This window comes from Sphingomonas sp. CFBP 8760 (genome assembly GCF_014841615.1).
In the GTDB taxonomy this organism is placed as follows: Bacteria; Pseudomonadota; Alphaproteobacteria; order Sphingomonadales; family Sphingomonadaceae; genus Sphingomonas.
The window spans coordinates 1-54,207 of sequence record NZ_JACYUG010000013.1 but is presented as its reverse complement, the minus strand read 5'-3'; the positions used below and the strand labels follow the sequence as shown (position 1 = coordinate 54,207).

The 54,207-nt window shown below is 66.3% G+C and carries 66 protein-coding genes, 1 tRNA gene and 1 pseudogene (1 of these 68 only partly in view); 42 read left to right on the top strand and 26 right to left on the bottom strand.

Going from position 1 to position 54,207, the window contains the following annotated elements; all coding sequences use genetic code 11:
* On the bottom strand, positions 1-311 hold the 5' portion of the coding sequence (locus tag IFT82_RS15130; protein ID WP_192128289.1) for a PRC-barrel domain-containing protein. It extends 61 nt beyond the left edge of the window; only the first 311 of its 372 coding nucleotides appear in the window; the start codon lies at positions 309-311; the stop codon falls past the left edge of the window.
* Between the two features lie 145 nt (positions 312-456).
* Between IFT82_RS15130 and IFT82_RS15125 the strand changes: the two genes are divergently transcribed.
* A complete protein-coding gene (locus tag IFT82_RS15125; RefSeq protein WP_192128287.1) occupies positions 457-1,011 on the top strand; it encodes a hypothetical protein in 555 nt (184 codons plus the stop codon).
* A 694-nt stretch (positions 1,012-1,705) separates the two neighbouring features.
* On the top strand, positions 1,706-2,953 hold the full coding sequence (locus tag IFT82_RS15120; RefSeq protein WP_192128286.1) for an ABC transporter permease: 1,248 nt from the start codon (positions 1,706-1,708) through the stop codon (positions 2,951-2,953).
* A 115-nt stretch (positions 2,954-3,068) separates the two neighbouring features.
* Here IFT82_RS15120 and IFT82_RS15115 read toward each other — a convergent pair whose 3' ends face one another.
* The gene (locus tag IFT82_RS15115) at positions 3,069-3,311 is read right to left on the bottom strand and encodes a hypothetical protein (protein WP_192128284.1); all 243 of its coding nucleotides are present in this window, start codon (positions 3,309-3,311) and stop codon (positions 3,069-3,071) included.
* A gap of 163 nt (positions 3,312-3,474) precedes the next feature.
* The gene (locus IFT82_RS21350) at positions 3,475-4,422 is read right to left on the bottom strand and encodes a CatB-related O-acetyltransferase (RefSeq protein ID WP_207105800.1); all 948 of its coding nucleotides are present in this window, start codon (positions 4,420-4,422) and stop codon (positions 3,475-3,477) included.
* A 107-nt stretch (positions 4,423-4,529) separates the two neighbouring features.
* Between IFT82_RS21350 and IFT82_RS15105 the strand changes: the two genes are divergently transcribed.
* On the top strand, positions 4,530-4,796 hold the full coding sequence (locus tag IFT82_RS15105; protein WP_192128280.1) for a hypothetical protein: 267 nt from the start codon (positions 4,530-4,532) through the stop codon (positions 4,794-4,796).
* A 67-nt stretch (positions 4,797-4,863) separates the two neighbouring features.
* Here IFT82_RS15105 and IFT82_RS15100 read toward each other — a convergent pair whose 3' ends face one another.
* Together IFT82_RS15100 and IFT82_RS15095 are read right to left on the bottom strand one after the other, a co-directional pair.
* Positions 4,864-5,286: a DUF2501 domain-containing protein gene (locus IFT82_RS15100; RefSeq protein ID WP_192128278.1), complete on the bottom strand. Its 423-nt coding sequence runs from the start codon at positions 5,284-5,286 to the stop codon at positions 4,864-4,866.
* A gap of 137 nt (positions 5,287-5,423) precedes the next feature.
* Complete coding sequence (locus IFT82_RS15095) at positions 5,424-6,944, bottom strand: fumarate hydratase (protein ID WP_192128276.1); 1,521 nt, start codon at positions 6,942-6,944, stop codon at positions 5,424-5,426.
* A gap of 140 nt (positions 6,945-7,084) precedes the next feature.
* On the opposite strand from IFT82_RS15095, the gene IFT82_RS15090 reads away from it, so the two are divergent.
* The 4 genes from IFT82_RS15090 to IFT82_RS15075 all read left to right on the top strand — a co-directional run bounded on the left by IFT82_RS15090 (position 7,085) and on the right by IFT82_RS15075 (position 13,644).
* Positions 7,085-9,700 (top strand): EAL domain-containing protein, encoded by a 2,616-nt coding sequence (locus IFT82_RS15090; protein WP_244646799.1) that lies wholly within the window; start codon positions 7,085-7,087, stop codon positions 9,698-9,700.
* A 499-nt stretch (positions 9,701-10,199) separates the two neighbouring features.
* Positions 10,200-10,787, top strand: coding sequence for an Npun_F0296 family exosortase-dependent surface protein (locus IFT82_RS15085; RefSeq protein ID WP_207105799.1), 588 nt, complete (start codon positions 10,200-10,202; stop codon positions 10,785-10,787).
* 471 nt (positions 10,788-11,258) lie between these two features.
* On the top strand, positions 11,259-13,169 hold the full coding sequence (locus IFT82_RS15080; RefSeq protein WP_192128397.1) for a ribonucleoside-diphosphate reductase subunit alpha: 1,911 nt from the start codon (positions 11,259-11,261) through the stop codon (positions 13,167-13,169).
* A gap of 19 nt (positions 13,170-13,188) precedes the next feature.
* Positions 13,189-13,644, top strand: coding sequence for an endonuclease domain-containing protein (locus IFT82_RS15075; RefSeq protein WP_244646798.1), 456 nt, complete (start codon positions 13,189-13,191; stop codon positions 13,642-13,644).
* A gap of 77 nt (positions 13,645-13,721) precedes the next feature.
* Here IFT82_RS15075 and IFT82_RS15070 read toward each other — a convergent pair whose 3' ends face one another.
* Positions 13,722-13,973: a DUF2171 domain-containing protein gene (locus IFT82_RS15070; RefSeq protein ID WP_192128272.1), complete on the bottom strand. Its 252-nt coding sequence runs from the start codon at positions 13,971-13,973 to the stop codon at positions 13,722-13,724.
* Positions 13,974-14,029: 56 nt separating this feature from the next.
* On the opposite strand from IFT82_RS15070, the gene IFT82_RS15065 reads away from it, so the two are divergent.
* Genes IFT82_RS15065 through IFT82_RS15055 form a run of 3 tightly spaced genes read left to right on the top strand, consistent with a single transcriptional unit; the run spans position 14,030 to position 16,491 of the window.
* A complete protein-coding gene (locus tag IFT82_RS15065; protein WP_192128270.1) occupies positions 14,030-14,230 on the top strand; it encodes a hypothetical protein in 201 nt (66 codons plus the stop codon).
* Entirely contained in the window at positions 14,227-15,387 is a 1,161-nt protein-coding gene (locus IFT82_RS15060) for an acyltransferase family protein (RefSeq protein ID WP_244646796.1), read from the top strand. Before IFT82_RS15065 ends, IFT82_RS15060 begins: the two co-directional genes overlap by 4 nt.
* Positions 15,388-15,432: 45 nt before the next feature.
* On the top strand, positions 15,433-16,491 hold the full coding sequence (locus tag IFT82_RS15055) for a ribonucleotide-diphosphate reductase subunit beta (protein WP_192128268.1): 1,059 nt from the start codon (positions 15,433-15,435) through the stop codon (positions 16,489-16,491).
* A gap of 880 nt (positions 16,492-17,371) precedes the next feature.
* Here the strand turns inward: IFT82_RS15055 and IFT82_RS15050 are convergent.
* The gene (locus tag IFT82_RS15050; protein ID WP_192128266.1) at positions 17,372-18,001 is read right to left on the bottom strand and encodes a hypothetical protein; all 630 of its coding nucleotides are present in this window, start codon (positions 17,999-18,001) and stop codon (positions 17,372-17,374) included.
* A 179-nt stretch (positions 18,002-18,180) separates the two neighbouring features.
* Between IFT82_RS15050 and IFT82_RS15045 the strand changes: the two genes are divergently transcribed.
* Positions 18,181-18,789, top strand: a complete 609-nt coding sequence (locus IFT82_RS15045) for a hypothetical protein (RefSeq protein WP_192128264.1) — start codon at positions 18,181-18,183, stop codon at positions 18,787-18,789.
* Positions 18,790-18,861: 72 nt separating this feature from the next.
* Here IFT82_RS15045 and IFT82_RS15040 read toward each other — a convergent pair whose 3' ends face one another.
* The 4 genes from IFT82_RS15040 to IFT82_RS15025 all read right to left on the bottom strand — a co-directional run bounded on the left by IFT82_RS15040 (position 18,862) and on the right by IFT82_RS15025 (position 21,961).
* A complete protein-coding gene (locus IFT82_RS15040) occupies positions 18,862-19,152 on the bottom strand; it encodes an HNH endonuclease (protein WP_192128390.1) in 291 nt (96 codons plus the stop codon).
* A gap of 153 nt (positions 19,153-19,305) precedes the next feature.
* Positions 19,306-19,956: an opacity protein gene (locus IFT82_RS15035; protein WP_192128262.1), complete on the bottom strand. Its 651-nt coding sequence runs from the start codon at positions 19,954-19,956 to the stop codon at positions 19,306-19,308.
* 376 nt (positions 19,957-20,332) lie between these two features.
* On the bottom strand, positions 20,333-20,674 hold the full coding sequence (locus IFT82_RS15030; protein ID WP_192128260.1) for a DNA primase: 342 nt from the start codon (positions 20,672-20,674) through the stop codon (positions 20,333-20,335).
* Positions 20,675-20,731: 57 nt separating this feature from the next.
* Entirely contained in the window at positions 20,732-21,961 is a 1,230-nt protein-coding gene (locus IFT82_RS15025) for a multidrug effflux MFS transporter (protein ID WP_192128258.1), read from the bottom strand.
* 94 nt (positions 21,962-22,055) lie between these two features.
* Between IFT82_RS15025 and IFT82_RS15020 the strand changes: the two genes are divergently transcribed.
* Entirely contained in the window at positions 22,056-23,012 is a 957-nt protein-coding gene (locus tag IFT82_RS15020; protein ID WP_192128256.1) for an isopenicillin N synthase family dioxygenase, read from the top strand.
* Between the two features lie 96 nt (positions 23,013-23,108).
* Positions 23,109-23,528, top strand: a complete 420-nt coding sequence (locus tag IFT82_RS15015; RefSeq protein ID WP_192128388.1) for an endonuclease domain-containing protein — start codon at positions 23,109-23,111, stop codon at positions 23,526-23,528.
* Here IFT82_RS15015 and IFT82_RS15010 read toward each other — a convergent pair.
* Both IFT82_RS15010 and IFT82_RS15005 read right to left on the bottom strand, forming a co-directional pair.
* Positions 23,429-24,673 (bottom strand): M20 metallopeptidase family protein, encoded by a 1,245-nt coding sequence (locus IFT82_RS15010; protein ID WP_446740977.1) that lies wholly within the window; start codon positions 24,671-24,673, stop codon positions 23,429-23,431. The two genes, IFT82_RS15015 and IFT82_RS15010, sit on opposite strands and share 100 nt — an antisense overlap.
* 13 nt (positions 24,674-24,686) lie before the next feature.
* On the bottom strand, positions 24,687-26,345 hold the full coding sequence (locus IFT82_RS15005; protein ID WP_192128254.1) for a helicase HerA-like domain-containing protein: 1,659 nt from the start codon (positions 26,343-26,345) through the stop codon (positions 24,687-24,689).
* A 104-nt stretch (positions 26,346-26,449) separates the two neighbouring features.
* Here IFT82_RS15005 and cpdR point away from each other — a divergent pair, with 104 nt between their 5' ends.
* Positions 26,450-26,827 (top strand): cell cycle two-component system response regulator CpdR, encoded by a 378-nt coding sequence (gene cpdR / locus IFT82_RS15000; protein WP_192128252.1) that lies wholly within the window; start codon positions 26,450-26,452, stop codon positions 26,825-26,827.
* A 61-nt stretch (positions 26,828-26,888) separates the two neighbouring features.
* Positions 26,889-26,963, top strand: a tRNA-Val gene (locus IFT82_RS14995).
* Between the two features lie 13 nt (positions 26,964-26,976).
* Here the strand turns inward: IFT82_RS14995 and IFT82_RS14990 are convergent.
* From IFT82_RS14990 to IFT82_RS21505, 13 genes and pseudogenes are all read right to left on the bottom strand, one after another.
* Positions 26,977-28,047 carry a site-specific integrase gene (locus tag IFT82_RS14990; protein ID WP_244646795.1) on the bottom strand — a complete coding sequence of 357 codons (1,071 nt, stop codon included), beginning with the start codon at positions 28,045-28,047 and terminating at the stop codon, positions 26,977-26,979.
* Positions 28,048-28,118: 71 nt separating this feature from the next.
* Positions 28,119-28,478, bottom strand: coding sequence for a hypothetical protein (locus IFT82_RS20990; RefSeq protein WP_244646793.1), 360 nt, complete (start codon positions 28,476-28,478; stop codon positions 28,119-28,121).
* Positions 28,475-28,783 (bottom strand): hypothetical protein, encoded by a 309-nt coding sequence (locus tag IFT82_RS14985; RefSeq protein ID WP_192128248.1) that lies wholly within the window; start codon positions 28,781-28,783, stop codon positions 28,475-28,477. Before IFT82_RS14985 ends, IFT82_RS20990 begins: the two co-directional genes overlap by 4 nt.
* The gene (locus tag IFT82_RS14980; protein ID WP_192128246.1) at positions 28,780-30,288 is read right to left on the bottom strand and encodes a ParB/RepB/Spo0J family partition protein; all 1,509 of its coding nucleotides are present in this window, start codon (positions 30,286-30,288) and stop codon (positions 28,780-28,782) included. The genes IFT82_RS14985 and IFT82_RS14980 overlap by 4 nt, the downstream gene beginning before the upstream one ends.
* Positions 30,285-30,740, bottom strand: coding sequence for a hypothetical protein (locus IFT82_RS14975; protein WP_192128244.1), 456 nt, complete (start codon positions 30,738-30,740; stop codon positions 30,285-30,287). The genes IFT82_RS14980 and IFT82_RS14975 overlap by 4 nt, the downstream gene beginning before the upstream one ends.
* Entirely contained in the window at positions 30,740-31,003 is a 264-nt protein-coding gene (locus IFT82_RS14970) for a hypothetical protein (protein ID WP_192128242.1), read from the bottom strand. Before IFT82_RS14970 ends, IFT82_RS14975 begins: the two co-directional genes overlap by 1 nt.
* Positions 31,000-31,290: a hypothetical protein gene (locus IFT82_RS14965; RefSeq protein WP_192128240.1), complete on the bottom strand. Its 291-nt coding sequence runs from the start codon at positions 31,288-31,290 to the stop codon at positions 31,000-31,002. Before IFT82_RS14965 ends, IFT82_RS14970 begins: the two co-directional genes overlap by 4 nt.
* Positions 31,287-31,502 (bottom strand): hypothetical protein, encoded by a 216-nt coding sequence (locus IFT82_RS14960; protein ID WP_192128238.1) that lies wholly within the window; start codon positions 31,500-31,502, stop codon positions 31,287-31,289. The genes IFT82_RS14965 and IFT82_RS14960 overlap by 4 nt, the downstream gene beginning before the upstream one ends.
* Positions 31,499-31,711 carry a hypothetical protein gene (locus IFT82_RS14955; protein WP_192128236.1) on the bottom strand — a complete coding sequence of 71 codons (213 nt, stop codon included), beginning with the start codon at positions 31,709-31,711 and terminating at the stop codon, positions 31,499-31,501. The genes IFT82_RS14960 and IFT82_RS14955 overlap by 4 nt, the downstream gene beginning before the upstream one ends.
* The gene (locus IFT82_RS14950) at positions 31,708-31,974 is read right to left on the bottom strand and encodes a hypothetical protein (RefSeq protein WP_192128234.1); all 267 of its coding nucleotides are present in this window, start codon (positions 31,972-31,974) and stop codon (positions 31,708-31,710) included. The genes IFT82_RS14955 and IFT82_RS14950 overlap by 4 nt, the downstream gene beginning before the upstream one ends.
* Before the next feature lie 111 nt (positions 31,975-32,085).
* Entirely contained in the window at positions 32,086-32,550 is a 465-nt protein-coding gene (locus IFT82_RS14945; protein ID WP_192128232.1) for a hypothetical protein, read from the bottom strand.
* A gap of 832 nt (positions 32,551-33,382) precedes the next feature.
* Positions 33,383-33,529: pseudogene (locus IFT82_RS20985) on the bottom strand (ClpX C4-type zinc finger protein); the annotation flags it as partial.
* A complete protein-coding gene (locus tag IFT82_RS21505; RefSeq protein WP_192128228.1) occupies positions 33,526-33,801 on the bottom strand; it encodes a YdaS family helix-turn-helix protein in 276 nt (91 codons plus the stop codon). The pseudogene IFT82_RS20985 and the gene IFT82_RS21505, both read right to left, overlap by 4 nt.
* An 86-nt stretch (positions 33,802-33,887) precedes the next feature.
* Between IFT82_RS21505 and IFT82_RS14930 the strand changes: the two genes are divergently transcribed.
* The 27 genes from IFT82_RS14930 to IFT82_RS14800 form a co-directional block, all read left to right on the top strand.
* A complete protein-coding gene (locus IFT82_RS14930; RefSeq protein ID WP_192128226.1) occupies positions 33,888-34,373 on the top strand; it encodes a helix-turn-helix domain-containing protein in 486 nt (161 codons plus the stop codon).
* Positions 34,374-34,392: 19 nt separating this feature from the next.
* Complete coding sequence (locus IFT82_RS14925; RefSeq protein WP_207105798.1) at positions 34,393-34,917, top strand: DUF6232 family protein; 525 nt, start codon at positions 34,393-34,395, stop codon at positions 34,915-34,917.
* A 37-nt stretch (positions 34,918-34,954) separates the two neighbouring features.
* Entirely contained in the window at positions 34,955-35,206 is a 252-nt protein-coding gene (locus tag IFT82_RS14920; RefSeq protein ID WP_192128222.1) for a hypothetical protein, read from the top strand.
* Positions 35,207-35,323: 117 nt separating this feature from the next.
* Positions 35,324-36,496, top strand: coding sequence for a hypothetical protein (locus IFT82_RS14915; protein WP_192128220.1), 1,173 nt, complete (start codon positions 35,324-35,326; stop codon positions 36,494-36,496).
* Between the two features lie 289 nt (positions 36,497-36,785).
* On the top strand, positions 36,786-37,172 hold the full coding sequence (locus tag IFT82_RS14910) for a LexA family protein (protein ID WP_192128218.1): 387 nt from the start codon (positions 36,786-36,788) through the stop codon (positions 37,170-37,172).
* 15 nt (positions 37,173-37,187) lie between these two features.
* Positions 37,188-37,898, top strand: coding sequence for a hypothetical protein (locus IFT82_RS14905; protein WP_207105797.1), 711 nt, complete (start codon positions 37,188-37,190; stop codon positions 37,896-37,898).
* A gap of 131 nt (positions 37,899-38,029) precedes the next feature.
* Positions 38,030-38,236, top strand: a complete 207-nt coding sequence (locus tag IFT82_RS14900; RefSeq protein WP_192128214.1) for a hypothetical protein — start codon at positions 38,030-38,032, stop codon at positions 38,234-38,236.
* 5 nt (positions 38,237-38,241) lie between these two features.
* On the top strand, positions 38,242-38,415 hold the full coding sequence (locus tag IFT82_RS14895) for a hypothetical protein (RefSeq protein WP_192128212.1): 174 nt from the start codon (positions 38,242-38,244) through the stop codon (positions 38,413-38,415).
* On the top strand, positions 38,412-39,092 hold the full coding sequence (locus tag IFT82_RS14890; protein ID WP_192128210.1) for a DUF3164 family protein: 681 nt from the start codon (positions 38,412-38,414) through the stop codon (positions 39,090-39,092). Before IFT82_RS14895 ends, IFT82_RS14890 begins: the two co-directional genes overlap by 4 nt.
* A gap of 221 nt (positions 39,093-39,313) precedes the next feature.
* Complete coding sequence (locus tag IFT82_RS14885) at positions 39,314-39,916, top strand: hypothetical protein (protein WP_192128208.1); 603 nt, start codon at positions 39,314-39,316, stop codon at positions 39,914-39,916.
* Positions 39,916-42,087, top strand: coding sequence for a terminase gpA endonuclease subunit (locus IFT82_RS14880; RefSeq protein WP_192128206.1), 2,172 nt, complete (start codon positions 39,916-39,918; stop codon positions 42,085-42,087). The genes IFT82_RS14885 and IFT82_RS14880 overlap by 1 nt, the downstream gene beginning before the upstream one ends.
* A gap of 10 nt (positions 42,088-42,097) precedes the next feature.
* Positions 42,098-42,328, top strand: coding sequence for an Acb2/Tad1 domain-containing protein (locus IFT82_RS14875; RefSeq protein WP_192128204.1), 231 nt, complete (start codon positions 42,098-42,100; stop codon positions 42,326-42,328).
* 2 nt (positions 42,329-42,330) lie between these two features.
* Complete coding sequence (locus tag IFT82_RS14870) at positions 42,331-42,573, top strand: hypothetical protein (protein WP_192128202.1); 243 nt, start codon at positions 42,331-42,333, stop codon at positions 42,571-42,573.
* A 1-nt stretch (position 42,574) separates the two neighbouring features.
* The gene (locus tag IFT82_RS14865; RefSeq protein ID WP_192128200.1) at positions 42,575-44,266 is read left to right on the top strand and encodes a phage portal protein; all 1,692 of its coding nucleotides are present in this window, start codon (positions 42,575-42,577) and stop codon (positions 44,264-44,266) included.
* Positions 44,267-44,294: 28 nt separating this feature from the next.
* Positions 44,295-45,128: a S49 family peptidase gene (locus tag IFT82_RS14860; RefSeq protein ID WP_244646791.1), complete on the top strand. Its 834-nt coding sequence runs from the start codon at positions 44,295-44,297 to the stop codon at positions 45,126-45,128.
* 63 nt (positions 45,129-45,191) lie between these two features.
* Complete coding sequence (locus tag IFT82_RS14855; protein ID WP_192128196.1) at positions 45,192-45,734, top strand: hypothetical protein; 543 nt, start codon at positions 45,192-45,194, stop codon at positions 45,732-45,734.
* 53 nt (positions 45,735-45,787) lie between these two features.
* Positions 45,788-46,150: a head decoration protein gene (locus IFT82_RS14850; RefSeq protein ID WP_192128194.1), complete on the top strand. Its 363-nt coding sequence runs from the start codon at positions 45,788-45,790 to the stop codon at positions 46,148-46,150.
* A gap of 78 nt (positions 46,151-46,228) precedes the next feature.
* Positions 46,229-47,260 carry a major capsid protein gene (locus tag IFT82_RS14845; protein ID WP_192128192.1) on the top strand — a complete coding sequence of 344 codons (1,032 nt, stop codon included), beginning with the start codon at positions 46,229-46,231 and terminating at the stop codon, positions 47,258-47,260.
* A 3-nt stretch (positions 47,261-47,263) separates the two neighbouring features.
* On the top strand, positions 47,264-47,590 hold the full coding sequence (locus IFT82_RS14840) for a hypothetical protein (RefSeq protein WP_207105796.1): 327 nt from the start codon (positions 47,264-47,266) through the stop codon (positions 47,588-47,590).
* Positions 47,591-47,645: 55 nt separating this feature from the next.
* Positions 47,646-48,092, top strand: a complete 447-nt coding sequence (locus tag IFT82_RS14835) for a head-tail joining protein (RefSeq protein ID WP_192128188.1) — start codon at positions 47,646-47,648, stop codon at positions 48,090-48,092.
* The gene (locus IFT82_RS14830; protein WP_192128186.1) at positions 48,089-48,790 is read left to right on the top strand and encodes a DUF6441 family protein; all 702 of its coding nucleotides are present in this window, start codon (positions 48,089-48,091) and stop codon (positions 48,788-48,790) included. The genes IFT82_RS14835 and IFT82_RS14830 overlap by 4 nt, the downstream gene beginning before the upstream one ends.
* A 3-nt stretch (positions 48,791-48,793) precedes the next feature.
* Positions 48,794-49,234 (top strand): hypothetical protein, encoded by a 441-nt coding sequence (locus IFT82_RS14825; RefSeq protein ID WP_192128184.1) that lies wholly within the window; start codon positions 48,794-48,796, stop codon positions 49,232-49,234.
* Positions 49,235-49,258: 24 nt separating this feature from the next.
* A complete protein-coding gene (locus IFT82_RS14820; RefSeq protein ID WP_244646790.1) occupies positions 49,259-50,206 on the top strand; it encodes a phage tail tube protein in 948 nt (315 codons plus the stop codon).
* Between the two features lie 15 nt (positions 50,207-50,221).
* Positions 50,222-50,497 (top strand): hypothetical protein, encoded by a 276-nt coding sequence (locus tag IFT82_RS14815; RefSeq protein ID WP_192128182.1) that lies wholly within the window; start codon positions 50,222-50,224, stop codon positions 50,495-50,497.
* Positions 50,497-51,087 carry a hypothetical protein gene (locus IFT82_RS14810; protein ID WP_192128180.1) on the top strand — a complete coding sequence of 197 codons (591 nt, stop codon included), beginning with the start codon at positions 50,497-50,499 and terminating at the stop codon, positions 51,085-51,087. The genes IFT82_RS14815 and IFT82_RS14810 overlap by 1 nt, the downstream gene beginning before the upstream one ends.
* 20 nt (positions 51,088-51,107) lie before the next feature.
* Positions 51,108-51,305: a DUF7697 family protein gene (locus tag IFT82_RS14805; protein WP_192128178.1), complete on the top strand. Its 198-nt coding sequence runs from the start codon at positions 51,108-51,110 to the stop codon at positions 51,303-51,305.
* The coding region (locus IFT82_RS14800; protein WP_192128176.1) for a phage tail length tape measure family protein at positions 51,292-54,207 on the top strand (2,916 nt) is incomplete at its 3' end. The genes IFT82_RS14805 and IFT82_RS14800, both read left to right, overlap by 14 nt.

Below are 54,207 nucleotides of genomic sequence, written 5' to 3'. Positions count from 1 at the left end.
GCCTGGTCGAATACGGGGGCGTTGTTCGCCCAGCTCGGCCCGCCTTCCAGCAGGCGGCGGTCGATCGTCACGACATACAGGTCGCGCACCGGATCGAAATCGAGCAGCGCGAACGGCAGCGGATAGAAGCTGCGCCCCATGCCCAGGAATCCGCCCAGGCTCAGCACCGCGTGCGTCACCTTGCCGGTGCCCTTGTGGACCATGAACGAATAGACCGAACCCACCGAATCGCCATCGCGGCTTTCGATCTTCAGGCTGTGCGCGACGTTGGACTGGATCAGGATCTGCGTCGGTATCGTGTCGGTGGACATCTTGGGTTCCTTATCGTTTCCGGCCGAACCGGTGGCATGGTGCGCCGGTTCCATGCCGCGCGCATCGCCCGCTTCCGGCCCCGGCCCGTCGAGCCGGCACGGCACGCGGGTTGAGCGCGCCGGCCCGACCGCCTAGGCGGGCCGGATGCGTTTCCGTGCCCTGTTCCCGCTCCTGTCCGTCACCGCCGTCGCGGCCTGCGTCGCGCCGCCCCGTCAGGCGCCCACCGCCCCCGTCCCCCCGCCCGTGACGATATCGCCACCGCCACCGCCCGCCCCGGCACCGGACTGGCGCGACCGGCCCTATGCCGCCGGCGACTGGCGGCATATCGTCGACGCGACCCGCCCGGCGGCGCGGTATCAGGGCGCCGACGGGACCGTGCTGTTCGCGCTGAACTGCGACCGGCCGACGCGCACGATCTCGGTCGCCGTGCCCGGCCCCGCCGCCATGCCATCCCCGCCCGCCGGCGTGCTGACGATCCGCACCACCAGCAGCACCCGTATCCTGCCGACCCGCCTGCTGCCCGCCCCCGCAGCGGCGACGCCGCCGATGATCGTCGCGACGTTGCCCGCCACCGATCCGCTGTTCGATGCGATGGCGTTCAGCCGCGGTCGCTTCGGCGTGGAACGATCCGGCCAGCCCCCCCTGACCCTTCCCGCCTGGGCGGAGATCGGACGGCTGATCGACGACTGTCGCGGTTGACCGCATCCGGTCGATTCCGGTCTTGCATGTCCTGCGCCCATCGCCCACATTCCGGGTGCGGCGAGTGATCGTCGCATTGGCTATACACAAGCGAAAGGAGGTGATCCGATGTCTCATGGTTCAGCAGTGAGTTCGGTTCGGTTCGTTCGGGGGACGCGCATCTGATCCGCCCGGCCCGTCGGGGAGTATCTTCTCCCAATCAACGACGTGGTCGACAAGGAATCGGATGATCGCATGGTTTCCCGGGCTGGAGCACTCCGGCCGCTGACCATGTTGGGGGGTTGTCGGTTCGTCGGGAGACGACCGGCAACCTCTTTTCATATCCGTCCCATTTGCAGGCGCCCGTCGTCGGCCCCGTCACGGTTCCACTCACGGGAAAACGCCGTCACCCTTCCGACACGGATGGCGCAGCGATAGAGCTCCCCGTGCTTCCCGGTCTTCGCCGGCATGGTCGAAATCTTCCCGAATCCGTTTCCCAGGCCACCGGGCCGCCCGTAACCCGGCGCGTCTGACGCTCACGGACGTCCCTCTTGCCGACATGCATCATGCGGCAGGTCCGTAAAACGGATCGCTTCCCCGACATGCCCCCTCCCGGAACAGGCCCGGCGTGCCGGCATTCCGGCCGATACCGGTGCCATGGCCATTCCGACGATCGGCTGGCCCGGCCGCATCGATCGTGCCACCATGCCGCGCCATGACCCTCCGCCCGATCCTGTCCGCGCATGAGCGGCTGCTCGTCCGCCGCTACCTGTTTCCCGGTGCGGGCGGGCGGCTGATGCTGCTCGTCGCCGCGATCGGGTGCGCGGGGGTCATGATCGGCGTCGCCTCGCTGATCCTCGTCGTCAGCGTGATGAACGGCGCGGAGGCGCGGCTGGCGGGGCAGATCGCCTCGGTCGACGGGCATCTGGCGGTCACGCGGGTCGGCCACGACCTGCCCGACTGGCGCCGGCTGACCCGGCAGGCGGCCGGCGTGCGCGGTGTCGCCCGCGCCGTCCCGACCCTGAAACAATCCGGCCTCGTCACCGCCGCCGGCCGTGTCGCCCCCGTCGAGTTCCAGGGGCTGCGGGTCGCCGACATGCGCCGCCTGCCCGCGTTCCGGGGCGGCGATGCCTTCGTCACCGGTGGCCTGCCGGCGCGGACGGGAGAGATCGCGGTCGGCCTCGGGATCGCCGACCGGCTCGGCATCGGCACGGGCGACCCCGTCGCCGTCACCACCGCCCGGATCGACCGGGCGGGTCGGCTGGCCGTCACCAGCACCCCCCTCACCATCGCCGGCATCTATCGCACCGGCGCCGCCACCTATGACGACCGCCGCGTCATCGCGCCGCTGGCGGATGTGCAGCGGCTGTTCGCGCGCGGCGACGTCGCGTCGGGGATCGACATCACCGCCGTCGACGACGCGACCTCCACCGCGATCGCCCCCGCCCTGCGCACGCACCTGACCGGACCGGTCGTCGTCCGGCACTGGCGCGACCTCAACGCCGCATTGGTCCAGACGATGGCGCAGGAACATGTCGCGATGGCGGCGATCATCGCGATGGTCACCGTCATCGCGCTGGCCAACATCCTGTCGACGATGGGGATGCTCGTCCGGTTCAAGGCGCGCGAGATCGCGATCCTGCGCACGATGGGCGCGTCGGCCGGCTCGGTCGCACGGGTGTTCGTCGCGGTCGGCGTCGCGATCGGGCTGACCGGCGAGGTGGCCGGCATCGCACTGGGGCTGGGGCTGAAGGCGGCGAAGGACCCGGTGGCGGACGCGATCGGCCGCTGGGCCGGCCCCTCGCCCGAACTCGCCATCTTCCGCGATCTGCCGCTGGTGCTGTCGCCCCCGGAACTCGCCGGGATCGCCGCCGCGGTCATGGCCGGCGTCGCCGCCGCCAGCCTGTTCCCCGCCCGCCACGCCGCCGCGCTCGATCCGGCACTGATATTACGCCATGGCTGACCGGGCGGAATGCGATGCCGACAGCCGGTTGATCGTTAAGAACCCCTGCCGGGTCATTCCCGCATGGCTGCCGATTGTCCGGCAACGCTCATTCGCAGACATTCGATCAGCGACCCTACTTCCTACTCCGACGCCAGAATGTTGCCCAAGTCATCAAAGCCCAGGCGCCACCGATGGGAAGAATGGCGCGCGTTGCGAAGAACCACGGCACCACTTGGGCACATGGCCTTGGGTCTTCAGGGCTGTCGCATGGAAAATTGAGCAGGTTGACCGATATCCAGAGAAGGCCGAGCAACATGACGCAGGCGGCAGTGAAGGCCACATAGGCAAAGATGGCGAGGATACGTTTGCCGGTCATGCTGATACCATGTCATCCGCCAAGGGCGAAGTCATGAGGGATCCTACACAATCAGTGAATGTCCGGTTCACACCACAACACGACATTCGCAACCGAAAAACAGTCCGGCAAAAAGCGCCCCTCAGAAGACGTCGGATTTTTCCAACGAAACTTTACAAAAAGCTCATCGATCACGCTTCACGAGTTCGTTCTTCTCGGGGTCGTACCGCCAGATCGTGGTTTCCCCATTCGCCTCCATGTTGACGAGCGTGCCCTCGTAAGGCTGCGCTATCCCTGCCGTGATGTTGTGCTCGATCATCGGCAGGGCCTCATGGATATCCGTGAAGTCGACGCCGTCCAGAGCCGTCAATCCGTAGTTCCACCATTGCAGTTCCAGAAGCTTTTCAACGATCGGCTCGTCGAATCGGTAACGCAATATCTTGCCGGGTATACCGCCCACGATGGCATAGGGGGGAGCGTCCTTCGTCACCACGGCCCTGGCGGCGACTATTGCGCCATCACCGATCGTCACGCCACGGCGGATGAAGGCGCCTTCGCCGATCCAGACATCGTTTCCGATCCTGATCTTCTCGGTCCGGTTGGCCATGGATGATCGGAGAGCATTTATCGCTTTACCTACCGCATCGCGGTTTTGGTCATAGAACCAACCGAGATCACCCATTTCATCGAAGCCGGTCAGGATCGGGGACGACGACAGGAAATCGGTTGGATGTTCGACCTGCCCCGCAATGACATTGCTGGCTATCGAGCAGAATCTGCCGATGGAGGAAACGTGGCGGATGAATGTCTCCCGCCCGCCCATATAACTATATGCCCCGATGAAATCGATGTCATAGACACCCCGGCGAATACTGACCGGCGCCTCCAGCAGCGTGTCCTTCGGCGCCGGAAAACCGAACAAGACTTCAGGGGCGATACGCACCCGATGCGTTTCAGCGACCTGACGCGCGGCGGCGGAGATATGAGTTTGCATGGCGCGAATATAACGCCCGTCCCGGCATGAGCGCCAGCATCCGTTCTCCGACGAACCTCGCCGTTCGTTACCTGACCGGAAGGGGAGCCGCGCCGGTACGCGGGAGAAGCCGGAGACCGGGTGAAGGGGACGCGTCACCAACACGGATGACCAAGGGCCGGCGCATCATCGGATCGATGACCGCTTTCGCCCGATTGTGTTGAAAAACTCCCGCGAGGCAGATTGCGAGCCTTCGCTGCGAAAGCATGGCGCGCATTGAAACAGGATTGCGCGGAATCCGCGAGGTTCAACCTCTGGCGGAGTTTTTCAACGCAATCGCCCGATTGCGGACGTCGGTTGAATCGGTCACCTTCGCGGCAGCATCAGCGGCGAGGCGATCAACCATGGGTTACCGGACGGACCGTCGAAGCCGGACGCGAGCCATCGCCGTGTACCTGACCCTGCTCCTCATCGGCGCGACGCTGGGCTTCCTCGTCAGGTTCGGGGTGATTACCGATCACATGCTCTGGTAGGAGCGGCCGACCGGCGCCTGAAGGTCCGGCCGTCCACCCCGACCCGACATCCGCCCGCCGGCAACGGCTACAGGAACGACCGCGCGCGCTTCAGTACCATGCCGCACAGCTGCGTCTTCACCCGGTCCTGCACCCCGGCCAGCGAGAAGGCGCTGTCGCCGGTCTGCACCTGTCCGCGCTGCCCTGCCTCGAAACCGGGTGACGCGGTCACGCCGCGCTTGCCGGTCAGCTGGCCGAGGATACCCGCCGCGCCGTTGCCGGCGACCAGATTGTTCTTGATGCAATAGCCCAGCAGCCCCGCCGCATTGCCCGCCCCCGCCGATGCGATGTTCGGCAGGCCGCCACCGCCCAGCAGGCCGCCCTCCCCCAGCAGGTCGGCAAGGCCGCCGCCCCGCGCCGGTGTCGCGGCCGGCGGGACGGTCGCCTGTTGCGCGGCTACCGGTGCCGCGACGAGGCCGCCAAGGGTCAGGGCGAGGAGGACATGCTTCATCGGACACTTCCTTCATGGGCGACGCCGGGCGCCGCGATCGAAGGAACAACGCACCGCGCGCCGGGACGGCCCCCGCCCGGCCCCGACGCCCCGGTTCATGCCCCCCAGTTCATGCGCCCCGGTTCATGCCCCCCGGTTCAAGCCGGCGTCAGCAACCCTTCCCGCGCGATCTTCTCGCGCCAGACCAGCGGCGCCAGCTGGTGGACGTTCTGCCCCTCGGCATCCACCGCCACCGTCACCGGGAAATCGGCGACCTCGAATTCGTAGATCGCCTCCATGCCCAGATCCTCGAACCCGACGACCTTCGATCCCTTGATCGCGCGCGCCACCAGATAGGCGGCACCGCCCACCGCCATCAGATAGGCGGACTTGCCCTCGGCGATCGCCTTGGTCGCGTCCGGCCCGCGCTCCGCCTTGCCGACCATCGCCAGCAGGCCCTGGTCCAGCATCATGCGGGTGAACTTGTCCATCCGCGTCGCCGTGGTCGGGCCGGCGGGGCCGACCACTTCCTCGCCCACCGGATCGACCGGGCCGACATAATAGATCACGCGACCCCTGAAATCGACCGGCAGTTCCTCACCCTTCGCCAGCATGTCGGCGATCCGCTTGTGCGCCGCGTCGCGCCCGGTCAGCATCTTGCCGTTCAGCAGCAGCCGGTCGCCATGCTTCCACGTCTGCACCACCTCGGGCGTCAACGTGTCGAGATCGACGCGGATCGCCGCCTTGTCGGGCGTCCAGTCCACCTGCGGCCATTCGTCGAGCTTCGGCGGCTCCAGATACACCGGCCCCGCGCCGGTCAGCGTGAAGTGCGCGTGGCGGGTCGCGGCGCAGTTCGGGATCATCGCGACCGGCTTGGACGCGGCATGCGTCGGCCAGTCGAGGATCTTCACGTCGAGCACGGTCGACAATCCGCCCAGGCCCTGCGCGCCGATCCCCAGCGCGTTCACCTTGTCCATCAGTTCGATGCGCAACGCCTCGATATCGTTCCGCGGGCCGCGCGCGCGCAACTGGCCCATGTCGATCGCGCCCATCAGCGATTCCTTGGCCAGCAGCATCGCCTTTTCGGCGGTGCCGCCGATGCCGATGCCCAGCATCCCCGGCGGGCACCAGCCCGCGCCCATCTGCGGGATCATCTCCAGCACCCAGTCGACGATCGAATCGCTGGGGTTCATCATCTTGAACTTCGACTTGTTCTCCGACCCGCCGCCCTTGGCCGCGACGTCGACCGATACCGTGCTGCCCGGCACCATCTCGACGTGCAGGACGCTGGGAGTATTGTCGCGGGTGTTGCGCCGGGTGAAGGCGGGGTCCGCCAGGATCGAGGCGCGCAGCTTGTTCTCGGGGTGCAGGTACGCGCGGCGTACCCCCTCGTCGATCACCTCCTGCAGGCTGCGGTCGCCCGACAGGCGGCAATCCTGCCCCCATTTGACGAAGACGGTGACGATGCCGGTATCCTGGCAGATCGGGCGATGCCCCTCCGCGCACATCCGGCTGTTGGTCAGGATCTGCGCGATCGCGTCCTTGGCCGCCGGGCTGCGCTCCGCCTCATACGCCTCGCCCAGTGCGCGGATATAATCCATCGGGTGGTAATAGCTGATGAACTGCAGCGCGTCGGCGACGCTTTCGATCAGGTCGGTATCGCGGATGGTCGTGGTCATGGCCCGGCTTCATGCGACAGGGCGCGGCGCGATGCAATCCGGTGCGATCGCCGGCCCCCATCCCGCCGGGGTTCGGCTAACGCCGCGTTCACCACGGTCCATGGCCGCTTTGGTAAGGGCCGCACCGGTACCACAGGACCATGCCGATCCGCCCCCCCACCATTGTTTACGGAGACAAGCCGCCGCTGCCCGTGCTGCTGGGCTTCGCGGGGGGGCCTGACGATCGCGAGCCGGCCGAACAGCGCCTGGCGCAGGTCGCCGCCGCCTGTCCGCTGGCCGGCGGGGTGCTGGCGCTGGCGATGGCGGCGGCGATGATGGCGTCGGGGTTCGCCACCGTCACGCTGGTCCTGTCGCTGGTCACGGTGCTGGCGTTCGCGGGGCTGACCTTGTGCGTGGGCACGCGACTCGGCTGGCCGCCCTATCGGCGCGCGCGCGGCGCCGCGCTGGCCGCCGGCCTGCTCGCGGTCGCGACGCTGTCGATGCTGGAGGCGGTCGGCATCGGACTGACGGGGATGATGCCGCTGGGCGCGGCGACGCTGCTGATCGGGGCGATCGGGCTGGTCGGGCTGGCGGTGCAGCCGGTGCGCGGCGTGGTGCTGGTGTTCGGCGCGGGGCTGGTGGTGGCGATGGCGGTGATGGTCGGCGCCGTGCTGGTCTGGTTCGAGGCGCTGGCGCTGCTCGGCGCGCTGGCGCTGACGATGCTGCGCCTGGGCCAGCTGGATCGTCGCGGCACCGCCGAACAGGTCAGGCAGACCGGCCGCGGCCGCCACGCCGAACGGATGGTCGCCGAGTTCGAGGAACAGGGCACCGGCTGGTTCTGGGAAACCGATCGTCATGGCCGCATCACCTATATCTCCGCCCGCGTCGCCGCCGAGATCGCGGAGCACGATCCGCCCCCGCTCGGCCGGTTGCTGACCGAGATATTCCGCATGGACGGCGCGGGGGCCGGCACCGGCACCGAACGCACGCTCGCGTTCCACCTGTCGTCGCGCACGTCGTTCTCCGACTATCCGGTCTGCGCGGCGGGCGATGCGGCGGGCGGGCGCTGGTGGTCGATGGGGGGCCGCCCGCTGGTCGACGAGCTGGACCGGTTCCAGGGCTTCATCGGCACCGGCGCCGACCTGACGGAACTGCGCCGGTCGGAGGCGGAGATCACCCGCCTCGCGCTGTTCGACTCGCTGACCGGCCTCGCCAACCGCCAGCGGATGCGCCAGTCGATCGACAAGACGCTGGCGCAGGTCGCGGAGGGGCACCGCCCCGCCGGGCTGTTCCTGATGGACCTCGACCGGTTCAAGGCGGTCAACGACACGCTCGGCCATCAGGCGGGCGACGCGCTGCTGAAACAGGTGGGCCAGCGGCTGCAGCGCGGCGTCGGCGATCGCGGGCTGGTCGGCCGGATGGGCGGCGACGAGTTCAAGGTGCTGCTGCCGGGCATCGCCGGGCGCCAGTCGCTGGCGACGCTGGCGGACGATCTGATCGCGGCGCTCTCGCAACCCTATGCGATCATGGGCACGTCGGTCACGATCGGCTGTTCGGTCGGCATCGCGATCGCGCCCGATGACGGCGACGACCGCGACACGCTGGTGCGCAACGCCGATCTGGCGCTCTATGCGGCCAAGGCGGCGGGGCGCGGGGTCCATCGCTTCTATTCGGCCGATATGCTGGCCGGCGCACGCGATCGCCAGCAGCTGGAAGGCGATCTGCGCGCCGCGCTGCCGGCGGGTGAATTCCACCTCTGCTACCAGCCGGTGGTCCGCACCGTCGATGCCGTGGTGATCGGGTACGAGGCGCTGATCCGCTGGCGGCATCCCGTGCGCGGCCTGGTGTCGCCCGCCGATTTCATCCCGGTGGCGGAGGAATGCGGGCTGATCGGCGCGATCGGCGAATGGGTGCTGCGCACCGCCTGCGACGAGGCGGCACGCTGGCCGCGCGACGTGCGCGTCGCGGTCAACGTGTCGCCGGTGCAGTTCGCCAACCCGCAATTGCCCGGCATCGTCGCCAGCGCGCTTGCCCGGTCCGGCCTCGCGCCCGACCGGCTGGAACTGGAGATCACCGAGGGGGTGTTCCTGAAAGGATCGGACAGTTCGGACCGGATGTTCGCGGCGCTGAAGGGGCTGGGCGTGCGCCTCGCGCTCGACGATTTCGGCACCGGCTATTCCTCGCTCGGCTATCTGCGCACCGCCCCGTTCGACAAGATCAAGATCGACCAGTCCTTCGTGCGCGGCGCGGCGCAGCCGGGCAACCGCAACGCCGCGATCATCCGGGCGATCGTGATGCTCGCCGACACGCTGGGCATGGAAACCACCGCGGAAGGGGTGGAGATCCAGGACGAGATCGAACTGGTCCGCTCGCTGGGATGCAGCCATATCCAGGGCTATGTCTATGGCCGGCCGGTACCCGCGGCGGAGGTCGCCACCGCGCTGGGGATCGATGGCCGGGCCGTGCCGTCGGGCTTCCGCGTCAGCCGCCCGTCGCGCACCCGTCTGCTGCGCTCGGCGCGGGTGACGATCGCGGGGCGGACGCATGACGTCCGCGTGCGCGACATCTCGATCACCGGCGCGATGATCGAGGGGTTGCCCGCGCACGGCACAGCGGTCGATGCGGAACTGCGGATCGAACTGGTCGAAGGCCGCTCGATCGCCGCCCGGATCAGCTGGACCGATCGCAAGCGCGCCGGCATCCACTTCGCCGCGCCGATCGACCTGTCGATCCTCAGCGAACCCGGCCCCGTCGCCGCGATTCGCCGCATCGCCTGATTCGCCCCCGGCGGAAGGATCGCGGCGCGCCAGGCCAACCGAAAGCAGCCGATTTTCTGCCCGGTTCCGCCCCGGCGGCGGCGACCGAAAAATAAATTTCGTCCGGATCGACGGCGGCTGGCGGACCGCCAGCCGTCGCCCGACAACCGCGCCCCCGCCACCCGGCACATCGCTCGACGGCGGCCGGAATCGGCGGAAATGCTGCGCTGCAACGAGGATAACGGTCGATCCGATCGGTCCGGGTCGCCGTCATCGGGCCGTTCACCGCCAAGATTTCACGTCCGTTCCGATGCTGCCGGCACCTTTCCGATCCGACATCGCGGGGTCTTGAAAGCTTTGCCGCTATTCCCTTTCGCAGCTTTTATAGTTAACGGCTTGATCTCACCAACGATCGAACGAGGTACGCCCGCATTGCCGGCGGACAGCGGATCGGAACATCGGGGAACACGAGATGCGCAATACCCTTATCACGGCCGCGGTTGCTGCAGCCGCTTTCGCCATGCCGGCCTCGGCCGCCACGATCGTGTCGACCGGCGGTGCCTTCGCCGCGCCCGCCAGCGACCTGACCATCGATTTCAACAACGCAATTGCAGCACCGTTCACGGCGTCGTTCACCAACGCCGATCTGGTTCAGGGCGATCTGGCCGGCTTCTACGCCCAGCCGGGTTTCAGCGACGGCAGCCGCTACGCCGCGGTGTTCGGCAACGGCAACCTGACGATCACGTCGGAACTGGCGTTCCGCACGGTCAGCTTCTTCGTCGGCTCGATCGACGCCGGCAACATCGTTGAACTGCTGGACGCCACCGGCTCGGTGCTGTCCAGCTTCAGCGGCACCGCTTTCTCGGCCGATGCCGATGGCGACCAGGACAGCATGCTGACCAACCGTCGCGTCACCATCTCGCTGACCGAGGGCGAGGCATCGTTCGCGGGCGTTCGCTTCATCAGCGCGCAGAACTCGTTCGAGCTCGACAACGTCGTGTTCGCGGTGCCCGAGGCTTCGACCTGGGCGCTGATGCTGGTCGGCTTCGGCATGGTCGGCGCGGCGACCCGCTATCGTCGTCGCAAGACCACCGTCGCCTTCTCGTAAGACGACGTCACCCGCGCGCCCCCGCCGGCGCCGGGTCGAAATCGGCCGCCGTTCCGAAAGGACCGGCGGCCTTTTTCATGCGTCGCGTCCGCGCGCCCGTACCGGATATCGGCGGCACCGAACGCCGGACCCGGCGGTTGGTGCCATGCCGAATTTTTTTATTGCGGCAATTCCATGCTTGCCATTCCTGAACCCCGCAGACTTCCACGCGTCGTCGCCCATTACCGTCTTTTCCGGCATCGAAGGCGGCCGGATCGGCTATTGATGGCCCTTGCCTGATCGGCCGATCTGCCACAATCAGTGGGGGTAAGGACCGGGAGCAGACCCAATATGGTGTGCCGGACGAAGACGGACTCATCCGTGCAGGGGCCAGCCCATGGCCCCGGCCGCGATGCCCAGCCCGACTTCTTCCCGACCGGTCGGACGCCCGACGATACGGGTGCGACACAGACGAGAAGGAATGGCGCGGTGATGGATTTCAACGACAGCGGACGCGAGACCGCAACGATCGACACGGCCGAAGCACCGGTCGCGGCCCCCACGGCGGCCCCCACGGTGGCCAAGCCGGCCGACAGCCGCTCGGTGAAGCCGCAACCCTATGCGCTCGACGTCGATCATTCGCGCGACGCGCTGCTGACCGATTTCGGCAAGGAGACGCTGAACGACCGCTACCTGCTGCCGGGCGAAAGCTATCAGGACCTCTTCGTCCGCGTCGCCTCCGCCTATGCCGACGATGCCGCCCATGCGCAGCGCATCTACGACTATATCAGCCGCCTGTGGTTCATGCCCGCCACGCCCGTGCTGTCGAACGGCGGCACCGGTCGCGGCCTGCCGATCTCGTGCTACCTCAATTCGGTGCCCGACAGCCTGAACGGCATCGTCGACACCTGGAACGAGAATGTCTGGCTCGCCTCGCGCGGCGGCGGCATCGGCACCTATTGGGGCAATGTCCGCGGCATCGGCGAGCCGGTCGGCCTGAACGGCAAGACCTCGGGCATCATCCCGTTCGTCCGCGTGATGGATTCGCTGACGCTGGCGATCTCGCAAGGCTCGCTGCGGCGCGGCTCGGCCGCCGTCTATCTCGACGTGTCGCACCCGGAGATCGAGGAGTTCCTCGAAATCCGCAAGCCGTCGGGCGACTTCAACCGCAAGGCGCTGAACCTCCACCACGGCGTGCTGATCCCCGACGCCTTCATGGAGGCCGTCCGCGACGGCGCCGAATGGATTCTCCGCAGCCCCAAGGACCAGACCGAGCGGGGCCGCGTCGATGCCCGCGCGCTGTTCCAGAAGCTGGTCGAAACCCGCCTCGCCACCGGTGAGCCGTACATCGTCTTCGCCGATCACGTGAACTCGACGATGCCCAAGCATCACCGCGATCTGGGCCTCAAGGTCTCGACCTCGAACCTGTGTTCGGAGATCACGCTGCCCACCGGCCGGGACCATCTCGGCAACGATCGCACCGCGGTCTGCTGCCTGTCCTCGCTCAACCTCGAAACGTGGGACCAGTGGAAGGACGACAAGCGCTTCGTGGAGGACGTGATGCGCTTCCTCGACAACGTGCTGCAGGATTATATCGACCGCCACGAACCCGGCATGGAGCGGGCCGCGTACAGCGCCGGTCGCGAACGCTCGGTCGGCCTCGGCGTCATGGGCTTCCACTCGTTCCTCCAGGCGCGCGGTCTGGCATTCGAGGGGGCGATGGCGAAGTCGTGGAACCTCAGGATCTTCAAGCAGATCAACGCGCAGGTGAACGAGGCGTCGATGCAGCTCGCGGTCGAGCGCGGCCCCTGCCCCGATGCCGCCGACATGGGCGTGATGGAGCGGTTCAGCTGCAAGATGGCGATCGCGCCCACCGCGTCGATCAGCATCATCTGCGGCGGCACCAGCGCGTGCATCGAGCCGATCCCGGCCAACATCTACACGCACAAGACGCTGTCGGGCAGCTTCTCGGTCAAGAACCCGTATCTCGAAAAGCTGCTCAACGCGAAGTCGAAGAACTCGGAAGCGGTGTGGAGTTCGATCCTGGAGAATGGCGGCTCGGTCCAGCACCTCGACTTCCTCTCGCAGGACGAGAAGGACTGCTACAAGACCAGCTTCGAGATCGACCAGCGCTGGCTGCTCGAACTTGCCGGCGACCGCACGCCCTATATCGATCAGGCGCAGTCGCTGAACCTGTTCATCCCGGCCGACGTGGAAAAGTGGGACCTGCTGATGCTCCACTTCCGCGCGTGGGAACTGGGCATCAAGTCGCTCTACTATCTCCGCTCGAAATCGGTGCAGCGCGCCGGCTTCGCGGGCGGCGTCGAGACGGACAACACGCTCGCCAAGCCGAAATACGAGCTGGAAAGCACCGATTACGACGAATGCCTGGCGTGCCAGTGAGATGGACAATGAGCGCCCGTTGACCCCCTCTCCCCTTGTGGGAGAGGGAGGGGCCCGCGTCGCACAGCGGCGTGGGAGGGTGAGGGGGAATGCGGATGGCCTGACGAAGCGCCAACTGCTGCCTGCCGACACCACCGCTCATGCCAGAAGCCTGCGCCACGCCGCAACCGAACCGGAAAAACGGATGTGGAATGCCCTCCGCGCGACGTTTCCGAACGGTAAATGGCGCCGACAGGTGCCGATCGGTCGCTACTTCGTCGATTTCTGTTCCCATCAGGCAAGGCTGGTGATCGAGATCGATGGCGACAGCCACGCCAGTATCGACGCTCGCGACGCGATGCGGTCGACTTTTATCGAACGTGAGGGATACCGGATCGTGCGCTTCGCCAATGCCGACGTCATGGCAAATATCGATGGTGTGATCTCGGTGGTTGCGGGCGATCTCGACGTCACCATGCAAAAGGGCCGCCCCTGATGGACGGCCCCCTCACCCTCCCACGACCTGCGGTCGCGGGCCCCTCCCTCTCCCACAAGGGGAGAGGGAGCGACGGATCACTCCGCCTCTTCGAACATGTCCACCGCGTTCTGCGCGGTCGCGGACAGGCGCAGCGTATCGCCCTCGATCTCGGCGACCAGGCCGAGCGGCAGGTAGTGATGCGTCCGGCCCTGCCCGTCCTCGGTGGAGGGCGAGTCGTTCTTGGTCAGCTTGATGCGGTCGCCATCGACATGGTCGACGGTGCCGATATGCACGCCGTCCGCGCCGATCACTTCGGCATGTTCCTTGATCTGGGTGGCATCGACCATCGTCATTCTCCTCTGAATGGTTCGGCAGCTCAACGCATTACGCGGGCGATGGTCGCATGACATACGGCGTCACGGTGATGTACGCGGTCGCCGCGATCCTGACGCTGACGGGCATCGTGCTGCTCGTCCGGTTGCGCGGGCCGTTGTCGGAACGGCAGGTCTATGCCTATCGCATGATCGGCATCATGGCCGCCGCCGCCGGCATCGTGCTGGCGCTGTCGGCCACCGCGATGTGGCAATGGAGCGTCGAGCCATGACCCTTTACCCTTCCGCGTCGTCTTCCCCCTCCACATCGTCGTCCGGGCGCGTCGCGACCGGCCCGGCGGATACCGCGCCGGCGGCGGTGGTCGATGCGATGGCGCGCGGCGACAATCCCGAAGCGCGCAAGATCGAGGCGTATCCCGCGCTCGACTGGCTCCGCTTCGTCCTCGCCTCGGTCGTGGTCCTGGGGCACGAGGGGATCGCGATGCCCGGCCCCGTCAATGGCGGGCTGGCGGTGGAGGTGTTCCTGGCGCTGTCGGGCTGGCTGATCGGCGGCATCCTGCTGCGCACCACCGCGGCGGAGCTGCCGCGCTTCTTCTACAACCGCTCCACCCGCATCTGGGCGCCCTATCTCGCCACCGCCACGCTGGTCTACGGGCTGGCGGCGGTGCGGCAGGGGATCGACGGGAACTGGTTCAAATACCTGTTCTACGACCTGACGTTCACCCACTACACCTTCACCACCTTCCCGCGGGCGCTGACCGAGATGCCGCTGGGCGGCACCGGCGCGCATTTCTGGAGCATCTCGGTCGAGGAGCAGTTCTACCTCGCCGCGCCGATCGTGATGCTGTTCCTGGGGCGTGGGCGCAGCCTGGTCACCTGGGTCCTGATCGCGGCGTTGCTGCTGGTCGCGCAGTCGCAGTTCGCGGCGATCGCGCTCGGCGTCGCTGCCGCGGTCGCGCATCGCCGCTACGGCTTCGCCACGGGGGAGCCGCTGCGCCACGCGCTGCTCGGGCTGCTCGCCGTCGCGCTGTTCGCGGTCGCCTGGCGGTGGAACGTCCCGCCCGCCCGCGCGCTGTTCGCCTGTGCCGCCGTCGTCGCGCTCACCATTCCGGGCGCACGCGGGCGGTGGGGCGTGCTGTTCGGCGCGCTCTCCTATCCGCTCTACCTCAACCACTGGCTGGGCGGCTTCGTGATGCAGGCGGTCGACAAGCTGGTCGTGCCGCTGCCCGATGCGGTGATGAAGGCGACCTCCTATCTGATGGCGGTGGTCGTCGCCTATGTCGCCTGGTTCGTGATCGACCGGCAGGTGATGGCGCGCCGTGGCGGGTGGTACACCCCCGCCCTCGGCCGCGCGTCGCAGGTCGCCGCCTATACCCTGTTCGCCATCGGCATCGCCGGCGGCACCATTCTCTGGGCGAACGGCCAATGATCCGCCGCCCGCATCCCTTTCCCGCTTTCGTACCGGAGTAATCCCATGTCCCTCCTTCACGCCTCCAAGCAGTACAAGCCCTTCGAATACCCCTGGGCGTTCGAATTCTGGAAGCGCCAGCAGCAGCTCCACTGGCTCCCCGAAGAGGTGCCGTTGGGCGAGGATTGCCGCGACTGGGCGCAGAAACTGTCCGATCACGAGCGCAACCTGCTCACCCAGATTTTCCGCTTCTTCACCCAGGCGGACGTCGAGGTGCAGGATTGCTACCACGAGAAATACGGCCGCGTGTTCAAGCCGACCGAGATCAAGATGATGCTGACCGCGTTCAGCAACATGGAGACGGTCCACATCGCCGCCTACAGCCACCTGCTCGACACGATCGGGATGCCCGAGAGCGAGTATGGCGCCTTCCTCGAATATGCCGAGATGAAGGAAAAGCATGATTACATGCAGAATTTCGGCGTCGACAACGATCAGGACATCGCCCGCACGCTCGCCATGTTCGGCGGCTTCACCGAGGGGGTGCAGCTGTTCGCCAGCTTCGCGATGCTGATGAACTTCCCGCGCTTCAACAAGATGAAGGGCATGGGCCAGATCGTCACCTGGTCGATCCGCGACGAGAGCCTGCATTGCGAGGGCATCATCAAGATGTTCCACACCTTCTGTCAGGAGCGCCAGTGCCTGACCAAGGCGGTGAAGGACGACATCGCCGATGTCTGCCAGACGACGATCCGGCTGGAGGACAATTTCATCGACCTCGCGTTCGAGATGGGTCCGGTCAACGGCATGACGCCGAAGGAGATCAAGAAGTACATCCGCTTCATCGCCGACTGGCGGATGGGCCAGCTGGGCCTGAAGCCGATCTACATGATCGACGAACACCCCCTGCCCTGGCTCGCCCCGATGCTGAACGGCGTCGAGCACGCCAACTTCTTCGAACAGCGCGCCACCGAATATTCGAAGGCCGCGACCAAGGGCCAGTGGAACGACGTGTGGGATTCGTTCGACAAGCGCCAGAAGGCGAAGATCATCATGCCCCCGGCAAACGAGGATCTGAGCGGGATGGGTGATATGTTCAGCCGCGCGGGTGTGGCGGCGGAGTGAGGTCGGATGCCGGGGTGGGAATGTTCCTTCCCCGGTACAACCAAGCCGCATGTAACGCAAAAATCGTTAACTCACAATACAATACGCCATATGCATCAGTCCCCTGCCACAGTGAGTGAAGCGCCACTGCGTCGGTTGAAAATGATTGCTGCTTTCGTAGCCGCCACCTTCCTGTGGAAATTGGCCTCTTTCGTTGCTTAGATTGGCAGGAAGCTGGGTCTTGGCGGTGAACGCCCGCCACTACCCTGATCGAGTAGCATCACCAAACTTCGGTTAGACAAGCGGATGATGCAACATCTTCTGTCGACACGGGTTGTCGGTTGGCGATGATTGATGATGGAGTAGTTGGTGACGAGCCATGTTCGATATCTCAAGGGTTCGCCCTATCGCCAGTTTTGCACCATCTTGCCGGGCGAGACAGTTTTTCTGCTGTTGGGTCGGGTAATTTTGGCGACGGGGACTTATGTCTGCCAGCGCAGTCGAACCAGATCGAGATGCCTTCCCCGGATTTTGTATTATATTTGGCCGCTATATACCTTACGAACTTACTTGCTTTGAATAGATTTCAGACGCAGCATCTGGGTGATTTTTTCATCGAGTCGGAGATAGTGAATGCCAAAAGATGCCGAGGAACGAATTGCAGCTGGTGTTCTTAAGATTGCAGCTACTCACCCGAAGGGTTTAGCAACATTCAACAGCTGTCGGACTCAAATCCCTAGCTTGGTTAAATTAACTACAGAAGATCTCGCACCATCGCCAACACGGCCAGGTGAGCCGATGTGGCATCAAATTGTCCGCAACATAAAGTCTCATTATATCGAAGATAGTAACTATATCGCCCGTGGGTACTTGGAACACGTACCACGTGTTGGATACAGAATTACTCTAGCAGGTCAAAACCGTTACAAGAAGAAGCCTTAGAAAATCGTGCTTTATATCCCGGCTTGAACCACTTTAATTCGGTCGATGTCGGATTTTGTAAATCCCAAACAAACCACGCGTAAGCTGTGGTGCCGGTGCCCTTCTGCACGGCTCCCGCAGGGTAAAAGGTAATTCGTTCGCTAAACACCCACACTCTCGATGGAGGCTTGTGGGTGAAGATTGTACGCTGCCGGTTAGCGCCTTCCAAGAAAGCTAAGCGAAGTAGGAGCGCAAACTTGCGGTCTGCCTTGCGCAGCCCGGCTTCAACAAACCCTTCGGCGGCATTGTAGGGTGGATTAGTTACAATGTTTGGTGCGCGCCGGTTGCTTTTTAAGAAATCGACGGCACCTTCGCCGTATCCTCTATCGTGCAAGTCGGTGCTAATGACGCTTTGGCCAGTTAGCGCCAGCACTTCTGACATTGCGCCGTTGCCACATGCACTCTCCCAGATATCACCCTCGAAATGCTCATTGTCGATGAGGGCATGGGTTGCCCATGCAGGGGTGGGGAAAAAATCCGGACCATCCAAGTCCGCAAAGCGCTTCATAGTTGGCTTAAAGCCACCATTGAGGTTGTATGTCGCATCCATTGCCAAAATATAACAGAATCAATATCTTATGCAACTTTTGCTAAGTGACTCAACTGACTCGAAATTTTGCAAATCGAAGCCTCATGACGAGGTAAATGTCCAGTTTGACGATAGCCTGTCCTACACGCCAAACCTCCTATAACTGGTCGCGCTCCTGACACCGAAGGGGAGCGACACCGATGAAACCGTCCCGCCACGTCACCGCCGACGACGATGCTGACAACGCCGCCGCGACCGGCCTGCCCGAACCTACCCTGCCCGCCACCACCGAACGCGGCCCCGCCACCGGCCTGCGCCATCGCCACGACGGCTGGACCGCGCAGCGGCAGCGGCTGTTCGTCGCCACGCTCGCCAATACCGGATCGGTGGCGGAGGCGGCGCGGACGGCGGGGATCACCACCCGCTCCGCCTATCGCCTGCGCAACGATCCGCGCGGCGCCGCCTTCGCGCGGGCGTGGGAGGCGGCGTTGCTCACCGCCGCCAGCCGCCTCACCGCCGTCGCGTTCGACCGGGCGATCACCGGCTCGCCCCGCCGGCTGTGGCGGGACGGCGAACTGGTCGCCACGCAGACCGTGCCGTCTGACCAGATGCTGATGTTCCTGCTCCGCCACCTCCAGCCCCGGCTGTTCGCGGCCGATGCCGATATTCGCGTCATGGAGCGGATGCAGGCCGGCTATGGCGACGCGGTCGCGGCGCTGGCGGATGCGCCGGTCGATTGCGACCTGCTCGACCCCGCCGATATCGTCCTCGATGCCTCCGGACCCGGCGGGTCGCCGCACCCCCTGTAGGATGCGACGTTCGTGACTTTCCGGTGTGACTTTCCGCCGCCGCTGCCGTCACCTCGCCCCTGCCGCGCGCGTCTATCGGCTCCTGCGCACCGGCGCATGGAAATCGGCGGGCTTGTCCGCGATCCAGCGCAGGAACCGGGCGATATCGGGATGCGCGCGCAGGGCGGCGGGGTCGGCATGGTCGCGCGCCAGTTCGGCGTTGGTCAGCGTCGCGTGGATCGTGCGGTGGCAGATCGGGTGGACGGGCGCGGTGATCCGGCCGCCCTCGCTCTTGGGCACCAGGTGATGCCATTCCACCTTCGCGCCCAGCGGCCGGCCGCACAGCACGCACGGGGGCGGGGCGGTGTGCCGCTCCGCCAGCATCGCGGCGGCGGCCAGCCCGGCCTTGCGCTTCACCCTGCCTGTCATGCCCCTGATATCGGGTGGGAAAGGCGCAACGAAAAGGGCGGGGGCGGCCCGTCGGCCACCCCCGCCCCATCGCGGTCCTGCTGGGGGCGTCACGCGCCCCCGGCGGGATCAGAAGTGTGCGACCACACCCGCCTGCGGGCGGAAGCTGTCGGCGTTGCCGAAGGTCGTCACTTCGAAGCGGAAGCGCAGGCCGGAATTGCCGGTCAGGCCGCCCAGACCGATGTCCTTCGGGCCGACTTCGGCGCCGACGCCATAGGTGATCGCGTCGAAATCGGGGCTGTCCTTGCCGAACCGGTCGAAGTTGACCCAGCGGTAACCGACCTTGCCGTAGAACAGGCCGCTCTCGCCCGCGCGGAAACCGAAGCGGCCGGCGGCGCCGTAGCCCCAGTCGATCGCGCCGTCGACGCCCTTGGTCACTTCACCCTCGGCACCGACGAACACCGGGCCCAGCGGCACGTTCACGCCGACGATGCCGGTCACGATCGCGCCGTCCAGCTTCTTGTTGCCCAGCGGGGTGTTGGGGATGCCGTGGCCGACGCGACGGTCGAAACCTTCCCAGCCGCCCATGACCGCGACGTAGGGCTCGATGCCGAACGCACGGGTGCCATCGGGCGCGCGGGCGGTGTCGGCCGACATGCCATCGGTGGTCGTGGTGGTGGTGGTGTCGGTGGTCGTCGTCGTCGTCGACATGTCCTGCGCGAAGGCGGGAACGGCGGCGGTCGAAACGGCCAGCGCGGCGATGAGGGACAGCGTACGCATATTTGGTGGACCTTGATCTGCTATAACAACCGGACCGCGATGGGCATCACGCCCGGTCCAGGACCGCTCAAATCGTGGGACGGCCGCTTGGTTGCAACGCAACAGTATCGATTGTTGAAGCTGTTTGCGGAGTGTGGCCGATTGGCCACGGTATCTGTCGGGCGGATGAACGAAGCGCGGCGACATTGAGGCAAAACCACGGTTTTCCCGAGACGAGGCCGCACTGCTGACCCATCTCGACGCCGAATCACCGCATGTTGCATCGCGGTCGCGGTCCCGCGCAACCCCGATGCGAAACGACCGCCGCGCCGGGGGCGCAGCGGTCGTGCGGGGCCGGTGATCGGCCAGTGATCGGCCGGTGGCCGATGCCGGGATGTTACGGCTTCAGCGCGACGTCGTCGGCGTCGTCCAGTTCCTCGTCGTCGGTGGTGCCGTCGTCGAAGTCCGCCTGCGCATCGTCCTCGTCGATGTCGTCCTCGTCCATCGTCACGGTGGCGTCGGTCTCGCCGACCTCCTCGGAATCCATGTCGAGATCGTCGATCGATTCGTCCGCGCCGTCGTCGTCGCCCAGATCGGGGTCGAGATCGGTCAGCACCAGCCCGTCGGTCGGGCCGTTGCGCGTCGCCTCCAGGATTTCGGCGCGCTGGCTCTCGTCATAGCCTTCCTCGTCATACCCGTCGTCGCCGGTGCCCATGCCCGGAATCTGATGACCGCCCATATCCGTTCTCCTTGGATCGATAGGGCGCGAACGGCGCGGACCGGCTGGCGGTTCCGTTCAGCTGCGGAACAGGCGTCCGCGCTCGGTCACGGCGATCGCGGCCAGCGCCAGGACGCCCGCCACCAGGAAGCCCGCGATCATCGGCACCGTCGTCCCGTCGAACGCCTGCCCGATCACCGCGCCGATCAGCACGCCCATCGTGATGCTCATGAAGCCCTGCACGCTGGAGGCGGTGCCCGCGATCGCGCCCATATTCTCCATCGCCATCGCCGAGAAATTGGAGGCGGCCAGCCCGAAACACGCCATCGTCAGCGCCTGCAGCACCGCGAACACCGCCAGCCTGTCCAGCCCCGCCTCCGCCAGCACCAGGTGCAGCGCCGCCAGCGCGATCAGCGCCACGACCGCGCCATGCGCGATCCGCCGCGTGCCCAGCCGCATCACGAACCGCGCGTTGAGCAGGTTCGCGCCCGCCATCGTCGCCGCCGTGCCCGCGAACACCGCCGCCAGCAGTTGCGGGTGGCGGTACACGTCGAACATGATCTGCTGGATCGAATTGAGGTAGCCGTACAGCGCGCCGGTCAGCAGCGTCGCCGCGGCGGTATAGCCCAGCGATGCCCGGTCGGTCACCGTCCGCCGCCAGCCCGCCACGATCCGCGCCGGCGCGATCGGCAGCGCCGCCTCCGGCCGCAGCGTCTCGGGCAGGCGCACCGCCACCCAGATCAGCAGCGCGCCCGCACTGCCCGCCATCACCCAAAAAATCGCGCGCCAGTCGCCGAACAGCAGCACCAGTTGCCCCACGCTCGGCGCCAGGATCGGCACGACCATGAACACCATGAACGCGATCGACATCACCCGCGCCATCGCCCGGCCCTGGTAACAGTCGCGCACCAGCGCGATCGTGCCGATCCGGGTCGCCGCCACGCTGGCCCCCGCCGCCAGCCGCGCCGCGATCAGCAGCGTGAAACTGCCCGCCACCGCCGCCGCCGCGCTGGCGACGACATAGCCGGCGATCGCCCACAACAGCACGCGCCGCCGCCCATACCGGTCGACCAGCGGCCCGTGGATCAGATGCGCCAGCCCGAACCCGCCCAGGAACGCGGAGACGACGAACTGCCGGCTGTTGGCATCCGCCACACCCAGTGCCTCGCCGATCGCGGGCAGCGCCGGCAGCATCGCATCGGTGCCCAGCGCGCCCAGCGCCATCAGCGACGCGACCAGCGCCACGAACTCGACGAAGCCGATCGGCGCGCCGGGCAGCGCGGGCGTGGGGGTATCCGGATCTTGCATGATCGATCGTCCATAGCTGCCGTCGCCACGCCGCGTAACCCTATCGCCGCGGCGCCGGGATGCTTATGTCGGTCGCTTCACCAAGGGATTCCATATGCTCGACACTCAATCCGCGCAGGTGCCCACGCTCAGCCTCGCCGATCAGGATCGCGATCCGGACGGTTTCGCCGCCGCGTTCGGCTCCTCGTTCGAACGCTTCGGGTTCGCGATCGTCGCCGATCACGGCGTGCCGCAGGACCTGATCGACCGCGCCTGGGCCGACACGCAGGCGCTGTTCGCGCTGCCCGAAGACGAGAAGCGCGGTTACCACGCCCCCGGCGGCGGCGGCGCGCGCGGCTACACCCCGTTCAAGACCGAGATCGCCAAGGGCGCCAGCGCGGTCGACCTCAAGGAATTCTGGCACGTCGGCCGCGAACTGGCCGCCGGCCACCGCTTCGCCGACGTGATGGCCCCCAATGTCTGGCCGCAGCGGCCGGTGGGATTCCGCGACACCTTCATCGAACTGTTCGCCGCGTTCGACCGGGCCGGCGACCGGCTGCTCTCGGCGATCGCCCGGCATCTGGGGCTGGCTCCCGACTGGTTCGATCCGGCGGTGAAGGACGGCAACAGCGTGCTGCGCCTGCTCCACTATCCGCCGATCCCGGTCGATGCGGAGGGGGTGCGTGCCGGCGCGCATGAGGACATCAACCTCATCACCCTGCTGCTGGGCGCGGAGGAAGCCGGCCTCGAACTGCTCGACCGCACCAACGACCGCTGGCTGGCGATCAAGCCGCCGGAGGGCGCGATGGTGGTGAACGTCGGCGACATGCTGCAACGCCTGACCAACCACGTCCTGCCGTCGACCACCCACCGCGTCGTCAACCCGCCACCCGAGCGTCGCGGCCATTCGCGCTATTCGATGCCCTTCTTCCTCCACCCTGCGCCCGATTTCCTGATCGAGACGCTGCCGCAGACGATCACCGCGGAAAACCCGAACCGCTACCCCACCCCGATCACCGCGCATGACTACCTGCACGAACGCCTGGTGGAGATCGGCCTCATCAAGGCGTAGCCGGAAAAAGCCCTCTCCCCTTCAGGGGAGAGGGTTGGGAGAGGGGGAGTGCGCAACCAAAGTTCTCTGGCAAACGCCAAACGCCTTCGAACGGAAATGACGGTGGCGGAAATACGGCTGTGGCATCACCTGAGGGCGGGCCGTTTCGATAACCGGAAATTCCGCCGCCAGACGGTGATCGGTCCCTACATCGCCGACTTCACTTGCCGAGCAGCGATGCTGGTGGTGGAAATCGATGGCGATTCCCACGCCATGCAAGTCCCTTACGATGCCCGCCGCACGGCATTCCTTGAGGAACAGGGGTGGCGCGTCATCCGCTTCACCAACGCCGGCGTAATGAGAAACCTCGAAGGCGTCCTGCAACAACTACAGTCATTGCTCTCCCCCTCTCCCCTAAAGAGGGAGAGGGCTTATTCTCAGTCGAACCCGCGCTCCAGAAACCGTGCCGCCACCGCGCAATGCATCGCCACGCCGCGCGCCATCACGCGTTCGTCGATCGTCATCCGGGTATTGTGAAGCGGCGGGTTGGTCGCGGGATCGCTGCCCTCGGGGGCGGCACCGATAAAGGCGAACGCGCCCGGCATCGTGCCCAGCACATAAGAGAAATCCTCCGCCCCCATCATCGGCTGCGGCATCGGGGCGAAGCCGGTCGGCCCGAACAGCCCGGTCGCCACGCCGCGCACCAGCGCCGCGCCGCGCGGGTCGTTGACGGTGACGGGATAGCCGGTGTCGATCCATGCCTCCGCGGTGGCGCCGTGCGCGGCGGCGATGTTCGTCGCGATCCGGGTCAGCGCGGCGTGCATCGTCGTGCGGGTCGCCTCCGACAGGGTGCGCAGCGTGCCGAGCATCGTCACCTCGTCCGGAATGATGTTGTGCGCGGACCCCGCCTCGATATTGGTGATCGACAGCACCGCCGGGTCGGTCACCGCGATGCCGCGCGCCACGAAGGTCTGGAGCGCGGTGACGATCGCGCACGCCACCGGGATCGGATCGATGCAGTCGTGCGGCATCGCCGCATGGCCGCCCGCGCCGCGCACCACGACATGCACCGTCTCGGCTGAGGCCATGATCGATCCGGGACGCGTCACCACCACGCCCGACGGCGCATTGGGGGTGATGTGCAGCGCGAAGGCGGCATCGGGCGCGGGATCGGCCAGCAGCCCGTCCTCGATCATGAAGCGGGCGCCGTGATGCCCCTCCTCACCCGGCTGGAACATGAAGACGACGGTCCCGGCCAGTTCGTCCCGCCGCGCCGCCAGCGCCTTGGCCGCGCCGACCAGCATCGCGGTATGCGAATCATGGCCGCAGGCATGCATCGCCCCGGTAACGGTGCTGGCGAAGGACAGCCCCGTCTCCTCCGTCAGGGGCAGCGCGTCCATGTCGCCGCGCAACAGCACGGTGCGGTGATTGTCGCCCTGCCGCCCCGCGCCGCCGCGCAGGATCGCGATCAGCCCGGTGGTCGACGGCCCCTCGCGGAATTCCAGCGGCAGACCGGCCAGCGCCGCCCTGATCTTGTCGGTGGTGCGCGGGCAGTGCAGCCCGATCTCCGGTTCGGCATGGATCGCGCGGCGCAGCGCCACGACCTCGTCGAACACGTCCTCGCCCGCCGCGCGCCAGCCGCCGCCCATCTCGTCGAGGCTCCCCATCTCTTCGAGGATCATCGCATCATCTCCCTCATCCCCGGAACAGGCCGCCCAGCACGCCGCGCGCGATCTGACCGATCAGGCCGCCGCCCGATGCCGACGAGCGCCGGCGCGATCCGCCGCCGAATATCTGCTTGCCGACCTCGTTGGCCACCTGCCGCCCGATCGAGGACGAGGCGGCGCGCGTCGCCGATGTCGCCATCTTCGCCCATGGGCTGTCCGCCGCCGCGCGGTCGGCCGCCTTCGCCTGCCGGTCCGCCTCGCGCTGCGCCGCGATGCGGGCGCGCTCGGCCTCCTTGGCCTGGCGGGCATCTTCCTTCGCCTGCACCGCGGCCGCCTTCTCCGCCTCGCCGGCGGCACGGGTGGCAGCCACGGCAGCGGCAGCCTCCTGCGTCTTGGCGGTGAGCAACTCCTCCGCCGATTCGCGGTCGATCACGGTGTCGTACTTGTCGCCGACCAGATCGGTATCGATCAGCACCCGCCGCTCCGCCGGGGTGACCGGGCCGACCCGGCTGGCGGGTGGCGCGATCAGCGTGCGCTCCACCGGCGAGGGCGAACCATCCGCCTGCAACAACGACACCAGCGCCTCGCCCACCTTCAGCTCGGTGATCGCGGTGGCGACATCGACGCCCGGATTGGCGCGGAACGTCTCCGCCGCCGCGCGCACCGCCGCCTGATCGCGCGGGGTGAAGGCGCGCAACGCGTGCTGCACCCGGTTGCCCAGCTGTCCCGCCACCTTGTCGGGGATATCCAGTGGGTTCTGCGTGATGAAATAGATGCCGACCCCCTTCGACCGGATCAGCCGCACGACCTGTTCGATCTTGTCGAGCAGCGCGTCGGGCGCCTCGTCGAACAGCAGGTGCGCCTCGTCGAAGAGGAACGCCATCACCGGTTTGTCGGGATCGCCCACCTCGGGCAACTGCTCGAACAACTCGCTCAGCATCCACAGCAGGAAGGTGGCGTAGAGCTTGGGGCTGGCCATCAGCTTGTCGGCGGCCAGGATGTTGACGATGCCGCGCCCGCCGTCGTCGGTGCGGATCATGTCGTCGAGGTCGAGCGCCGGCTCACCGAAGAAATGGTCGCCGCCCTGCGCCCGCAATTGCAGCAGCGACCGCTGGATCGCCCCGACCGACTGTTTGGATACGTTGCCGTAGGTCGTCGTCAGTTCCGCCGCGCGGCCCGCGACATGCGCCAGCAGCGCCTGCAGGTCGTCCAGGTCGAGCAGCAGCAGCCCCTCCTGATCGGCAAGGTGGAACGCGATCGCCAGCACCCCCTCCTGCACCGTGTTCAGGTCCATCAACCGTGCCAGCAGCAGCGGCCCCATCTCGCTGACGGTCGCGCGCACCGGGTGGCCCTGCTCGCCGAACAGGTCCCAGAACTGCACCGGGGTGTCGCGATAGGCCCAGCCGCTGTCCCCCACCTCGCCCGCGCGGGTGGCGAAGGCGGCGTGGTTCTTCGCGGTCGCCGATCCCGGCATCGCCAGCCCGGACAGGTCGCCCTTCACGTCCGACACGAAGCTGGGCACGCCCGCGGCGGAGAAGCCCTCGACGATCCGCTGCAACGTCACCGTCTTGCCGGTGCCCGTCGCCCCCGCGATCAGGCCGTGGCGATTGGCCCGCCGCAGGTCGATCGCCTGTCGCTTGCCGCCGTTGCCGGCATCGCCGGTGCCGATGAAGATCCCGTCCGTCATGGCACCGACCGTAGAACCGGCGGCGTTCGCCGACAACAGGCCCGTTTCGACTGGAAATATTAACCCCCTTGCTCCTAAGCCGCCGGGATGACGAGGCACGCCCGATGATCCGAATCCTGCTGGCCGAAGACGATCAGGTCATGCGCGAATACCTCACGCGCGCGCTGGAGCGGTCGGGCTACAGCGTCGCGGCGGTCGATCGCGGCACCGCGGCGATCCCGTTGCTGGAGTCGGCGACGTTCGACCTGCTGCTGACCGATATCGTGATGCCCGAGATGGACGGCATCGAACTGGCCCAGCGCGCGACCCAGATGGCGCCGGGGATGCGGGTGATGTTCATCACCGGCTTCGCCGCCGTCACCCTCAAGGCGGGGGAGGCGATGCCCAACGCCCGTATCCTGTCCAAGCCGTTCCACCTGCGCGAACTGGTGATGGAGGTCGACCGGATGTTCGAGGATATCCCGATCGACCGGCCGAATTGACCGCGACCCGCAAATATTCCTTGCCGCCCCGCACAACCCCGGCTAATGGCCCACCTCCGGCGGGCGTGTAGCTCAGTGGTAGAGCACTGTGTTGACATCGCAGGGGTCGCAAGTTCAATCCTTGCCACGCCCACCAGGACAGCTTGCTGTTATCCGGTCATTTTTTGGTCTCCCACAAAATGACCGGACACGGCGACTTCGGCGCAGTTTCGGCGCAATGCGCCTGGAGCGCGAAGCTCAACCTCCCCCAGAATGTCATTGAGCGCGGTCGCAACCGTGTCGAATTGACCGATCGCGTAAACCTCTGTCGTGCTGCCGACCTCGTGGCCCATGAAGCCCTGCAGGTCCCACTTAGCGACGCCGCGGTTCCGCAGGATCGTCGCGAGGCTATGGCGCAGCAGGTACGGTTTCCACTCGCGGCCGGTCGGTAGCTTCAGCCCCGCCAGCATCGTCGACCAGGCGCGGTCGACATCGAGGACGCCGCGGCCGTAGTAATTGACGAGGAAGCCAGCGCCTTTCCGAGCGCTTGGATCAAGTCGCTGATAGGCCGCATATTCGGCGGCCAGCCACTCCCCCAGCACCGGCACGACCGGGACGATCGGGCGGTGCTTGTTGGTCTGCGCGCGGCCGAAAGGATTGAGGTCGAGGCTGGTCGAGCCGGGATACCATTGCTCCCGTTCGGGGGCGACGCTGATATCGACCACGCTGTCAGGCCGGCCGATCGTGCAGAGCGATGCGACGATGAAGGCGTGCAGCGATGCGCGCTTCTTGTCGACCTCGGCCGCATAGGCGAGCATGTCCGCCAGCACCGGCACGTCAACGCGCACCTTGCGCGGCCGCGACACTTGCTTGCGGGGCAGCGGTTTGTAGATCGGCCGCTGTTCGGATCGCGGCGGGTTGGCGTCGGCCGCGTGGTTGAGCGCGGCCGCCACCTGCAGCACCGATTCCTCGGTCGTCGCCGCAGCGCGCGGGCGCGAGGCGGTGACCTCCCCCGCCTTGTTCTTCCACGTCACCGGCTCGGTCTTCGACCATGCACGAAACGCGGTGATGAACGGTGTGCCGCACGCGACGGCACAGCTCGTCTCGAAGCCGAACGCCCCGCCCCGCTCCTCCTGCGCTTCAATGAAGTCGAGGACGTGCTTCAGCCGCGCCTGGATGCTGACGGCCGAAGCCTTCAGGTCGCCATGCTCGATGCGATAATCGGCGATCGCGTCGGTCAAGAGATACGCCTGAGCCGAGGCGAGCGGCTGGCCGCACGCATAGCAATAGGCGGGTGCTTCGTCGGCATCGCTCAGGTACCGGCGGTCGAGGACGCGCTTGGCGTCGTCGACGTTCCCCGTGCCCGTTGAAACGCTTGCTTCGCGTCGCGAGGTGGGATCGTACCAGAAGACGTACCAACGAGGCGAACGGACGCTGCCGTCGGCCCGCCGGAGCTTATCGAGCCAGTATTTGCCCCGTCGATAGACTGGCGTCGCATCACTCTGCACGTGGTCTGTTCCCTCAAAAATTTGGCCTTGGCGTCGTGCAGCAAGTCGATCAGCCCAAGGCTGACAAGCAGATCGAGATCAGCGGCCGTCAGATCGACGCCGCGACCGACTTCGGCCGCACGGCTGACACGCTTGTCGAGGTGGACGATGGAGGGGGCGTTCATAGCTCGATCCACATGGCAAGATCGCCGAAGGCGCGTTGTCGGGCGCGGAGAAGGTCGACGACCTTGCCCTCCGCGGTGCTATGGAAGCGCATGTCACGGCTGATCGTGACCCGCTGGATCGGGCGGCCAAGGATGCCGGCTACGCCTGCGCCCGGCCACCATGCGCGAACATGGGGCAGACTGGGATGCCGGGCGCCACGGAAGCCTTGTTCCATGGCATGCTCGGCGCTCGGAAAGATGATGATCTCGGGCGGTGTCGCACGAGCGAACCCGAGCCGGTAGGCGATCCGTTCGATCACGGTCATGCGGTGGCTCCCTGAGCTGCCAGCGCCGCGAGACGCTGGTCGACGTGGCGAGCGGCTTCTTTGCGGTGAGCGAGGGCGTCCGCGAGCGGCACGAAGATCAGTGCCGGAATCTTGAAGCCCTCCACGCCGCCCTCGGTCGCGGCGACGTGGCGATCGGTCTCCTCTGCAGGCCAGAAGACGCGCCCTTCCAGCGGGGTCCCGGTGAAAGGCGGAACCGCCAGCCGACGCGACCAGCGCAAGATCGCGACCTCGCGCCGCGATGCCGCCTCGCGCTCGCGATCGGCGGCCTTCTCAACCAGCGCTGGTTTCTCCACGGCGGACTTCTGCGCGAGCGGCACGAAGGCGTAGCGCGGGTCCGCGATCAGCTGGCCGGTGACATCGAGCCCGACGACGACATGCGCCGGCAGGCCGTTGTTCCGGATGGTCGCCCACAGCTTCTGATGCTGCGCCCGCTCGATCAGGACGAAGCCGGCCGGCGGGCGCATCGCCTGCGACGTGCCCTCGGCATGGAGACGCAGGTCCGGCACCTTCACGAGACCGGCGATCGTCGGGGCCCATGCCGCGCTGGTCCGCAAAGTCTCGATCAGCCGGGCGGCTTGCAGGTCGACCATCCTGTTCGCGATCGTCTCAGCGATGAAGGGCTGCGCCAGCACGCGATCGCGCCCGGGTTCGTTGAAAAGGTCGTCGCTGTACCGGCCGCCCTCGGCCTCATAGGTCGTGGAGCCGACGAAGCGGAATATGCGGTCGGCGGTGTCCATGCCCTTCATCCGGAGGGACAGGCGGATCGCGGCCGGATCATGCGCCGTGCGCCCGCGCTTCGCCTGGTGCGCGAACACCTCGGCTTGCAGCGCCTGATCATCCGCGCTTGCGTACGCCATCGCCGAATCAAGCGTGATCTCGCGGTTAGCGAGTGCATCGAGGATGGGCTTCGCCAGCTCGGCCATCTTCAGCCGCTGTTTCACCACGCGCTCGGAAAAGCCGAAGCGCTTCGCCAGCTCGGCCGGCGACGTTGCGCCGCCCTCCATCAGCTTGGAGAACGCGAGGAATTCGTCGACGGGCGACATGCTGCGCTGCTGGAGATTCTCAGCCAGCGATAGCTCGACCGCCTCGGAAACGTCGCGGATCAGCACCGGTACCGGAAAGCTGTCATCGATGCGGCCGCGGTCGCGTACGATGCGAAGCGCCTTCAGCCGGCGACCGCCCCCGACGATCTCGACATGGTCGCCGTCCTCGTAGCCGATCAGCGACTGCAGGAGGCCGTGCGACATGATGTCGATCGCCAGCTCCTCGCAGCCTTCATCGATCCGCGTATGCCGGACGTTCTCGTCCGCGCGGCGCAGGCGGCCGAGCGGGAAAAGGCGTGGCGCTGATGGAACGACTGACATCGGCGCGGGCTCGGCGTCGTAGGACGCGGCGGGTGCGCCAGCAGCCTTGCGGCCGAGCTTGAGGCATTCGCGGCGGGGGCGCGGCGCGGGGGCTTGTGGTGCGACACGGGCTTGGGTCATGATGACAGCTGCTCCGGCTTTGCGGCCGCGAGCGCGGATGTCGATGAGCGGCCGACGGGTGCGCTCACACCGGTGGCGGTATCCGTCGGTGCGTCGAACACGGTGAGGGGGGTGCTATGGGCGGCGCCCCCCGAGCTGGCGGCGATCGCCGCCTCGATATCCATCTGGCGAGGGTCCGACAGCACGATCGAAGCCGGTGCGGGCTCGCTCTTCGTGCTATCGCGGATAATTGTTGGTGCTGCTGGTCGCAGCCAGGCGCGACCAGCTTCGGTGATCGAATAGACGAGATGTTGAGCGATCCGGATGCCTGCGTGATTCAGCAATGGCGTGCTGATGGCGTGGCTGCGCTCGACTAGCGCCTCCAGCCCCATGTTGCGCGATCGCGACAGGATATGACCGGTAGTCATGGCCGTCAGGAGGTGACGCGCGGTCTTGGGGCTGAGGTGGGTCATCAGACCGCACACCCGGACTTGCCCTGCCATGCGAACATGGCGAGGGCGACGTCGATCGCGTCGGCTGTCTGCTCATAGCTGGGTCCGGTCATCCCCGGCACGAAGCGATCGACCATCGCCTTGATCTTGGCCGCGACAGCCTCGCCATCACCCATGTGGGCAGACGCCCAGATCGAGACGAGGAAGCCCGCCAGCGGATCGCTGCCCCGCAGAGTGAAGGTTGGCTCGCCCGGCAGAATTGGATCCTCATCGCGCGGGCTCATGACCGGAGCATCCGAACGATATCAGCTGCCTCGGCGATCTTCTGCTGCGCGATCTCCATGAGATCGGCGCGGTCGGTAGGATCGCAGCCTGCAATGATCGCGCCCACGCGGACGCAATAGGAGTGGAGCATCGCGGCCCGGCTGGCGCGCACGTCCTCCGGAGCAAGCCCGGCGACCACGACCCCCTCGAACGCAACCAAGGCCACGTCGTACTGGTGAGCTTTCGCAAAATGCTGGTTGACGGTCAGGCCAGCGAACAGCGGGGTAGCCGGCAGCGCATCCGTCACAGCATCACCCCGAACGGGGCCGCCAGCGCCGCCAAGGCGGCATGGGGATCGATAATGAAAGCGACCGCATTGCCGACGACGATCCCTGCCCCGCACCACAGAGAAATGTGGGTGGCGGTCAGGCGATTGGAGGTGGCTGGTCGGATGGGCTCGCAGCGATCGCACTCGCACTCGAGCGGGTGAAGCCAGCTGCCGGGCTGTTCATGCTTCATCGACGATACTCCCGGAACAAGAGAATGATCACGCGCATCACATCGGACGCGAAAATCTGCGCGAGGGTGGCAAGGGATAGGGCGATGATCGCCACAGGCACGAAGCCGTAGAAGGTCGCGATCAGCGCGATGCCGGCGAGGATGGCCGCTGCGATGTGGCAGGTGCGGATCGCAGAGCGTGTGCGCTGGGAAACGGGATCGCCGCTCATATCGCGGTGCCCATGGTCGCGTTGCCGAGGTCCGTCGTCGCCACCCCAAGCGAGTTGGTGGCCCTGCTCAGGTGGAGCATGGCATGCAGCAAATGCTTGCGGCACTCACGATCGGCCTCTGGCCACCCCGCGATTGCTGCGAGCGATTCAGCGGTGATGGCCAACGGGAGCATCGCGTCCAGCTCGTCATGCAAAGCCGTGGTATCGGCCTGCACGGCTGCCGCGCGCTCGGCGAGGGCTCGTAATTTGACGGGATCGAACATCGGTCGCCTTCGGGCAGCAGGAAACCGTTCCCGGAAGCACGATACTTCCGGAACGGCGGTGATCAGGTCGATGGTTAGAGCGGTGGTGCCGCTATCCGGGTCGGGGCGGCGTCATGGGGGGTCGGGAGGCTTGGGTTGTTCGAGCAGGTGAACGACGCGGGTCAGCGCCGCGTTTGCCTGCTCGATTTCCCGCAGTGCGTTGCGGCGATCGGCGTCAGTCGCACCAGGGATCGAGAGGGCTACGAGCGCGGCATGCGCCTCGCCGCCTTCGCGGATGACCTCGACCGTATGCCGCGCGATTTCCGCCTCGCATGAGAAGCGCTTGGCGCGGGCCGCGCCGAGGAGGAGGCCATAGGTCTCGTAAAGGGGAGCGCCGTCGCCTCCGGCCGCGGCGTAGGCGAGATCGAGCTTCAACGCGTCCTCGATCGTCAGCCGGTATCGGCTGTCAGGATCGGAGAGGCTGCGCAGATAGCCGCGCTCGCGGCCAGTCACTTCAGCAGCGTGCTCGATCTTGAGCACGCCGATGACGAAGTCCAACGCGTTCTCGATCGTCATCGGATCTCGGAGCTTGGTCATGCCTGCCGTGCCAGAAAAATGGGTGCCGATCGTGGCATACGAACGGCACCCAGGCGTGACAGGGAGAACCGCAGACAGGTAGTGTAGAACCGCGCGACGCCCGGGCTTTGGAAAGCGGCGCACGACGTTCGACCGGCCTGCGAGCGGTCGAAAGGGGTGAAAATTGGTTCGAGGTGAAGTCCTTCAGGGGCCGGGCTGGACGCCCGACCCCGTCCGGCTATCGTGGCGCTTGCAACACCACCACGAAGGACGAAAATCATGGACGATTCCGCCGTCGACAAAGCTGAAGTCGCGTTCAACTTGGCGCTGGCCAGTGCCAAGGGGGTCTCAGCCCTTGCCATTGTCATGGAAAAGAACGTCGGCATCAGCGGCGCAGCAAGCCTCATACACCGCATCATGCTGGACGGCCTTCAGCAGGCAGCGGGGGAAGATCGCCCTTATGAGGCCGCGATCCTGGCAAAGGTGTTTGGGCCAAACTACCCTCCGAGTCGGTCAACCGATTGAGGATGGCCGACTGGGATTGCAGCGATGCAAGCCGCTCTTGCCATACTCGAATGGCTGCCTCGGCATACGCCCTCGCCATCCTGACATATCTCTCGTTTTCGACAGTTGGATCGGTCTCGGATGCACATTGAGCGTCGCCGTTCGGCAGCGGTTCGCATGCGATAAGCTCAGGCCCAGCAGCGCCAACAACGTAATTGTGCGTGTCGGCAATTGCCTTGCGGATGCGGCCGTCGGCTCCATCGAACATCGTGTCCAGCATTTCGGTCACGATCGAGCGAACGGCCGCGTCCTGCCCAGGCGACAATTGGTCGGCCGCGATCGGCGTGGCCTCCTCTGCAACGATTGCCTGGCACAGCGTCACGCATTCATCGCAGATGAACACCGTCGGGCCTGCGATCAGCTTGCAGACCTCACCGGCAGCCTTGCCGCAGAAGGAGCAGTAGAGCTTGCGATCGTAGGCGATCTCAGGCGTCATCGCGCAACCTCCTCGATCGTCGAGATAGAGGGCAGCGACGGTAGCGAAGACTTATCCCACGGAAGATCGGGCCGCAGCTTCTCTTTCGGTACCCGCGTTTCACGCTCACACGCTTCTACATGCTGAGCTGGAAGCGGCTTTCCCTCCGTAACCCAACGCCAGACCGCACGTTGGGTGACGCCCAGAAGCCGCGCAAGCGCGGATTGGGATCCGGCCTCCGTGACCGCGGCCTTCAAAGCCGCTTGCGCAATCAGGAGGTGATTCACGTCCATAGCCAGCAGCTAAACCAATGGGTTTAGGTTGGTCAAGTCCCAATGCCCTATCGCGCACTAAACCTAGTGGTTTAAGTTCTCCACCGATGTTCAACGGTGATCGCCTACGCAATCTGATGGCGACACGCGGCCTGTCGCAATCCGAACTGGCGCGCCGCGTCGGCGTATCTCAGACCACAATCGCCAAGCTAGTGGCAGGCCGGGGCTATGGCTCTAAACACCTCCATCGAATCGCGCGGGAGTTGCGGACGACACCTGCCTACCTGACCGGTGAAATAGACGATCCCGAAGAAGATGCCCCACCGCCTCCGCCGGCCCCGACAGTCCAAATGGTTATGATGCCCGTCGCTCTCCCGAGCGAAGAGGCATTGGCCCGAATGTTTGAGGGGCTGTTGGAGGCATTGCCGGGGCTCGAAGGGCCCGAGCTCGCTCGTGAGCTTGCCACGCTGCTGCCCACAGCGCTCGGCAGCGTCCGAGGTCCGCTGATCGAGGTTCGGTCGGAGACCGACGATGCGCAGCCAGTGCTGCCTGATACCGCCGATGCTGCGCTGCCGTTACGTCGGCGAGCGTAGCGCATTTCGCGCCGCACGGATGACAACCCTGCTCGCAATTAGGTGTCTGCCGAAAGACCGTCTCGTTCACGCATTCTCCCGATTCGCGTTCTGGCTTCGTTCTTTAGCAGGCAAACCGGCCTGGGAGATAGATATGACATATGTTAACAGCGGAGTTCCGATCGCGGGCGTTAACGTTGATAACGATTTTGCGCGGTTCGGTGGCAAAAGCTACGCCATTAACAAGATCAACAGCATTGAGGTGCGTGAAACCGCTGCTTCAGGAAGAGCAGTTGCGATCATCTCTGGGATTGTCAGCGGCATATTTTTGATAGTCCTTTTGGCATCCGGTCTCACGCTGGGGCCACTGATCGCCGCTATCATTTACGGTACGTTTTCATGGTTGTATTGGAATAAGTCCGAAAAACGAGAGTATCGCCTGTACTTGATGACTTCTTCCGCCGAGACGCAGGCATTTATCACTCGCGATTACCACGAGGTGCATGCCCTACGTCAGCGTATTGAGACGGCGATGCTTTATCATTCACGGCTCGGCATGCAGTAATGAGAGGCGACAACTTACAACAGCACGGGAGCAGCACGTGACCAACACCCGAGATCGCCTTAGCGACGCTGACCAAGCCGTTACGGCGGTTGCCAACTGCATCGCCTCAGTCGCCTTGGGTTTCGCTGAGGCCGGTCAGATCGAGGCGGCCAACAAGATGATGAATCTGTTCGAGCAGTTGAATAACCAGCTCCTGCCGCCCGGCCACTACCGCAACTGGTTGCAGTCCGCAGTGGACGCACACCGCATCGGGCTGAAGACATCGGGACTAGACGATAGACAATCCTGATCGAGGATCAGCACCGCAGCATTCCGCGATGCGGCGGAAGCCATGGCGGATGCACTGGTCGCGAGAATCAAGCGACGGGAGCTCGATATTTAAAGGGCTTAATTGGGAGGGTACGCTATGAGCGATCTACAGGACTATATCGATAACAACGGTGGCCTACACTCGCCAGACGATAGCGTAATCCCGATCATTGAGTTATTGAAGCGCTCGGTGGCGTCGCGCGTCGCTCAAGGTCAGCGTAACGGCGGTCCGATGAAACTGACCGTACTCGTCGTCAATTCAATGACTGCGAACGCAGCGGCGGGTTCAGATGAGGAAAGCGACTATATTTTCTTGAGCAACGGCGTCCTGACGCTGCTGCCTAATCTATTCCGTGCGTTACTGTCGCATCCTGACATATTGCCACATATCGGCGATCCAACGCGGTGTACGCCGTTTGTCTCATCAAGGTCCGCTTCCGATCTTGGCGATGATGCGACGGGATGGACCGTACCATTTCCTGAAGACCCGCCACGTCAAAGACTTCATGCGAAGCTTAGCTTTTTAGCACTCCAATATGTTTTCTTACACGAGTTCGCGCACATATATAACGGACACACGGACTGGCTGCGGGATCATGGCAAGTTATCGCTTATAAGCGAGGTCGCCGTACCTTCTATCGAGAAATTCTCCGGAATTGATCGTCAAACGATTGAGTGGGACGCGGATAGCTCTGCTATTCAGATGCTGCTGGAACATGTGCTCCAGCCAAAAGTGGATCATGTTGACGGCATATCACGCTGGGATATTCCCGACGGCAATGGCTTTGGCACCATGCGTGAAGGCATTTATGCGTGTATCCTCGCCTGTCAGGTCATCCACATGCTTTATGAGACGTTCGAGGCGATACCTCTCGATGACATAACCGACGCCGAGCATCCGCATCCGGCCGCGCGCCAGCATGAAGTCTTCGCCACGATCGCCAATGTCCTATCTTACCGAACGGGTTGGGATTTTGAGGAGGTGGCGGACCTGTCCGGCGACGCAATAACTGGTCTGTACGGAGCTTGGACCAAAGTCTTCAATGATGATTTTGCTTGGCCGCGCATGCTCGCCGACCCTGACGTGATCGACCTTAACGTAACTCTGATCGAACGATATACCGAGCAGTGGGCCCTGATACGGGACGAGTTGGATAAGCTGAAGCGAGGGGGTCAATTGGCACCTGCCTACCCCAAGCCAAATCCGGCGTTTCCTGATAACAGCCCCTATCTATATTCGAAGCGACAGAAACCTGATGAAGCCGAATGAACTTCAAATTGGGGTGACCTATGGTCGGAAAGGCGCTCGATCGCGTAAACTGTTGCGCGTCAATGATTCACGGGCCTCTTTCACAATAGCTGGCATGACCTCGATCAGACCGATGACCGCTACAATCGACGAGTTCGCCTCGTGGGCGGAGTTCATCGAAAATCGCTCCAGTAATTGAGTAGGAGCACCCCTAATTGTGAACAGCACGGCTACATGGCGACATAACGTGCAACGCTAGCGATGAACCTCGATTCACTCTATGTTCCCACTTGGGGGTGTAGCAGTGCGCATGGATCGAATTTTCTCGGCTACAGGTGACGAAACGCAGGCGGGATTGCCGCGCCGTTACGAGGCGCTGGCCTTCATCATCGAGCAGATAGTTCGGTGGCAGACGAGCCCGACCTACCGCGAGATCGCCGATCGGCTCGACGTTAGCCGAGGCCGCGCCGAGCAGCTCGTTACCCAGCTGATCGCCGAGGGCCGCATTGAGCGAGTGCCCGGCTCGGGACGACGGTTGCGCGTGATCGATATCGACGGATCACGGGTAGTGCTCGATGACGTGTTGCGCCGGCTGCAGTGGACAGTCGCGCCGGCGATGGGTGAAATGCTGGCCCCCTTGGCACAAGTCCAGCTGCCCATGATGCCGGAAATAGAGCAGCTGTATGGGATCGAATAATCCCCGGGGGCTGACGTGCGATTCAACAACGACCAGCGTGACTTGCTGATCTACCTGTCACCAGAAGACGTCGCGCACTTTGCGGAACGGGAACGCCAGCGCTTCGATCACCTGGTGATCGGCCGCCCCCGTCCGGCCCCGGACCTCCCGAAGCGGCCCGAGGGCCTCAGCAAGATGGAATGGAAGGTCGAGAAGCAGCGCCTGCGCGAGCAGGGGCGCGAGCTGCTGCCCGGCATTGAGGAATGGGTGCAGCTGCGCGAGGATTGGTCGCACAAGCAGGGCACGCCGGAAACCCATGCCCACGCTGCCCGCCCCGGCCGGCCGGGCGCGATGGCGCGGCTGCTGGCGTCGGGCACGATCGACGGTGACCAGTCGGACGCCGCCGAGGAGATCGCCGCCTGTTTCTGGCTGATTGCGGCTGACGTGACTGTTCGCACCGCCAATCTGGAACCGCAGATCAGGGCCGACGCCCATGGGCAGGTCGAGCGCGAGAAGCTCGGGCGCATCATGATCGAGCTGGCCTATACCGCCTGGCGTGCGTCGCTGAGGGGCTATGGCGACGCGCTCCTGGCCGTGATCGTCCATGACGAACCGCTGACGGTGGTAGCGCGTCGGCACGGCCTGGGCATGATCAAGGCCCGTCGACTGCTGTGCCAGGCGCTCGACCTATGGTGGGTGGCGCGGGCGTCAATACGGCGCGAGGTGCGCGAGCGCGCCGCTGCCTGACCCCTAGACTTTTGCCCAGTAGGCAAAGGTCCAGCACGAAAAACGAACACGCAGAGGGCATTTCCGACCCCGCGACACCTACGCCTTCAGCCCGTGCCCCCTCGGTGCTGACCGTCGCTAGGAGGCATCGCATGGCCCAGCCGCCCCGTTCATTTACCGATGACCTACGGGTCCACATCGAAGCGCTGAACGCGCTCGAACGACGCACGCGGCTGGGCCTATCAACTTCCGACGACGTGGCCCGCATCCGGGCCGGCCACGCTGCCCTGTTCCCGCCGCCCGCCCCGCGGCCGGTCAATCCGCCGCTGGCCATGACACGCCACGGCGCAGTGTGGTGATGCCGATGCAGCTCAACCTCGCCAAGCTCCGCAAGGACCTTGCAGCCCTCCCCGGTGATGCGGTGACCGCAGCCAAGGCGCAGCTCACCATGCTGATCGATGCGGCCGAGCGCGGCCAGGCGGCCGAGGTAAAGCTGGCCGAGCTGCAGAAGGCCGGCATCGTGCTGGTGACTGCGTGACCGACACGCCCGCCCCGGTGTCCCACCCCGCCGCCATAGATGTCGGCGGCCTGCCCTACCTGCGCGATGCCAAGGGCAACCTGGTCCCGCTTGCAGCGATCAAGGCGCAGGACCTGCTGATGGACGAGACCGTCCGTCGCCTCCTCGATCGGGCTCAGGCGTTGTCGAACCTGATCGCCGCCTTCAAGCTCGAAGCGTTCGAGAACGTGGCGGAACTGCAGGCGCTGATGGCGCAGCACTATGGTGCCAAGCTGGGCGGCGGGAAGGGCAACATCACCCTGCTCAGTTTCGACGGCTGCCAGAAGGCGCAGGTACAGGTTAGTGACCTGATCGAGTTCGGCCCTGAGCTTCAGGCTGCCAAGACGATCATCGACGAATGCCTGACCGAGTGGGCGGTAGGTGGTGCGGTTGAGTTGCGGACGCTTGTGACCCGCGTGTTCCAGGTCGGCAAGGACGGCCAGATCAACCGGGCCGAGCTGCTGATGCTCCTCCGCTATGACATCGACGATCCCCGCTGGAAGCGGGCGATGGAGGCCATCAAGGACTCCATCCGGATCATCGGGTCGCGCGAGTACATCCGGTTCTATCAACGCCCCACCGCCGATGGCCAGTGGCGCGGCGTCACGATCGACATCGCCTCGGCACCGATGGTTCGGCCGGCCGCCGACCGAGGATAGGCCGCGAGGGAGGCGGCAGCGTCCCGGATCGTGGGACGACCGCACCACATCCCACATCATGGGACGCCACCCCACCCCCTTTGGGTCCTCCCCGCGAATCTGCCCCGATACGGGGGGCGAAGGCGCGACCCGCGTGCGTTTCCCGTGTTCGGAAATCGTTACGCCTTATTGTTACGCCTTTGGGTCTGCCGGCCGGGCGCTGATCGGTCGGTGGAGGGGGCATGGCGAGAGAACCTGCATCCCGGTCGCCGGCGCGGAAGCGCAAGCCGTCCGAACTGATCGTTACCCTCGACGAATTCGCATCGATCTGCGGCGTCACGCCGGAGACGATGCGCAACCATTTGAAGCAGGCGCCGGCCGAGGCGGAATGGCTGCACGAACGCGGGCGGCGCGGCGTCGGCTACAAGATCGCGGCAGCTGGCGCGGTCGCATGGTACCAATCGCGTTCCGCTGGCGGCGGTGAAGCCGACGCCCGCAGCGCGGCGATGGCCGAGCTGCGCATGCAGATGCTCGGCGACACCGGTGACGACGAGGGGCTCGGCCTCACCGGCAAACAGCGGTACGAGGAGTACAAAGCCGGCGAGGCCGAGCTGGCATATCGCCAGTCCATCGGCGAGCTATGCCGGATCGCGGAGATCGAGGCCGAGACGGTCAACGCCATCATCGAGCTGCGTCGTGCCTTGCTGGCCGTCGGCCCCACCATCCGGCGGAAGTTCAACCTCGATCGCGAGATCGAGATCGCGATCGAGGAGACGATCGCTCAGGCGCTGGCGGCGCTGGTCGAGAAGCTGGACGCCGATGTCGATCTGACTGGCGACGAGTGATGGCATCGCACCCGCGCCTGGGCGCGCTCGCGCTGCTGAAGCAACAGACGCGCGAGCCGCCCCGTTTCGGCAATGCGCGTCTCGCGATCCGACGGGCCGTCGCAGAGGTCCGGTTCCCGGAGAAGATCACGCCGATCGAGGCGGCGAACCGGCACCGGCACCTGCGCAACCCGGGCGCATACAGCGGCCCGTGGCGGGACAGTCCGGAGCCGATGCAGCATCTGGTCGAGCCGACCAACAATCTGGCGATGACCAGCACCTACGCGATCATCGCGGTGATCGGGCCCAGCCAGATGGGCAAGTCGGAGGTGGGCAACAACTGGCAGGTCCACTCGGTCATATATGACCCGGCGGACATGGCGTTCTATGCGCCGACGAAGGAGCTGACCGCCTCCTACGTCACGACGCAGATCAACAAGCTGCTGGAAGAATGCGAGGACGTGTCGGCCCGCCAGCTGGGCACGGCCAGCGCGGACAACATCTACCTGAAGCAGTTTCGCGGCTGTGACTGGCACTTCCTGTGGCCGACCGGCCCGAACTTCCGCGCCCGGCCGTTCTCGCGTGGCCGGCTCGACGATTACGACGACTTCGACGATGACATCGGCGACCAGGGCGATGCCGTCTCGCTGTTCGAAGGGCGCACCACCAGCTTCCAGGGCTATGGCTGGAAGCTATACGTCAACAGCTCACCGAAGAAGGGGCCCAAGCGCGGCATCGAGCCGCTGGTCGTGTCCGGCACCAGCAAGCGCTGGTGGGTAGATTGCCAGAAGTGCAGCGAACCGTTCGAGATGGCCTGGGAGCGGCTGTCATTCGAGCGCGGCGGCACGGCCCTGCAGGCGGCCGAGACGGCCGAGCTATGCTGCCCGACCTGCGGTGGCGCTCATAAGCAGGCCGACAAGCCGGCGCTGATGGCCACCGGCCGGTGGGTCGGCAAAGGCGAGGACGCCGTATCGTGGTCGACCGGCAGCAATTCCGGCAAGATCGGCGACCTCGAACCGAATTCGATCGACAGCTACTGGTGGGACGGCACCTTCGGCCTCGCACCCTGGTCGTCGTTGGCCCGCCAGTATCGCACCGCCGAGTTGCGGTTCGAGGATCATCAGGACGAGGGGCCGCTCAAGTCTTTCTTCCAGACGAAGGTCGGTCGGAACTACGTCGCGCGATCCACGGGTGACGCACCGGTGACCGAGGACATGCTCGTCGCTCGGGCAAAGCAGTCCACCTACAGCATCAGGCAGGTGCCGGACGGCGTCGTCGCCCTGACAGCCACCGTCGACCTGGGCGTCGATCGGTTCTCAGTGATGATCGTCGGCCACGGGGTCGGCAATCGCGCCTGGATCATCGATCGATTCGATATCCTGACGCTCGGCGACGGCATTACCAAGGTCGAGCCCTTCGCCCGGCGCGAGCATTGGTCGGTGCTGTACGACAAAGTCCTGCGACGGAAATATCCGCTGCAGCGCGATTCGTCGCTGCTGGTGCCGATCTTCTGCACCGGCGTTGATACCGGTGGTTCGGACGATGCCACCGACAACGCCTATGCCTGGTGGCACGACATGGTCACCGGCAGCGTGAAACAGGCACGCAAGCCGGTGCCGGCGACAGCGATCACGCTGCTGAAGGGCGGCAATCGGCCCAACGGACGCCTGCTGCCGGCACCGACCGTGGATGCGAAGCGGCAGGTAAAGGGTGCGCCGGAGTGCGAACTGTTCGTGCCGAACGTCAACCGCGTGAAGATCATGGCGGATCACCGGATGCGCCGGCCGCTGAAGGGGCCGGGCTTCATCGACCTGCCGCGCGAGTTCGCCGAGCCGGCGCACTCCAAGCACGTCGCCGAGCTGCGCGCCGAGGAACAGGTCGAGGGCATCTTCGTGAAGCCCGAGGGCGTCCGCAACGAGTCCTGGGATTTGCTGGTCTACTCGATCGTCGTGATGCTGCGTCTGGTCGGCCTCGATCAGAACCTCGGGCGGGTACCAGCATGGGCGCGGCCGCCGCGGCCGGCGGCCCCGGCGATCGCCGAGCCGCCCACGGCAGAGAATGACGACGGTAGCGACCCGTCACCGCCGACGCCGGCGTCGAGCGGGCCCCGGGTCGTGCAGGCCAGCCGGCCGGCACAGCGGGGCGGCCGATCGGGCGCTCGTCGCGGTGTCCGGGTCGTCCGATCAACTTGAGGAGGTCCGCATGGACAACCAGCATAAGCGCATCGCCGGGTACCGCGATCTCACGCAGGCCGAGATCGACCTGATGAACGAGGCCAAGGCGCTCGAGGCGAAGGTGAACGGCCTGATCGATCGGATGCGGGAGATGCCCGACCTCGATGTAGGCAACATCGCGCTGGGTCAGACCTATGCCGAGGAGACGTTCTCCCGGCTTGTGCGCGCCGTGGCACGGCCAGACCGGCAGGTCGCCTGATCATGGCGGACCTCGGCATCACGCTCGAGATCGCGTCGGCGCGCGTCGCCGAGTACCTGAAGGCGGAGCTGGGCGTCCTGAACGGCCAGGCCGTCAAGTTTGCCGATGGTCGCGAGCTGACCCGGGCCGACCTGAAGGAGATCCGAGAGGGCCTCGTCTTTTGGCAGGCGCAGGTTGCATCCCTTGGCGGCGTGAAGCCGCGCGCCGTCGGCCGGGTGCGCCGCGGCACGTATCGGATGCGCTGACGTGAAGATCGAGGTCCGCGCCAACCTGCTCGATCGTGCGATCGGCATCGTGAACCCGCAGGCCGCCCGCGATCGGCTGGCCGCCCGTGCCCAGATAGCCGCGACCACCGCGATGTTTGGCGGCGGGGGCGGCGGGTACCGCGGCGGCCAGGGCGACCGGGGCAAGCGGCGGGGCTTCGGTGCCCGCGCCCGGTCTGCGAACGCCGATATCCTGCCCGGCTCGGAGCGGCTGCGCGCCGAGCAGCGCGATGCGGTGATGAACCAGCCGATCGCGACGGCCGCGATCAACCGCATGGTCACCTTCGTGGTCGGCACCGGCCTGATGGGTATCCCCGCGATCGACGGCGAGTATCTCGGCCTGACGGCCGAGGAGGTCGACGTCTGGCAGCGCACGCTGGCGCGCGATTTCGACGCCTACATGATGTCGAAAGACGTCGACGCGGAGCGGAAGTCGACCGGCTACGGGCAGCAGTCGGTCGCGTATCGCGGTACCGCCACGTCGGGCGACATCCTCGCCCTGCGGGTGATGCCCGAGGACCAGCCCGGTCGGGTGATCGAGACGGCGTGGAAGCTGATCGAGGCCGACCGCCTGAAGACCCCGCCCACCGTGATGGAAGGTGGCCGCTACCCGTTGACGGGCAACCGCATCTTCGGCGGGGTCGAGGTCGACGCCTGCGACGCGCCGGTCGCCTATCACATCCTGAAGCAGCATCCGGGCGACATGCTGCTGCGGGCGCGTGATAGCATGATCCCGGAGCGTATCGAGGCATGGGACCGCGATCTCGCGCTTCCGCGCGTGCTTCACGTTTTCAAGGCCGAGCGTCCCGAGCAGGCTCGCGGTGTCGGCATGCTGGCGACGATCATCGAGCCGCTGAAGATGGTGTCGGATGCATCCGACGCCGAACTGTACGCCACGGTGATGTCGGCGATGATCGCCGTCGTCTACAAGTCGCCCGGCGCGCAGCCGATGCCCGAGCCGGACTATGGCGAGGACGGTGAAGCCGCGGGCGGTGCCGGCGTCGACGCCTCGCCGCCCCAGCCGAACCAGTACAAGTTCGAAGCCGGGTCGGTCATGGAGATCGACAGCGACGCCGAGGTCGAGATCAAAAGCCCCGGTCGCCCGAACAGCGCGTTCGACCCGTTCTTCCAGGCGATCGTCCGCCAGATCGGCGCGGCGATCGGCGTGCCAGCCGGCGTGCTGATGCTGATGTTCAATTCGAGCTACACCGCCAGCAAGGCCGAACTGGAGGTCCTGTACCTGCTCGTCCGGAGCGAGCGCGCCTGGTTCACCGGCGACCTGTCGGTGTTCACCTATATCTGTTTCGTCGCAGAGAAGGTCGCCCGCGGCGATTACGCCATGCCCGGCTTCTTCCGCGACCTGCGCGTCCGCGCCGCGTGGACAGGCGTCGATTGGCGTGGCGACGGCAAGATTTCGCTCAATCCCTTGCAGGAAGCCAAGGGGTTCGAGGTCCAGCAGGCCAATTGCTGGCGCACCGGCGAGGATATCACCGCCGAACTGACGGGTGGCAACTACCGCGAGAATATCCGGCGGCGCGGCGGCGAGCATCGCGCCATCCTCGACGAGGGCCTGCCGGTACCGAGCCCCGCCGGTGCGGCGAAGGCCGCCCCTGCCAACAATGCCAAGCCCGAAAAGGGCAATGGCGACGACAATGAGGACGACGAAGATGCTTGAGACCTTCGGCGCCCGAACCCTATGGGCCATGCACCCTGACGCGCTCGGCGACCTGCTGAAGCGCGGCTCGATTGAGGCGATGCTGCCGGATGCGCTGAAGCTGCTGGCATCGATGGGCGGTGGCGCGGCGACCGCGGCGAAGTCGCAGGACCCGATCCGCGACGGTGCCACCTACATCCTGCCGCTGTTCGGGCCACTGTCGCCCAAGGGCAGCTATGGCGGCACCTCCACCGAGCGGTTCGCCAACCAGGTGCGCGAGGCCGGCAGCGATCCGACGATCGGCGCGATCGTCGTCCCGATCATGAGCCCTGGCGGCCTGGTCTACGGCACGGCCGAGGCCGGCGATGCCGTCTATGAGACCCGCCAGCTCAAGCCGGTGATCTGCGTCGCCAGTCCCTATTCCTATTCGGCTGCCCATTGGATCGGCACGCAAGGGTCCGCCTATTACGCGTCGACCAGTGGCGGTGTCGGTTCGGTCGGCGTCCGTGGCGGGCACATCGATATGTCCGGTTTCGAGGACAAGATCGGCATGAAGACGACGCTGATCGCATCCGATCCGGAGAAGATCGCCGGCCACCCCTATGGCCCGCTGTCCGATGATGATCGCGCCGACATGCAGGCCGAGATCGACGAGATGAATCAGTCGTTCATTGCCGCGATCGCGCGCGGTCGCGGTATCGATGCGTCGGCTGTGCCGGGCATCCACGGCGCCGGCCGCACCTTCCCCGCCGCGCGCGCCGCGACGCTGGGCGTCACCGACGGCGTGATGACGCTGCGTGAGGTCGTCGCGAAATTCAGTTCGAGCCGCACGCGCCTGGCGCTGATGCGCCGGCGTGCTGCGGCGATGGCCTCAGCTTTCTAATTTGCGCCCCACGGGGCGCGAACACCCGGGGCCGATGCGCCCGCACAATGATGGAGTAGAACGATGGACCTGGAAGCACTCCGGGCTCAGGCGCGTGCGGTCGCAACGCGCATGGAGACCCGCATCAATACGGCACTCGGTGGAAACCGGGACCTCACCGCCGAAGAGGAAGCCGCCAACACCGCCGATGAGGCGGAACTGGCTGACCTGAAGGGCAAGATCGCCACGGCCGAAAAGGGCGGCGCCAGCGCCGACGACAGCACCGACCCGGTCGCAACCGCCGTCACCGCCGAGCGCACCCGCATTCTCGCCCTCGCGGACCTGTGCCCGTCGAGCGTGCTGGCGACGCCGCTGCGCACCGCCATCGAGGGCGGGCAGGATGCCGGTGCCTTCGCGATCGGGATCGCCAAGGCCAGCAAGGCGCGCGGCGCGAGCCTGCAGGACCTGCGCGACGGTGCCGTCCAGGCGGAGCAGCTGCCGGCCGGCAAGACCGCAGACGGCACCAAGGGCAAGCCGAAGACCGGCGCCGAGCAGGCCGTCGGCATCCTCGCCCTCGCAAAGGCGGCCGGGCACCGCGCACTCTCCGGCGTATCGTCGGCGAGCTGATCCACCACCACCCCGGACGGCGCTGCCGTCCCTGACGAAAGGACATCGCCCTCATGTACGAGCGCGCTTTGTTTTCGACGCAGACGCACACCGCGGCTGTGAACCTGATCCGCGCCGGCGCGCCGCTCACCCGCAAGGTGGTGCTGCTCGGTGGCGCGGCATACGCCGTCGGCAGCGTGCTTGGCACGATCACCGCCAACAAGAAGGCGACCCTCTCCGTGGCGGCCGCCACCGATGGCAGCCAGGCACCGGACCTCGTCCTGGCCTATGACGTCGACGCCACCGGCGGTGATGTCGAGGCGATGGCCTACGAGAAGGGCGATCTGGTCGGTGAGGCCCTCGTCCTCGGCGCCGGCCACACCCTGGCCAGCATCCGCGAGCCCCTGCGCGACAAGGGCATCACGATCTCGGCCTGATCGCCGCGATCATCACCCGTACCCCGGGCGGTCTGACGCAGGTCCGGCCGCCCTTTCTTTTTGTGAAAGGGCTCCATTATGGACCTCATGTCGACCACGGCGCTGATCGGGATCATCACGCCGCTGCATATCCCCGGCAACTTCCTGCGCCGCCTGTTCTTCGGCGGCCCGGTAATCGAATTCGACGACGAGACCGTCAAGTTCGACCGGGTGTTCGACGATCTGCGCGTCGCGCCCTGGGTCAGCCCCTATGCGCCCGGTACGCCGATGCAGGACCGTACCTTCCAGACCGACACGTTCGCCCCCGGCTATGTGAAGCCGATCAACCACATCACGGCGAAGAATTTCAGCAAGCGCCGCCCAGGGGAGGCGATCGGCGGGGAATTCACGCTCGCGCAGCGTCGTGAACTGTACTTCGTGGACGTCCTCGAAGGTCACAAGAAGAAGATCGAGCGCCGCGAGGAGATCATGGCCGCCGATATCCTGCGCACCGGTGGCGTGGTGATCGAGGGCCTCGAATATCCGCGCGCCGTGGTCAATTACGGCCGCAAGGCGTCGCTGACCAAGACGCTACTGGGCGACGCACGGTGGACCCAGCCGGGGGTTTCGCCTGTCGATAGCCTGGAGGCTTTCCTTCAGGAGGTGGCGGACGCCGGCAACGCGGCTCCCAGCCATGTCGTCATGGATTCGCTGGCCGGTCAGCTGCTGAAGGCCGACCCGAAGCTGGAGAAGAAGCTCGACACCACGTTCCAGGGCAACACCAGCGCCGTGGACCTCGGCTTCAAGCCCGGTGTGCCGGGCGCGCCGACCTATCTGGGCCGCATCGGCAACGTCGAGCTGTATATCTACAACGACCTCTACGAGGACGAGAACAAGGTCATGCGGCGCCTGCTGCCCGACTATACCGTCATCGTCGGCGCCCCGGGCGCGTTCGAGGGCACGCCTTGCTACGGCGCAATCCTCGACCCGATGAACGACTATGGTGCGGCTCGCATGTTCTCCAAGAACTGGATCGAGCAGAACCCCGGTGCCGAATACTGCATGACGCAGTCGGCGCCGATCTTCGTGCCGAAGCGCCCGAACACCAGCGGCTGCATGACGGTCGGCTGATCCATGGCCCGCGCACCCCGCGCGGGCCACCCCGCCGCCCGTGCAGCGGCAACGGCTCGCACACCCAGCACCGACCAACCCACGGCCGCCCAGGCCGCAAATTCCATGGAGGGCCAGATGGCCGACGAAACCGAAACCTCGCCGCAAAAGATGGTCGAGATGCCTCGCGCCGTGCACGAGCTGCGCACCGGTAAGGGACCGGGCAACGTCATCGTGCCCGGCACGATCATCACCGACGCGATCGCGAAGAAGCACAAGCTCGACGACGAGACGATGCTGGCACTGATCGCGACCGGCGCGGTCAACGTCGCCGAAGTCCTGACGGTCTGATCGCGACCGCCGCCGGCCTCGCGCCGGCGGCGACCTTCCACGAGCGAGGTGGCCTATGAACATCGCCGATATGCGCGCGCTGCTCGGGCTCGGACCCGAGATCAGCGATGTGCAGGTCATCACCCGCTATGGCGCCTGGGAACAGGCGACAACGGCAGCCTCGGCGGCCGCGGCGATCGCCGCGGTACCGGACGACCCCTTCGCCGTTGCGAACGCCGTGATCTTCCAGTCGCCCGGTACCGTGGCGGCCGAATATGACGACGGCGAGGGTGATCCCCTGCCCATCCGCATCATCCGGACGCGTGGCACCGTCGATATTCCGACGCCGACGACGGAGTGGGTCGCCGACAAGGACATGGCCGTCATCCAGCGTGCCGACGTTGCCAAGCCGGTAAAGGGCCACCGCCTGTTCATCGGCGATGACGAGGTTCTGATCGACGGCCGGCCGCGGCTCGACCTCGAGGGGCTCAACTGGCTCTGCGAGATCATCCCGGTCGCATGATCCGGACCCGCGTCGGCGCGCCCGACTTCGACAAGATCACCGCCGGCCTCGAAAGCGAGGTCGCCGGCTTCTTCACGAGCGCGATGCGCGACACGACCGACGAGGTGAAGGAGGCGTTCCGCAACCAGGTCCGCGCGGCCGGGCTCGGCGAGCGCCTGCCCAACTCGATCCGCGGCATCACCTATCCCAAGACCGGCAACGCCTTGGAGCCGGCCGGCTGGGTCTACGCCACCCCGTCGAAAGACGGCCGGGGCGCCGCGGCGATCGTCGAGAGCTATGCCACGGGCGCGATGATCACGCCCCGCGCCGGCAAGCGTTGGCTGGCGGTGCCGACCGACGATTGCCCCCGCAAGCGGCAGGGTGATGCGATGACGCCGGAGGAGGTGGAGAAGAAGTTCGGCCGGCGCCTGGTGTTCATCAGCCCGAACGACCGCGGCTTCACGACACCGAGCCAGCGCAAGGGCGGCGTCGCGTACCTGGTCATCAAGCAGCTGGTCATCCGCAAGGCTACCGGCCGGTGGCGCAACGCAACCCAGCGCGAGCAGGAAGGCCGCACCCGCAATCCGCGGCCGGTCCAGAACGTGATCATGTTCACCCTGGTCCCGCAGGTGAAGAAACCGAAGTCGATCGACCTGACGGTCCCGCAAGAGATCGCGGCCCAGCGCTTCCCCGCCAACCTCGACGCCCGCTGGAGATAGCCCATGTCGACCCGACTGGACGTCCTCGCCGCGATCAAGGCGCTGATCGGATCCACGCGCCCGCAGGCGGACGTCCGCGGTATGCTGGAAGATGACATAAAGCCCGACGAGGTCGGCCCAGGCGGCGCTGCCACGGTGGAGTCCGGCGATCCCGGCGATCCGTCGATCGATATGTCGCCGCCTACCTACTGGTGGGAGCATAGCGTGCCGATTGAGCTGGTCTCGTATCCGGCGAACGGGCTGACCAGCCAGCAAATCCTCGACGACTGGCTGATGACCATCGGCCGCGCAGTGGAGGCCGATCGGACGCTCGGCGGCCTCTGCACCTACCTCGACGTGTCCGCGCCCACCGATGGCATCGCTGCCGTCGCCGGCGCCGCGCCGATCGGCTGGGCCGCCTTCACCATCACCGCCTCGTATTCGACCACCAGCCCTCTCGGCTGATCCCTTTCACGACAGGAGATTTCCATGGCGCTTCGTCCGCTGGGCATTAACGCCCTCATGTCCGCCGCGTCCGAGGGCGCACTTACCTATGGGCAGGTGCCGGCTGCCGGCTTCTTCCGCCTGCCCTTCGTCAGCCATGCGCTGGGCGAAGAGCAGCCGCTGATCGAGGACGACCAGCTCGGCTTCGGTCGTGAGGGCCTCGACCCGACCTATGACGTCATCACCAACGATGGCGACCTCGTGGTGCCGGTCGACCTGCGCGGCTTCGGCTTCTGGCTGCGGCAGACCTTCGGCCCGCCCACCACCACGCCCGACGGCGCCAAGTTCCGCCACGTCTTCAGGTCGGGCGCGTCGGCGCTGCCGTCGACGTCGATCGAGATCAGCCAGCCGGAGGGGCCGAGCAATTCGGTCCATTACGGCGCGGTCGTGAACACGCTCAACATTCCCATGCAGCGGTCGGGTATGCTCAACGCCACGCTGGCGATGATCGCCCAGGGCGAGACCGACGCGTCCGCCGTCAGCGTCGCCGGTGCGCCGACCGTGCTGCGCGGCCCGCGCTTCGCGCAGGCGACCGGCTCGATCGAGGTCGACGACGAAATCGCCGGCGATATCGTCTCGGCCGGCGTAACCTATTCGAACCAGCTCGATAAGGTCGAGGTCATCCGTGCGGACGGCCGGATCGGCGGTGTCGATCTCGGCAAGGTGATGTCGAGCGGTCAGCTCGTGGTGCGCGGCGCCCGCGGTGCGCTCGCCAGCAAGGGCCGCGGCAAGGTGCCGGCGAAGATTTCGTTCGGCTGGACCCAGACGGACGGCAGCCTGACCTTCGTGCTGCCGCGCATCTTTCTGCCGCGCGTGAAGCAGCCGATCCAGGGGCCCAAGGGGCTGCAATCCACCTTCAACTGGCAGGCATCGGGCGCGGAGGCAGCGCAGCTGACCGTCACGCTGATCAACGACGTCGCCAGCTACGCCTGATCCGGGAGAGAAACGATGGACGCACCCACCAGCATCGACACGGGCCGTGTCATGGAACGCGATGACCAGCGCTGCCTGCAGGTCGTCGACGCGAACACCGGCGAGCCGGTCTCGGGCGTGATCGCTGCCGACGCGATCGCCGGCACCGTCCGCCGTTTCGAGGTCGAGAACGGCAACCTCGTCCGCGATGGCGATACGTTCGTCATCGTCGACGAAAGGCGCGACATCCGCATCGAGTGGATCGTGCCGATGGTCGTTGACGTAAGCCAGCCCACCGGGGCGCAGGGCTGATGTTCGCGCTCAGCAAGCCGGGCCCGGCTGCGCACGAGTTGATGCCAGCGGTCGGCGATCGTCCGGCGGTGAAGGTCACCTTCCCCGCGCAACCGACCCTCCTCGCGCTCCGCGCCGGGCGCCGGGCGGTGGGCGAGGCTCTCCGCGCCGGCGGCCCCGATGCCGAGGAGCGCGCGGCCGACGCCTTCACCGTGGCACTGATCCGGCACAGCATCCTGTCGTGGGAAGGTATCGGCGACGAGGAGGGCGAGCCGGTCGAGCCAACGCCTGACGTCGAAATCCGCAACGATGCCGGCGACGTGATCGGCATCGAGCCCGGCACGATCTCCGCGTTCCTCGCCGAGCCGCGACTGGTCGAGGCGGCCGACGAAAAGTGGGTCCTGCCCTGGACGATGCTGGACGCGGAAAAAAACGGCTTATCGCTCTCGCCGAATGGCATTTCGGAGGGGGCGACGCCGGCGGGGGATACTGCCAACTCTCCTGCGACGCCCGACGCCTCGGTCGATGCCACGACGACGACGGCCGCCCCGCCTGCCCCTACGATCGAAACGAAGCCCGCACCGAAGCGGGCGAAGCCGTCTGGCAGCTGATCACCGGCATCCAGTCGCAGTTGCGCGTCGTCACCATGCCCACCCCGGGCGGAATTGAGACGCGGCCGATCGGCCTCGACAACACCGCAGTGCTGCTGACCGCGCAGGCCCGCGGCGTCGACACGGCGCTCCTCACGGAAATCCTGCCCCGCATCGAGGCGGCGATCATCAACCAGGCTCAACCGGCACACGAGGAGGAAGACGATGGCAACACGTAACGTCGGCTTCCGCCTCGGCACCGAGGGCAAGGCAGAGGTCAAGAACGACTTCGCCGAGGTCCGCACCGCTGGCGTTGGCGCGGTGACCGACGTCGCGGAGGCGGCTGAAAAGTCGAGCGCACGCTCCGCCAAGGCGATGGAGGACCTCGCCGAACGGCAGGCCCGTGCCAATGCCCGCCTCGCCGCGGCTGCCCATACCGCCGGTCTGCCGGCGCCGGCACCGCAGCCGTATAACGCCAAGGGACAGGCGGCGGTCGACCTGACGGCGCTGAAGATGGCGGCCGCGCTGAAGGGCGAGCTTGATCCGGCATGGGCGGCCGCACAGACGCTCAACCGCGAGCTGGAACGCCTGAGCCGGATCGAGAAGCTCGGCGTGCTCGATGCGCAGGAGCTTGCCCAGGCGCAGGCGCAGGTACGCAAACGGTACGACGACACCACCGATTCGATCCGCCGCCAGGGCACCGAGCGCGCGAAGCTGTCGCAGAACCAGCGCCAGACGCTGCTCTATACCGCTTCGGACGTGGTGGCCTCGGCCGGATCGGGTGCGAGCCCCGGGATGATTGCGATCCAGCAGGGTCCGCAGGTCCTTCAGGCGTTCGCGGCGGAGGAAGGCGGCATGGCCGTGCTTCGCTCCACCCTCATGGGCACCGCCGGCGCGATCACCGCGGTGGCCGCAGCCGCAGTCGCTGGCGCGGCCGCGTGGGTCGGCTACACCGCCGGCGTCGCCAAGCTGGAAGCCGCCTCGCGCGGTACCGGCATCATGCTCGGGCTCAACGGCGAGCAGCTGGCGGCGACCGCGGAGGCCGCGGCGTCGGCCGGCCGGATTAGCGTCTCGACCGCGCGCGATATCGAGAGCGGTTATCTCGGCATCGCCCGCTCCGGCGACGTGCTGACGAAGATGACCGCGATCACCCGCGATTTTGCGGCTGCGACCGGTCAGGACATGGCCGGCGCACAACGAGATCTCGGCGCCGCCTTCACCGACCCGATCAAGGGCGCGGAGGACCTCGCCGCCAAATATGGCGTGCTGTCGCAGGCGCAGATCGAGCGCATCACCAACCTGGTGCAGGAGAACGACCTCGCCGGCGCGCAGCGGGTGATGCTCGATGCGCTGGGCCCGGCATTCGCCGGCGCCGCCAACAATGCCAGCCTGCTCGCCCGCGGCTGGGACAGCATCGCCAATTCCGCCAGCAACGCCTGGAACTGGATCGGCAAGACGCTGGATCGCATGGCGACCGGCGGGACGGTCATCGACCGGATCAAGGACCTGCAGGCACAGCGGGAACGCGGCCCCACCGTCGGGCAGATGCTGACCGGCACCAGCCGCGCCGATTACGAGGCCGATATCGATCGGCAGGTCTCCGTGCTGCGCAACCAGATGAAGGCGGACGCCGCCCGCACCGAGCGCGCGCGGAGCAATGCCGCCCGGGCGGCTGCCAGCAGCGTTGTCGACCGCTACACCGGCGCCGACCAGCTCAGCACGCTGCAGGCGGACGCCGGCCGGCTGCGCGCCGCGCTCCGGACGCCGATGCCGGCGGCCGACCGGACGCAGATGGCGGGCACGCTGGACGCCTACACCCGCGCGATCGACACCTTCATCCCGAAACAGGAGAAGGCCAACCAGCTCGCCGCGATCGATGCCCGCATGGCGGCCGCGAAGTCGCCGGCGGCACGCGCGGCGCTGGCGGCCGAGCGCAGCCGGATACAGCTTTCCGGTCAGGTCATCAGCAGTGCCGACGTCGAGGCGCAGGCCACTGCCCGCGCGACACAGGCCCGCGTCCGTGCCAGCAGCGCCGGTGCCGGCCGTGCGGCCTCGCTGGCGCGCGAGGCGCAATCGATGGAGGCCAACGCCTCTGCCGCCCTCACCCTCGCCAGTGCGTATCTGACCGGTGGCGATGCAGCGATCCGCGCCGAGGCCGCGCGCAAGGGCCTGACCGATGCCACCCGCAAGGGGATCGATGCCGACGCGCAGGTCGCGCGGCAGCTGAAGGTCATGGTTGCGGATCAATTGGTCGGCACCGCCAAGACCGTTGCCACCATGCGCGACGAGACGGCCGCGCGCGCCGGCGTCCGCGCCCAGGTGCAGGCCGGCACGCTGTCGGCCGAGGGCATGGCGCAGGCGCTGAGCGACGAGGCGGCGCTACGCCCGCTCCTGAAGCTGCAGACGGTCGCCCAGGGCGATGCCTTGAAGGTCCTCAGCGACGTGATCCGGGATTACCGGGCGGCGCTGGCTGGCGCGCACGAGGAGGAGGCCAAGGGCAACGCGACCCGATTGACCGCGGCAAGCAGGGATCGGGTTACCGAGATTCGAACGTCGATCCTGGACATGAGCGGCACCCCACTTGCCCAGGCGATCGCCGCGGCCCGGCGCGCGGCCGAGAAGGAAGCCGATGTCGGCAAGATGACCGGCACCGACCGCGACGACTTCGTCAACAGCCGCGTCGACGAAGCCCGCGCAGCACGCGCGGCAGACCTCGCCCGTTACACCCTCGACGCTTTGCAGACCCAGACCGACAGCCTGGAGCTGGGTGAGCGCGAATTGCAGCTGCTCGGCGCGAACGACAATTATCGCTCGGCCGAGCTGGAGAAACTGCGGATCGGGCAGGAAATCCGCCGGCGCTTCCCGGAGATGGCGCGCGAGGATGTCGACGCGCTGCTCGCCGGCGTCGACGCGATCGGCGAGCAGAATGCCCGGCTGAAGATCATGGCGGCCAACGTCGAAGAGCTGCGCGGCTTCGGCAGCCAGTTCGTCGACACGGTGCTGAGCGAAGAGACGTGGTCGAGCTGGGGCAACGCCGGCAAGAACATGACGGCGATGATCAAGAACGAGTTCATCAAACTCGCTCTGCTTAGAGCGTTTTCCGGCCGACCTGAGTCGAAGGGGATTCACACGGGCGTGCTG

Excerpts from the sequence above, each read along its gene's own strand:
- IFT82_RS15125 (WP_192128287.1), top strand. The coding sequence starts at position 457 with ATGCGTTTCCGTGCCCTGTTCCCGCTCCTGTCCGTCACCGCCGTCGCG.
- IFT82_RS15120 (WP_192128286.1), top strand. The coding sequence starts at position 1,706 with ATGACCCTCCGCCCGATCCTGTCCGCGCATGAGCGGCTGCTCGTCCGC.
- IFT82_RS15115 (WP_192128284.1), bottom strand. The coding sequence starts at position 3,311 with ATGACCGGCAAACGTATCCTCGCCATCTTTGCCTATGTGGCCTTCACT.
- IFT82_RS15105 (WP_192128280.1), top strand. The coding sequence starts at position 4,530 with ATGGCGCGCATTGAAACAGGATTGCGCGGAATCCGCGAGGTTCAACCT.
- IFT82_RS15100 (WP_192128278.1), bottom strand. The coding sequence starts at position 5,286 with ATGAAGCATGTCCTCCTCGCCCTGACCCTTGGCGGCCTCGTCGCGGCA.
- IFT82_RS15095 (WP_192128276.1), bottom strand. The coding sequence starts at position 6,944 with ATGACCACGACCATCCGCGATACCGACCTGATCGAAAGCGTCGCCGAC.
- IFT82_RS15090 (WP_244646799.1), top strand. The coding sequence starts at position 7,085 with ATGCCGATCCGCCCCCCCACCATTGTTTACGGAGACAAGCCGCCGCTG.
- IFT82_RS15085 (WP_207105799.1), top strand. The coding sequence starts at position 10,200 with ATGCCGGCCTCGGCCGCCACGATCGTGTCGACCGGCGGTGCCTTCGCC.
- IFT82_RS15080 (WP_192128397.1), top strand. The coding sequence starts at position 11,259 with ATGGATTTCAACGACAGCGGACGCGAGACCGCAACGATCGACACGGCC.
- IFT82_RS15070 (WP_192128272.1), bottom strand. The coding sequence starts at position 13,973 with ATGGTCGATGCCACCCAGATCAAGGAACATGCCGAAGTGATCGGCGCG.
- IFT82_RS15065 (WP_192128270.1), top strand. The coding sequence starts at position 14,030 with ATGACATACGGCGTCACGGTGATGTACGCGGTCGCCGCGATCCTGACG.
- IFT82_RS15060 (WP_244646796.1), top strand. The coding sequence starts at position 14,227 with ATGACCCTTTACCCTTCCGCGTCGTCTTCCCCCTCCACATCGTCGTCC.
- IFT82_RS15055 (WP_192128268.1), top strand. The coding sequence starts at position 15,433 with ATGTCCCTCCTTCACGCCTCCAAGCAGTACAAGCCCTTCGAATACCCC.
- IFT82_RS15050 (WP_192128266.1), bottom strand. The coding sequence starts at position 18,001 with ATGGATGCGACATACAACCTCAATGGTGGCTTTAAGCCAACTATGAAG.
- IFT82_RS15045 (WP_192128264.1), top strand. The coding sequence starts at position 18,181 with ATGAAACCGTCCCGCCACGTCACCGCCGACGACGATGCTGACAACGCC.
- IFT82_RS15040 (WP_192128390.1), bottom strand. The coding sequence starts at position 19,152 with ATGCTGGCGGAGCGGCACACCGCCCCGCCCCCGTGCGTGCTGTGCGGC.
- IFT82_RS15035 (WP_192128262.1), bottom strand. The coding sequence starts at position 19,956 with ATGCGTACGCTGTCCCTCATCGCCGCGCTGGCCGTTTCGACCGCCGCC.
- IFT82_RS15030 (WP_192128260.1), bottom strand. The coding sequence starts at position 20,674 with ATGGGCGGTCATCAGATTCCGGGCATGGGCACCGGCGACGACGGGTAT.
- IFT82_RS15025 (WP_192128258.1), bottom strand. The coding sequence starts at position 21,961 with ATGCAAGATCCGGATACCCCCACGCCCGCGCTGCCCGGCGCGCCGATC.
- IFT82_RS15020 (WP_192128256.1), top strand. The coding sequence starts at position 22,056 with ATGCTCGACACTCAATCCGCGCAGGTGCCCACGCTCAGCCTCGCCGAT.
- IFT82_RS15015 (WP_192128388.1), top strand. The coding sequence starts at position 23,109 with ATGACGGTGGCGGAAATACGGCTGTGGCATCACCTGAGGGCGGGCCGT.
- IFT82_RS15010 (WP_446740977.1), bottom strand. The coding sequence starts at position 24,673 with ATGATCCTCGAAGAGATGGGGAGCCTCGACGAGATGGGCGGCGGCTGG.
- IFT82_RS15005 (WP_192128254.1), bottom strand. The coding sequence starts at position 26,345 with ATGACGGACGGGATCTTCATCGGCACCGGCGATGCCGGCAACGGCGGC.
- cpdR (WP_192128252.1), top strand. The coding sequence starts at position 26,450 with ATGATCCGAATCCTGCTGGCCGAAGACGATCAGGTCATGCGCGAATAC.
- IFT82_RS20990 (WP_244646793.1), bottom strand. The coding sequence starts at position 28,478 with ATGAACGCCCCCTCCATCGTCCACCTCGACAAGCGTGTCAGCCGTGCG.
- IFT82_RS14985 (WP_192128248.1), bottom strand. The coding sequence starts at position 28,783 with ATGACCGTGATCGAACGGATCGCCTACCGGCTCGGGTTCGCTCGTGCG.
- IFT82_RS14980 (WP_192128246.1), bottom strand. The coding sequence starts at position 30,288 with ATGACCCAAGCCCGTGTCGCACCACAAGCCCCCGCGCCGCGCCCCCGC.
- IFT82_RS14975 (WP_192128244.1), bottom strand. The coding sequence starts at position 30,740 with ATGACCCACCTCAGCCCCAAGACCGCGCGTCACCTCCTGACGGCCATG.
- IFT82_RS14970 (WP_192128242.1), bottom strand. The coding sequence starts at position 31,003 with ATGAGCCCGCGCGATGAGGATCCAATTCTGCCGGGCGAGCCAACCTTC.
- IFT82_RS14960 (WP_192128238.1), bottom strand. The coding sequence starts at position 31,502 with ATGAAGCATGAACAGCCCGGCAGCTGGCTTCACCCGCTCGAGTGCGAG.
- IFT82_RS14955 (WP_192128236.1), bottom strand. The coding sequence starts at position 31,711 with ATGAGCGGCGATCCCGTTTCCCAGCGCACACGCTCTGCGATCCGCACC.
- IFT82_RS14950 (WP_192128234.1), bottom strand. The coding sequence starts at position 31,974 with ATGTTCGATCCCGTCAAATTACGAGCCCTCGCCGAGCGCGCGGCAGCC.
- IFT82_RS14945 (WP_192128232.1), bottom strand. The coding sequence starts at position 32,550 with ATGACCAAGCTCCGAGATCCGATGACGATCGAGAACGCGTTGGACTTC.
- IFT82_RS21505 (WP_192128228.1), bottom strand. The coding sequence starts at position 33,801 with ATGGACGTGAATCACCTCCTGATTGCGCAAGCGGCTTTGAAGGCCGCG.
- IFT82_RS14930 (WP_192128226.1), top strand. The coding sequence starts at position 33,888 with ATGTTCAACGGTGATCGCCTACGCAATCTGATGGCGACACGCGGCCTG.
- IFT82_RS14925 (WP_207105798.1), top strand. The coding sequence starts at position 34,393 with ATGACAACCCTGCTCGCAATTAGGTGTCTGCCGAAAGACCGTCTCGTT.
- IFT82_RS14915 (WP_192128220.1), top strand. The coding sequence starts at position 35,324 with ATGAGCGATCTACAGGACTATATCGATAACAACGGTGGCCTACACTCG.
- IFT82_RS14910 (WP_192128218.1), top strand. The coding sequence starts at position 36,786 with ATGGATCGAATTTTCTCGGCTACAGGTGACGAAACGCAGGCGGGATTG.
- IFT82_RS14900 (WP_192128214.1), top strand. The coding sequence starts at position 38,030 with ATGGCCCAGCCGCCCCGTTCATTTACCGATGACCTACGGGTCCACATC.
- IFT82_RS14895 (WP_192128212.1), top strand. The coding sequence starts at position 38,242 with ATGCAGCTCAACCTCGCCAAGCTCCGCAAGGACCTTGCAGCCCTCCCC.
- IFT82_RS14885 (WP_192128208.1), top strand. The coding sequence starts at position 39,314 with ATGGCGAGAGAACCTGCATCCCGGTCGCCGGCGCGGAAGCGCAAGCCG.
- IFT82_RS14880 (WP_192128206.1), top strand. The coding sequence starts at position 39,916 with ATGGCATCGCACCCGCGCCTGGGCGCGCTCGCGCTGCTGAAGCAACAG.
- IFT82_RS14875 (WP_192128204.1), top strand. The coding sequence starts at position 42,098 with ATGGACAACCAGCATAAGCGCATCGCCGGGTACCGCGATCTCACGCAG.
- IFT82_RS14870 (WP_192128202.1), top strand. The coding sequence starts at position 42,331 with ATGGCGGACCTCGGCATCACGCTCGAGATCGCGTCGGCGCGCGTCGCC.
- IFT82_RS14860 (WP_244646791.1), top strand. The coding sequence starts at position 44,295 with ATGCACCCTGACGCGCTCGGCGACCTGCTGAAGCGCGGCTCGATTGAG.
- IFT82_RS14855 (WP_192128196.1), top strand. The coding sequence starts at position 45,192 with ATGGACCTGGAAGCACTCCGGGCTCAGGCGCGTGCGGTCGCAACGCGC.
- IFT82_RS14850 (WP_192128194.1), top strand. The coding sequence starts at position 45,788 with ATGTACGAGCGCGCTTTGTTTTCGACGCAGACGCACACCGCGGCTGTG.
- IFT82_RS14845 (WP_192128192.1), top strand. The coding sequence starts at position 46,229 with ATGGACCTCATGTCGACCACGGCGCTGATCGGGATCATCACGCCGCTG.
- IFT82_RS14840 (WP_207105796.1), top strand. The coding sequence starts at position 47,264 with ATGGCCCGCGCACCCCGCGCGGGCCACCCCGCCGCCCGTGCAGCGGCA.
- IFT82_RS14835 (WP_192128188.1), top strand. The coding sequence starts at position 47,646 with ATGAACATCGCCGATATGCGCGCGCTGCTCGGGCTCGGACCCGAGATC.
- IFT82_RS14830 (WP_192128186.1), top strand. The coding sequence starts at position 48,089 with ATGATCCGGACCCGCGTCGGCGCGCCCGACTTCGACAAGATCACCGCC.
- IFT82_RS14825 (WP_192128184.1), top strand. The coding sequence starts at position 48,794 with ATGTCGACCCGACTGGACGTCCTCGCCGCGATCAAGGCGCTGATCGGA.
- IFT82_RS14820 (WP_244646790.1), top strand. The coding sequence starts at position 49,259 with ATGGCGCTTCGTCCGCTGGGCATTAACGCCCTCATGTCCGCCGCGTCC.
- IFT82_RS14815 (WP_192128182.1), top strand. The coding sequence starts at position 50,222 with ATGGACGCACCCACCAGCATCGACACGGGCCGTGTCATGGAACGCGAT.
- IFT82_RS14810 (WP_192128180.1), top strand. The coding sequence starts at position 50,497 with ATGTTCGCGCTCAGCAAGCCGGGCCCGGCTGCGCACGAGTTGATGCCA.